This window comes from Eikenella sp. NML03-A-027, assembly GCF_001648395.1.
GTDB lineage: Bacteria > Pseudomonadota > Gammaproteobacteria > Burkholderiales > Neisseriaceae > Eikenella > Eikenella exigua.
The window spans coordinates 57,224-114,284 of sequence record NZ_LXSM01000005.1 but is presented as its reverse complement, the minus strand read 5'-3'; the positions used below and the strand labels follow the sequence as shown (position 1 = coordinate 114,284).

54 protein-coding genes and 2 pseudogenes (1 of these 56 only partly in view) are annotated in these 57,061 nt (G+C 56.1%); 35 read left to right on the top strand and 21 right to left on the bottom strand.

Annotated elements, in window-relative coordinates:
• The 3 genes and pseudogenes from rmuC to A7P96_RS02520 all read left to right on the top strand — a co-directional run.
• A protein-coding gene (gene rmuC, locus A7P96_RS02530) for a DNA recombination protein RmuC (RefSeq protein WP_067524510.1) crosses the window boundary here: on the top strand, positions 1-811 show its 3' end. 1,037 nt of this gene lie to the left of the window's left edge; the window shows 811 of its 1,848 coding nt (coding positions 1,038-1,848); the start codon falls outside the window, past its left edge; its stop codon occupies positions 809-811.
• A 255-nt stretch (positions 812-1,066) separates the two neighbouring features.
• A pseudogene (locus tag A7P96_RS02525) lies at positions 1,067-1,737 on the top strand (amino acid ABC transporter permease).
• A gap of 1 nt (position 1,738) precedes the next feature.
• Positions 1,739-2,381: pseudogene (locus A7P96_RS02520) on the top strand (amino acid ABC transporter ATP-binding protein); the annotation flags it as partial.
• 435 nt (positions 2,382-2,816) lie between these two features.
• Here the strand turns inward: A7P96_RS02520 and A7P96_RS02515 are convergent.
• From A7P96_RS02515 to A7P96_RS10620, 7 genes are all read right to left on the bottom strand, one after another.
• On the bottom strand, positions 2,817-3,110 hold the full coding sequence (locus A7P96_RS02515; protein WP_067439840.1) for an H-NS family nucleoid-associated regulatory protein: 294 nt from the start codon (positions 3,108-3,110) through the stop codon (positions 2,817-2,819).
• Positions 3,111-3,244: 134 nt separating this feature from the next.
• Entirely contained in the window at positions 3,245-3,559 is a 315-nt protein-coding gene (gene grxD / locus A7P96_RS02510) for a Grx4 family monothiol glutaredoxin (protein WP_067448881.1), read from the bottom strand.
• Between the two features lie 129 nt (positions 3,560-3,688).
• Positions 3,689-4,951 (bottom strand): RsmB/NOP family class I SAM-dependent RNA methyltransferase, encoded by a 1,263-nt coding sequence (locus A7P96_RS02505; RefSeq protein WP_067524507.1) that lies wholly within the window; start codon positions 4,949-4,951, stop codon positions 3,689-3,691.
• A 128-nt stretch (positions 4,952-5,079) separates the two neighbouring features.
• The gene (locus A7P96_RS02500) at positions 5,080-5,778 is read right to left on the bottom strand and encodes a DUF3108 domain-containing protein (RefSeq protein ID WP_067524505.1); all 699 of its coding nucleotides are present in this window, start codon (positions 5,776-5,778) and stop codon (positions 5,080-5,082) included.
• A gap of 166 nt (positions 5,779-5,944) precedes the next feature.
• The gene (locus A7P96_RS02495) at positions 5,945-6,868 is read right to left on the bottom strand and encodes a DUF3298 and DUF4163 domain-containing protein (RefSeq protein WP_067524504.1); all 924 of its coding nucleotides are present in this window, start codon (positions 6,866-6,868) and stop codon (positions 5,945-5,947) included.
• 286 nt (positions 6,869-7,154) lie between these two features.
• Positions 7,155-8,516, bottom strand: a complete 1,362-nt coding sequence (gene ffh, locus A7P96_RS02490) for a signal recognition particle protein (RefSeq protein WP_067524502.1) — start codon at positions 8,514-8,516, stop codon at positions 7,155-7,157.
• 259 nt (positions 8,517-8,775) lie between these two features.
• Positions 8,776-8,928 (bottom strand): hypothetical protein, encoded by a 153-nt coding sequence (locus A7P96_RS10620; protein WP_156496247.1) that lies wholly within the window; start codon positions 8,926-8,928, stop codon positions 8,776-8,778.
• Here A7P96_RS10620 and A7P96_RS10935 point away from each other — a divergent pair.
• From A7P96_RS10935 to A7P96_RS02470, 4 genes are all read left to right on the top strand, one after another.
• The gene (locus A7P96_RS10935; protein ID WP_197476435.1) at positions 8,923-9,234 is read left to right on the top strand and encodes a hypothetical protein; all 312 of its coding nucleotides are present in this window, start codon (positions 8,923-8,925) and stop codon (positions 9,232-9,234) included. The two genes, A7P96_RS10620 and A7P96_RS10935, sit on opposite strands and share 6 nt — an antisense overlap.
• A gap of 356 nt (positions 9,235-9,590) precedes the next feature.
• A complete protein-coding gene (locus A7P96_RS02480; RefSeq protein WP_067524499.1) occupies positions 9,591-10,088 on the top strand; it encodes a cupin domain-containing protein in 498 nt (165 codons plus the stop codon).
• A gap of 128 nt (positions 10,089-10,216) precedes the next feature.
• Entirely contained in the window at positions 10,217-11,527 is a 1,311-nt protein-coding gene (locus A7P96_RS02475; protein WP_067524497.1) for a pitrilysin family protein, read from the top strand.
• Between the two features lie 128 nt (positions 11,528-11,655).
• On the top strand, positions 11,656-12,996 hold the full coding sequence (locus A7P96_RS02470) for a pitrilysin family protein (protein WP_067524496.1): 1,341 nt from the start codon (positions 11,656-11,658) through the stop codon (positions 12,994-12,996).
• A gap of 273 nt (positions 12,997-13,269) precedes the next feature.
• Here A7P96_RS02470 and A7P96_RS02465 read toward each other — a convergent pair whose 3' ends face one another.
• From A7P96_RS02465 to A7P96_RS02435, 7 genes are all read right to left on the bottom strand, one after another.
• The gene (locus A7P96_RS02465) at positions 13,270-13,773 is read right to left on the bottom strand and encodes a DUF6707 family protein (protein WP_156496245.1); all 504 of its coding nucleotides are present in this window, start codon (positions 13,771-13,773) and stop codon (positions 13,270-13,272) included.
• A 55-nt stretch (positions 13,774-13,828) separates the two neighbouring features.
• On the bottom strand, positions 13,829-14,368 hold the full coding sequence (locus A7P96_RS02460; RefSeq protein WP_067524492.1) for a hypothetical protein: 540 nt from the start codon (positions 14,366-14,368) through the stop codon (positions 13,829-13,831).
• Complete coding sequence (locus A7P96_RS02455; protein WP_067524491.1) at positions 14,365-14,625, bottom strand: acyl carrier protein; 261 nt, start codon at positions 14,623-14,625, stop codon at positions 14,365-14,367. Before A7P96_RS02455 ends, A7P96_RS02460 begins: the two co-directional genes overlap by 4 nt.
• Before the next feature lie 82 nt (positions 14,626-14,707).
• Complete coding sequence (locus tag A7P96_RS02450) at positions 14,708-14,968, bottom strand: phosphopantetheine-binding protein (protein WP_067524489.1); 261 nt, start codon at positions 14,966-14,968, stop codon at positions 14,708-14,710.
• The gene (locus A7P96_RS02445) at positions 14,961-15,743 is read right to left on the bottom strand and encodes a 1-acyl-sn-glycerol-3-phosphate acyltransferase (RefSeq protein ID WP_067524488.1); all 783 of its coding nucleotides are present in this window, start codon (positions 15,741-15,743) and stop codon (positions 14,961-14,963) included. The genes A7P96_RS02450 and A7P96_RS02445 overlap by 8 nt, the downstream gene beginning before the upstream one ends.
• Complete coding sequence (locus tag A7P96_RS02440; protein ID WP_067524486.1) at positions 15,722-16,468, bottom strand: beta-ketoacyl synthase chain length factor; 747 nt, start codon at positions 16,466-16,468, stop codon at positions 15,722-15,724. Before A7P96_RS02440 ends, A7P96_RS02445 begins: the two co-directional genes overlap by 22 nt.
• Positions 16,469-16,724: 256 nt before the next feature.
• The gene (locus A7P96_RS02435; RefSeq protein WP_067524485.1) at positions 16,725-17,357 is read right to left on the bottom strand and encodes a 4'-phosphopantetheinyl transferase superfamily protein; all 633 of its coding nucleotides are present in this window, start codon (positions 17,355-17,357) and stop codon (positions 16,725-16,727) included.
• 95 nt (positions 17,358-17,452) lie between these two features.
• Here A7P96_RS02435 and A7P96_RS02430 point away from each other — a divergent pair, with 95 nt between their 5' ends.
• Genes A7P96_RS02430 through A7P96_RS02425 form a run of 3 tightly spaced genes read left to right on the top strand, consistent with a single transcriptional unit; the run spans position 17,453 to position 19,007 of the window.
• Positions 17,453-17,992, top strand: a complete 540-nt coding sequence (locus A7P96_RS02430) for a hypothetical protein (RefSeq protein WP_067524483.1) — start codon at positions 17,453-17,455, stop codon at positions 17,990-17,992.
• On the top strand, positions 17,935-18,201 hold the full coding sequence (locus tag A7P96_RS10155; RefSeq protein WP_369799135.1) for a helix-turn-helix domain-containing protein: 267 nt from the start codon (positions 17,935-17,937) through the stop codon (positions 18,199-18,201). Before A7P96_RS02430 ends, A7P96_RS10155 begins: the two co-directional genes overlap by 58 nt.
• Positions 18,202-18,257: 56 nt before the next feature.
• The gene (locus A7P96_RS02425) at positions 18,258-19,007 is read left to right on the top strand and encodes a class I SAM-dependent methyltransferase (RefSeq protein ID WP_067524481.1); all 750 of its coding nucleotides are present in this window, start codon (positions 18,258-18,260) and stop codon (positions 19,005-19,007) included.
• A 134-nt stretch (positions 19,008-19,141) separates the two neighbouring features.
• On the opposite strand, the gene A7P96_RS02420 is transcribed toward A7P96_RS02425, so the two are convergent.
• Complete coding sequence (locus A7P96_RS02420; RefSeq protein WP_067524479.1) at positions 19,142-20,287, bottom strand: alpha/beta hydrolase; 1,146 nt, start codon at positions 20,285-20,287, stop codon at positions 19,142-19,144.
• Between the two features lie 166 nt (positions 20,288-20,453).
• Between A7P96_RS02420 and A7P96_RS02415 the strand changes: the two genes are divergently transcribed.
• The 3 genes from A7P96_RS02415 to A7P96_RS02405 all read left to right on the top strand — a co-directional run bounded on the left by A7P96_RS02415 (position 20,454) and on the right by A7P96_RS02405 (position 22,617).
• Positions 20,454-21,359 carry a LysR family transcriptional regulator gene (locus A7P96_RS02415; RefSeq protein ID WP_067524477.1) on the top strand — a complete coding sequence of 302 codons (906 nt, stop codon included), beginning with the start codon at positions 20,454-20,456 and terminating at the stop codon, positions 21,357-21,359.
• A 382-nt stretch (positions 21,360-21,741) separates the two neighbouring features.
• Positions 21,742-22,125 carry an MAPEG family protein gene (locus tag A7P96_RS02410; RefSeq protein ID WP_067524475.1) on the top strand — a complete coding sequence of 128 codons (384 nt, stop codon included), beginning with the start codon at positions 21,742-21,744 and terminating at the stop codon, positions 22,123-22,125.
• 15 nt (positions 22,126-22,140) lie between these two features.
• Entirely contained in the window at positions 22,141-22,617 is a 477-nt protein-coding gene (locus A7P96_RS02405) for a low molecular weight protein-tyrosine-phosphatase (protein WP_067524473.1), read from the top strand.
• A 66-nt stretch (positions 22,618-22,683) separates the two neighbouring features.
• Here the strand turns inward: A7P96_RS02405 and A7P96_RS02400 are convergent, their stop codons facing one another.
• Positions 22,684-23,760, bottom strand: a complete 1,077-nt coding sequence (locus A7P96_RS02400; RefSeq protein ID WP_067524471.1) for an Ldh family oxidoreductase — start codon at positions 23,758-23,760, stop codon at positions 22,684-22,686.
• A gap of 354 nt (positions 23,761-24,114) precedes the next feature.
• Between A7P96_RS02400 and A7P96_RS02395 the strand changes: the two genes are divergently transcribed.
• The 5 genes from A7P96_RS02395 to A7P96_RS02375 all read left to right on the top strand — a co-directional run bounded on the left by A7P96_RS02395 (position 24,115) and on the right by A7P96_RS02375 (position 29,438).
• A complete protein-coding gene (locus A7P96_RS02395; protein ID WP_067524470.1) occupies positions 24,115-25,590 on the top strand; it encodes an aldehyde dehydrogenase family protein in 1,476 nt (491 codons plus the stop codon).
• Positions 25,591-25,951: 361 nt separating this feature from the next.
• Positions 25,952-26,785: a hypothetical protein gene (locus A7P96_RS02390; RefSeq protein ID WP_067524468.1), complete on the top strand. Its 834-nt coding sequence runs from the start codon at positions 25,952-25,954 to the stop codon at positions 26,783-26,785.
• Positions 26,786-26,891: 106 nt separating this feature from the next.
• On the top strand, positions 26,892-27,419 hold the full coding sequence (gene ybeY / locus A7P96_RS02385) for an rRNA maturation RNase YbeY (RefSeq protein WP_067524466.1): 528 nt from the start codon (positions 26,892-26,894) through the stop codon (positions 27,417-27,419).
• Position 27,420: 1 nt separating this feature from the next.
• Complete coding sequence (locus A7P96_RS02380; protein ID WP_067524464.1) at positions 27,421-28,254, top strand: HlyC/CorC family transporter; 834 nt, start codon at positions 27,421-27,423, stop codon at positions 28,252-28,254.
• 317 nt (positions 28,255-28,571) lie between these two features.
• Positions 28,572-29,438, top strand: a complete 867-nt coding sequence (locus A7P96_RS02375) for a DUF808 domain-containing protein (protein ID WP_067524567.1) — start codon at positions 28,572-28,574, stop codon at positions 29,436-29,438.
• A 325-nt stretch (positions 29,439-29,763) separates the two neighbouring features.
• Here A7P96_RS02375 and putA read toward each other — a convergent pair whose 3' ends face one another.
• Positions 29,764-33,363, bottom strand: a complete 3,600-nt coding sequence (putA, locus tag A7P96_RS02370) for a bifunctional proline dehydrogenase/L-glutamate gamma-semialdehyde dehydrogenase PutA (protein ID WP_067524462.1) — start codon at positions 33,361-33,363, stop codon at positions 29,764-29,766.
• A gap of 274 nt (positions 33,364-33,637) precedes the next feature.
• The gene (putP, locus tag A7P96_RS02365; RefSeq protein ID WP_067524460.1) at positions 33,638-35,155 is read right to left on the bottom strand and encodes a sodium/proline symporter PutP; all 1,518 of its coding nucleotides are present in this window, start codon (positions 35,153-35,155) and stop codon (positions 33,638-33,640) included.
• 634 nt (positions 35,156-35,789) lie between these two features.
• Between putP and A7P96_RS02360 the strand changes: the two genes are divergently transcribed.
• From A7P96_RS02360 to A7P96_RS02320, 9 genes are all read left to right on the top strand, one after another.
• Complete coding sequence (locus tag A7P96_RS02360; RefSeq protein WP_067448832.1) at positions 35,790-36,338, top strand: HAD family hydrolase; 549 nt, start codon at positions 35,790-35,792, stop codon at positions 36,336-36,338.
• Positions 36,335-36,916, top strand: coding sequence for an LPS export ABC transporter periplasmic protein LptC (gene lptC / locus A7P96_RS02355; RefSeq protein ID WP_067448831.1), 582 nt, complete (start codon positions 36,335-36,337; stop codon positions 36,914-36,916). Before A7P96_RS02360 ends, lptC begins: the two co-directional genes overlap by 4 nt.
• Positions 36,894-37,412 (top strand): lipopolysaccharide transport periplasmic protein LptA, encoded by a 519-nt coding sequence (gene lptA, locus A7P96_RS02350; protein ID WP_197476434.1) that lies wholly within the window; start codon positions 36,894-36,896, stop codon positions 37,410-37,412. Before lptC ends, lptA begins: the two co-directional genes overlap by 23 nt.
• Positions 37,413-37,422: 10 nt before the next feature.
• The gene (locus A7P96_RS02345; protein WP_067524458.1) at positions 37,423-37,803 is read left to right on the top strand and encodes an MmcQ/YjbR family DNA-binding protein; all 381 of its coding nucleotides are present in this window, start codon (positions 37,423-37,425) and stop codon (positions 37,801-37,803) included.
• Between the two features lie 155 nt (positions 37,804-37,958).
• Positions 37,959-38,222, top strand: a complete 264-nt coding sequence (locus A7P96_RS02340; RefSeq protein ID WP_067524457.1) for a hypothetical protein — start codon at positions 37,959-37,961, stop codon at positions 38,220-38,222.
• 80 nt (positions 38,223-38,302) lie between these two features.
• Positions 38,303-39,037, top strand: coding sequence for an LPS export ABC transporter ATP-binding protein (gene lptB / locus A7P96_RS02335; RefSeq protein WP_067524455.1), 735 nt, complete (start codon positions 38,303-38,305; stop codon positions 39,035-39,037).
• A gap of 18 nt (positions 39,038-39,055) precedes the next feature.
• Positions 39,056-40,426, top strand: coding sequence for an RNA polymerase factor sigma-54 (gene rpoN, locus A7P96_RS02330; RefSeq protein ID WP_067524453.1), 1,371 nt, complete (start codon positions 39,056-39,058; stop codon positions 40,424-40,426).
• A 43-nt stretch (positions 40,427-40,469) separates the two neighbouring features.
• A complete protein-coding gene (hpf, locus tag A7P96_RS02325; RefSeq protein WP_067448823.1) occupies positions 40,470-40,790 on the top strand; it encodes a ribosome hibernation-promoting factor, HPF/YfiA family in 321 nt (106 codons plus the stop codon).
• A 223-nt stretch (positions 40,791-41,013) separates the two neighbouring features.
• Entirely contained in the window at positions 41,014-42,195 is a 1,182-nt protein-coding gene (locus A7P96_RS02320) for a phosphoglycerate kinase (protein ID WP_067524451.1), read from the top strand.
• Positions 42,196-42,329: 134 nt separating this feature from the next.
• Here A7P96_RS02320 and gluQRS read toward each other — a convergent pair whose 3' ends face one another.
• Both gluQRS and A7P96_RS02310 read right to left on the bottom strand, forming a co-directional pair.
• Positions 42,330-43,241, bottom strand: a complete 912-nt coding sequence (gluQRS, locus tag A7P96_RS02315; protein ID WP_067524450.1) for a tRNA glutamyl-Q(34) synthetase GluQRS — start codon at positions 43,239-43,241, stop codon at positions 42,330-42,332.
• A gap of 86 nt (positions 43,242-43,327) precedes the next feature.
• Positions 43,328-43,990: an NAD(P)H-dependent oxidoreductase gene (locus A7P96_RS02310; protein WP_067524448.1), complete on the bottom strand. Its 663-nt coding sequence runs from the start codon at positions 43,988-43,990 to the stop codon at positions 43,328-43,330.
• Between the two features lie 194 nt (positions 43,991-44,184).
• On the opposite strand from A7P96_RS02310, the gene A7P96_RS02305 reads away from it, so the two are divergent.
• The 7 genes from A7P96_RS02305 to gnd all read left to right on the top strand — a co-directional run bounded on the left by A7P96_RS02305 (position 44,185) and on the right by gnd (position 54,820).
• Positions 44,185-47,022 (top strand): valine--tRNA ligase, encoded by a 2,838-nt coding sequence (locus A7P96_RS02305; protein ID WP_067524446.1) that lies wholly within the window; start codon positions 44,185-44,187, stop codon positions 47,020-47,022.
• A 248-nt stretch (positions 47,023-47,270) separates the two neighbouring features.
• Positions 47,271-47,795, top strand: coding sequence for a 3-hydroxyacyl-[acyl-carrier-protein] dehydratase FabA (gene fabA / locus A7P96_RS02300; RefSeq protein WP_035580833.1), 525 nt, complete (start codon positions 47,271-47,273; stop codon positions 47,793-47,795).
• Positions 47,796-47,888: 93 nt separating this feature from the next.
• Positions 47,889-49,100, top strand: coding sequence for a beta-ketoacyl-ACP synthase I (gene fabB / locus A7P96_RS02295; RefSeq protein ID WP_067524444.1), 1,212 nt, complete (start codon positions 47,889-47,891; stop codon positions 49,098-49,100).
• Between the two features lie 480 nt (positions 49,101-49,580).
• Positions 49,581-50,027, top strand: a complete 447-nt coding sequence (gene hpaR / locus A7P96_RS02290; RefSeq protein ID WP_067439963.1) for a homoprotocatechuate degradation operon regulator HpaR — start codon at positions 49,581-49,583, stop codon at positions 50,025-50,027.
• 186 nt (positions 50,028-50,213) lie between these two features.
• A complete protein-coding gene (locus tag A7P96_RS02285) occupies positions 50,214-51,011 on the top strand; it encodes a phosphatidate cytidylyltransferase (protein ID WP_067524443.1) in 798 nt (265 codons plus the stop codon).
• 155 nt (positions 51,012-51,166) lie between these two features.
• A complete protein-coding gene (locus A7P96_RS02280; protein ID WP_067524441.1) occupies positions 51,167-53,035 on the top strand; it encodes a ribonuclease catalytic domain-containing protein in 1,869 nt (622 codons plus the stop codon).
• Between the two features lie 318 nt (positions 53,036-53,353).
• Entirely contained in the window at positions 53,354-54,820 is a 1,467-nt protein-coding gene (gnd, locus tag A7P96_RS02275) for a decarboxylating NADP(+)-dependent phosphogluconate dehydrogenase (RefSeq protein ID WP_067524439.1), read from the top strand.
• Between the two features lie 101 nt (positions 54,821-54,921).
• Here gnd and lpxC read toward each other — a convergent pair whose 3' ends face one another.
• Positions 54,922-55,839, bottom strand: a complete 918-nt coding sequence (lpxC, locus tag A7P96_RS02270; RefSeq protein WP_067524438.1) for a UDP-3-O-acyl-N-acetylglucosamine deacetylase — start codon at positions 55,837-55,839, stop codon at positions 54,922-54,924.
• A 197-nt stretch (positions 55,840-56,036) separates the two neighbouring features.
• Between lpxC and waaC the strand changes: the two genes are divergently transcribed.
• Complete coding sequence (gene waaC, locus A7P96_RS02265) at positions 56,037-57,014, top strand: lipopolysaccharide heptosyltransferase I (RefSeq protein WP_067524436.1); 978 nt, start codon at positions 56,037-56,039, stop codon at positions 57,012-57,014.
• Positions 57,015-57,061: the final 47 nt, after the last annotated feature.

Below are 57,061 nucleotides of genomic sequence, written 5' to 3'. Positions count from 1 at the left end.
CCGCAACAAAAGCCAGGGCAACTGGGGCGAGATGATTCTGGAAAAAGTGCTGGAAAACTCCGGCCTGGTGAAAGGGCGCGAATACTTCGTGCAAAGCGGCGGCCGCCAAACCGACAGCGACGGCGAAAGCCGCTACCTCCAGCCCGATGTGCTCATCAACCTGCCCGACAACAAACAAATCATCGTCGATTCCAAAGTATCGCTCACCGCCTACGTGCGCTACACCCGCGCCGAAAGCCCCGAAGCCGCCGAAGCCGAGCTCGCCGCCCACCTCGCCTCGGTACACCAGCACATCAAAGAGCTCGCCGCCAAACGCTACGATGAAATCCAAGGCCTGGTATCGCTCGATTTCGTCTTCATGTTCGTACCCGTGGAGCCCGCCTACCTGCTCGCCCTGCAGCAAGACCCCGAGCTCTTCCAAACCTGTTTCGACCAACGCATCATCCTGGTCGGCCCCAGCACGCTTCTGGCCACCCTGCGCACCGTGGCCAACATCTGGCGGCACGAATACCAAAACCGCCACGCCCTGCAGATTGCCGATGAAGGCGGCAAACTCTACGACAAATTCGTCGGCTTTGTGGAAACGCTGGAAAAAGTGGGCAAAAACCTCCAGCAGGCACAAGAAAGCTACCAAGCAGCCCACAAACAGCTCCACAGCGGCCGCGGCAACCTGGTCGGCCGTGTGGAAAAACTACGCCAAATGGGTGTGAAAGCCGGCAAACGGCTCGATGCGCAACTGGTGGAACAAGCCGGCAGCGAAGAGCCGGAGGCGCTGGAAGATAAAACAGGCGGCGCGGCAGACAAGATGTAGGGAGAGGCTACCTGAAAATTTCAGGTAGCCTCTTAAATATTGTATGCTGCCGTAACTTGAGCATTTATGCCCGATATTTGTGCCTCACTGAAAGCGTAAACCACAATGCAATAGTAAAACAGCAGCGCTACTACGCCAACATTTTATTCTACCTGCTCTTCTTAATATTGTTAGGTAGTCTCCCCACTTGTGCTTCTTAATCTACATTAGTACCTCCTTTTAGCGATGTAGAAAAAAGGCTGCAGGAGGAGAAATATGGTGCTTGAGTGGCTGTTTGCCGGCCATAATGCGGCGCGCTTGGCGCAAGGCTTGTGGCTCACGGTAAAGATTTCGTTGATTTCAATAACGCTTCCCTGTGTGTTGGACACGCTGTTCGGGCTGCTGATGCGGGTGCATCATCCGCTGGCGTGGTTTGTGGGTGCACTGTATTTGGAAGTGGTGCGGATCGTGCCGATTCTGATGTAGTTGTTTGTACTGTATTTCGGGCTATCGGCCTGGACGGATATCCATCTGAACGGTGTGTGGGTGTGCATTTGGGTGTTTGTAGTTTGGAGCACACAGGCGAGATGGGAGATTTGGTGCGCGGTGCGCTGGAGTCGATTGAAAAGCATCAGGTGGAATCGGCCAAGGCGCTGGAGCTGAACCGGCGGCAGGTGTTTTGGTATATCGAGTTGCCACAGAGTGTGCAGCGGGCACTGCCAGGCGCGATTAACTTATTCACGCGTATGGTGAAAACCAGTTCGCTGGCAGCCTTGACCGGCGTGGTGGAAGTGGTGGAGGTGAGGCAACAGATTATCGAGAATTCCCTACTTACCATGCCGAACGCTTCGTTTTGGGTGTATGGCCTGATTTTCATACTTTATTTCTTGTGCTGCTGGCCGCTGTCGCTGCTGGCGGGCTATTTGGAAAAGAAATGGGAGAGCTGATATGGCTTTGCTGAATGTGCGCCACCTGCGCAAGGGCTACGGCGATACCGTGGTGCTGCAGGATTTGGATTTGAGCCTGGAGAAGGGCGAGATGGTGGTGATTTTGGGCCCGTCTGGCAGCGGCAAAAGCTCCCTGCTGCGCTGCATCAACGGCTTGGAGCCGCATCAGGGCGGCAGCATCGAAATGGAAGGCGTGGGCGAATTCGGCAAAGACGTGCCGTGGGAAACCGCCCGCCAGAAAGTGGGCATGGTGTTTCAGAGCTATGAATTGTTTGCCCATATGAATGTGATCGACAACATCCTGCTCGGCCCGCTGAAGGCGCAGGGCCGCCGCCGCGAAGAAGTGGAGGCGCAGGCCGACAAGCTGCTGGCCCGCGTGGGCTTGCTCAACCGCAAAACCGCCTTCCCGCGCGAGCTTTCCGGCGGGCAAAAGCAGCGCATTGCCATTGCGCGCGCTGTGGGAGCTGGCACGCGAGGGTATGAGCATACTCATCGTTACCTACGAAATGGAATTCGCCGCCAAAGTAGCCGACCAGATTATCTTTATGGGTCAAGGAAACATCATCGAAGAAAGTACATCCGCTAAATTCTTCACCAAACCGGAAAGCAGCTGCGCCCAACAGTTTCTCAGCGGCGCGGATTATTCGCCCGCCAGCATGCCCACAACGAGGAAAACCAACAGCAGAGGCATACCGAGTCACTCCGATATACGGGTGGTCACCACACTGACAAACAGAAACAAGACCATAATCAGAAACAGAGTGTTTAACTGTTCCATATGGGCTATCCTTATGGAGGAATGTAATTGGGTAGAGGCTACTTGAAAACGTGAGCGTCAATGAAGTTAAAAATAGGGCGGCGTGTAGATTGATCCTGCGGCAGGAACAAAAAACAAAGCTTCCGTTATCATTAATAAAATGGATATTTTGCATCTGCCGAAATCGGCTTATATCAATTCATAATGGTAATCTCAAAATGCTTTTCCAATTGGCACATTTCCCTGCCGCCCAGCATGGAAAAGGTTACCTGAAAATACAGATTTTGAGTTTTCAGGTAGCCTTTTTTATTGTAGGCAACGGTTATACCAAGAATTTCTTGATGTCGATGCCTTTTTCTTGGGCTTCTACAATCCATTTCGGCCGTTTACCCACGCCGCCCCACACTGCACCAGTTTTCGGATTGCGGTATTGCGGGCGGCTTTGTTTTTCTTTCAGGCCTGCTTCGATATCGGCAATGCTGATTTCAAAGTCTCGCATAATGGCCAGAATTTGATTAACTTTCTTTTTACGCTCGGAAACCAAACGGCGTTGGATTCGGTCTTCCAAGGTTTTCTTCTGTTCCAGGAGTTGGTCTAAAGTCTCACGTGCTGCCATGATGTTTCCTTTGTGAAGGTTGTTAAAATTTATTTCGGGGCTGATTATAAGGGTATTTCAGTTTCTTATGCCAGAAATAAATTGCCGGTTTGGCACAGATACGCGCCAAACCGGCTCAGTTTCGTTATGGTAAATCAGGCTTCGGCTTTCAGCAAATCCTGTAATTCGCCGGCTTCATACATTTCCATCAAAATGTCGGAGCCACCCACGAATTCGCCGTTTACATACAGCTGCGGGATGGTGGGCCAGTTGGCGTATTCTTTGATGCCTTGGCGGATTTCGGGGTTTTCCAATACGTTTACCGTAACGAAATCATTGCAGCCTGCGGCTTGCAGGATTTGCACGGCGCGGGAGGAGAAGCCGCATTGCGGGAATTGTTTGGTGCCTTTCATAAACAGCACTATGCGGTTGCTGTTTATGAATTGTCTGATTTCTTCTTGGATGCTCATAGTGTTTCTTCTTATGGATCAAATATGGATAAAAATGCGGATGCGAAACAGCAGTCATTATAGCGGATTAAATCTGCTTTCGATACAAGAAGCGGAAGCGAAGTTGATGCACTATAACCGATCTGACGACTATTCGGGGCGTATCCATACGGCGGCAAAGAAACCATCGGTGTGATGGGTGGCCGTAGCGAGTTGCAGATAGGGGCTACCTGAAAACAGTTCGGGGCAATCGGGCAGGAGTCCGGTGGCGTTTGCCAGCTGCCAATCGGGATGAGCGGCACTGAAGCGTTCAGCTTGGTGTTCATTTTCAGCCGCAAGCACGCTGCAGGTGGCATACACCAAACGGCCGCCGGGGCGCACCAGGCGGGCGGCGGCTTCGAGGATGGCGGCCTGTTGCTTTGCCAATTCGGCGATGCGTTCGGGCGATTGGCGGTATTTCAAATCGGGGTTGCGGCGCAGGGTGCCCAGCCCGGAGCAGGGTGCGTCCACCAGCACGCGGTCAGCTTTGCCGGTAAGGCGTTCGAGGCGCGGGTCGGTTTCGCTGCCGATGCGCTGCGGGCTGATGTTGGTGAGGCCGGCGCGTACCATACGCGGCTTGAGTTTGGCCAGGCGCTTTTCGGCCACATCGAAGGCGTAGAGGCGGCCGCTGTTGTTCATGGCGGCGCCCAGGGCGAGGGTTTTGCCGCCCGCGCCGGCGCAGAAATCGACAATAATTTCGCCGCGTCGCGCGCCGGTGAGGCGGGCGAGCAGCTGGCTGCCTTCGTCTTGCACTTCGATGGCGCCTTCCAAAAACAGCGGGTAGCGCATGAGGGCGGATTTGTCGTGCAGGCGGATGCCCCACGGCGAATACGGCGTGGCTTCGCAGCGGATGCCTTCATCTTGCAGTTGGGCGAGCACCTTGTCGCGTTTGGCTTGGAGGGTGTTCACGCGCAAATCGAGCGGGGCGGGGGCGGCGGTGCTGCGGCCGAAAGCGAGGATGTGTTCGTCGCTCCAGCCTTGGGCGTGCAGTTGGGCAATGAGCCATTCGGGCAGTTCGGCGGCAGTGTTCAGCTGCTCGGCAAACTCGGTTTTTTTGGCTTTCAGGTAGCCTAGAAACTCGGTTTCTTCGGCATTGGCGCAATCGGCGAGGGCGGAAATGCTGATGCCGCGACCCAATACCAGGGTGGCCAGCGCGGCGCGGCGGGATTGGCGTACGGGCTCGGGCAGCACGCTTTGGATTTTCTGTAAATGGCGCAGGGCGGCAAACACGGTTTCGGCGATTTCGTGCCGGTCTTGGCGGCCGAGTTTTTTGTGGCTGCGGAAATAGGCGGAAACGAGAGCGTCGGCAGGCTGCTCGAAGCTGAGCACTTGGCCGAGCAGGGTGGAAGTGTGGAGGAGTTGGGCAGGGGTCATTTGGGCGTAGTGGTTTCAGGTAGCCTGGGAAGGGGGAAGGCTACCTGAAAATGGGCAGATAAGAAACAGACAGGCTGCGGGGCGGCTTGTCTGTTAGGTTTGGTATTTCAGGTAGCCTGTGTTGCTGCTTACTTGGGCGGCTGCAGGGGGGTGCCGTCGATTTTGCCGCTGCGCAGTTTGAGCTCGTAGGTTTTGCCATCGTCGGTGTATTTGATGAGGGCGGGGATGTTGGCGAAATCGGGGGCGAAGGAATATTCGATGGTGTCGTCGCCGCGCTGCACGCGGAAGCGGTTGACGGCAATGCTGGCGCCGTTGATGTTGTAGCGGGCGGGGGGCAGGCGGGTCATGCCGCGCACGGGGTAGACGCGTTTGCCGTTGGTGATGTGCAGGTTGGCAGGCAGTTGGCCGTTGTTGAGCGCGAGCTGCCAGGCCAGGGTGAAGAGGTCGAAAGTGGGGCCGCTGATGGGCTGGCTTTCGGTTTGGCCGGTTTTGCCGTAGGTGATGGTTTTGCTGCCGTAGTCGAAGGTGGCGCCGGCATAGGCGCGGCCTTTGCGGGTGTCGCTGTAGCGGGCGGGCTGCAGGCGGTTGCCGCTGATGCTGCCGTTGGAAGAAAAGCGCATTTTGTAGAGCGGCACGTTGATGTCGGCGTTTACGTTGTAGCGGCCGCCGTTTTGGTTGAAGGTCATCACGGCGGGCACGCCGTAGGGGCCGATGTAGTGCAGCTCGGCGTTTTTGGGAAAGGCGGTTTCGGCAGCGGCGGCGGGCGCGGCCAGCGCGGCGGCGCACAGGACGGCGGCAGTACCGAGGCGGAGGGTGAGACTGGTCATTTGAAATTCCTTTGCTCAAAAAAGGGAAGATGCGCTGCGAATCAGCGGCTTCGGGGCGGCATTATAGCCTTAAGTTTTGCGTCGGGGGCGTGCGGTTACATGGTTTGACGGGAATTTTCAGGTAGCCTGCAGCGGGGAGGAGGCTACCTGAAAAATCGACAGGGATTTATTTCCAGCGGTATTCGGGTTTGATGAATTGATTGAGGCTAATCCAATCAATGGTTAGATCAACTTGTCCTTGGGCGTAACCGTGGCCGGGTAATACGGTATCATTGTAATGGAATAGCAACCCATTTGCGGTAAAGAGGATGCTGGCATTGTAAAGGTAGCTTTTATCCAACTTCCGCTCTGTTTCCGACATAGCCTCCATTTTTTTGTCTTCTAGATATACGTCGAAGCTGTTTTGTAGAAGCTGGAGGACTTCACTTTCACACCCGGGAAGGAGGATATCTTGAAGCTCAAGCAGTTTGTGTTTTTCCAAGTCCATGATCCAGTAATTTAGCCTGCTCCATCCGTGGGCACCGCCTTCGTATATATCGAAGGATGATTCAAAAAAAGCCAAATTATCACGTTGGTAAAGGAAGCGGACATCGGAAGTGGATTGGTAAAGTGCTTCGCCGTAATCGTTTGTTTTCACTTTAGCGGCTAATCTGTTGAGTTCGTTTTGATAGGAGCGGCGCAGGGAGGCATCATTTTTTATTGTCTGCTCTTTGGTGGATTGATTGTTGTAGAAGCTTTCGCGCCAAAAGCGGTTTAGCCAGGCAATGCCAGTATCGGGCAAGGTAAGGCGGACTTCGGCGCAGAGTTTGTCGCCAGGATAGCAACGTTTTTGGTGGAAGAAATCGTAGGAACGTGTGGCGACAGCAGGAATGGGGGAAGCGGTCTGCCCGGGGCGTACGACGGTGGGATGCGAATTGTACGGGGTAAAGTCGGGCTTACGGGCTGTTTGTTCGGCAGTCGTGTTGGTGGCTGGTTCGGATGCAGCGGAAGTAGCGGTTTGGTTGGCGGCAGGTGTGGGCAGGGTGTCGGTGATTTGGCCGCAGGCGGCGAGCAATAGGGCGGAAACGATGGGGAGCAGGCGGATGCGCATGATGGTGCTTTCTATGATGAACGGTTGGGTTTCAGGTAGCCTGATTATAGGCGGGCAGGAGGCTACCTGAAAATGGCTCAGGCGGGGTGGAGGCTATATTTTATAGTGAATTAAATTTAAACCAGTACAGCGTTGCCTCGCCTTGCCGTACTATCTGTACTGTCTGCGGCTCGTCGCCTTGTCCTGATTTAAATTTAATCCACTATAGTTAATAGACGAGGATGCTCGGATACGAAAAGGCTACCTGAAAAACCGTTTTCAGGTAGCCTTCCGATATTTTAAGGGTTTAACGCCCGGGGAACATGCCTTTCATGCCTTGCGCCATACGCATGAGTTTGCCCATGCCTTTGCCGCCGAACATTTTCATCATTTTTTGCGACTGCTCGAACTGCTTGAGCATTTTGTTCACTTCCTGCACGGTGGTGCCCGCGCCGGCGGCGATGCGGCGTTTGCGGCTGGCTTTGAGCAGGGCCGGATTGGCGCGCTCTTTCGGGGTCATGGAATTGATGATGGCTTCCACTTTGCTCATGGCTTTTTCCGCCGTGCCCTCGGGGATTTGCGCGGAAAGCTGCCCCATTTCGCCGGGCAGTTTGGACATCAGTGATTCGATGCCGCCCATATTGCGCATCTGCTGGATTTGGGCTTTGAAATCGTTCAGGTCGAAGCCTTTGCCTTTGTGCAGCTTTTTGGCCATGCGTTCGGCCACTTCCTGATCGATGCCTTTTTGCACGTCTTCAATCAGGGAAAGCACGTCGCCCATGCCGAGAATGCGACCGGCGATGCGGTCGGGGTGGAAGGGCTCGAGGCCGCCGATTTTTTCGCCGGTGCCGATGAATTTAATCGGTTTGCCGGTAACGTGTCGCACGGAAAGTGCCGCGCCACCGCGTGCGTCGCCGTCCATTTTGGTGAGGATAACGCCGGTGAGCGGCAGGGCCTCGTTGAAGGCCTGGGCGGTGTTTACAGCATCTTGGCCGAGCATGGCATCCACCACAAACAGGGTTTCCACCGGATTCACGGCTTCATGCAGGGCCTTGATTTCGGCCATCATGGCTTCGTCCACCGCCAATCGGCCGGCGGTATCGACCATCAGCACGTCGTAGAAATGCTTTTTGGCGTAATCAAGCGCGGCTTGGGTAATGGCCACGGGCTGTTGGGAAACGTCGGAGGGGAAGAAATCCGCGCCCACTTGCTCAGCTAGGAGGCGCAGTTGCTCGATGGCGGCGGGGCGATATACGTCAGCCGACACCAGCAGCACTTTCTTGCGCTGCTCTTCTTTGAGCAAGCGGGCAAGCTTGCCGGCGGTGGTGGTTTTACCCGCGCCCTGCAGGCCAGCCATCAGCACCACGGCGGGCGGCACGGCAGCCAGATTGAGGCTGCTGTTTTGCGTGCCCATCAGCTCGGTAAGCGCCTGGTTTACCACGCCGATAAAGGCCTGGCCAGGCGTGAGGCTGCCGATCACTTCGTGGCCAACGGCGCGTTCTTTCACATTGGCCATAAAGTCTTTCACCACCGGCAACGCCACGTCGGCTTCCAACAGCGCCATGCGCACTTCGCGCAGGGCTTCTTTGATGTTGTCTTCGGAGAGGCGCGCTTGGCCGCGCATTTTTTTGGCCCACTGGCTGAGGCGGCCGGATAGATTATCTAACATATTGTTCCTTATGCCGGGTGAAGCCGCCAAGATGCTGCGTTGGCTTGTCTTGTTTTAGGGTGGTCTCACCCGGCCGACAAATGAATGGTTTATTCAGGATAGGGATAGCAGCTTTTTTAAACTTTGTTGAAGCTGGGTTTTTCAGGTAGCCTTTCCAAGCTTTTCGGTTTTGAGAAATCCAACTTCAGCTTCACCAAAACATCGCTTTCAGACAGCCCCTGACAGGCCGCAAAGTTTGCTAAAATCGTAGTATTTTACACTATAAAGAAGCATGGCCGGATTGTTTATTTTGCTTGCGTTGCTCTACGGCGGCATGGGCGTGTTTGCCTAGTGGTTCGGGAGGCAGGATGCCCGGCAGCCATGCCCGCTCAAAGGTGAGCTGCTGTTGCTGGTGGCGCAGCTGCCCGTGCACGCGGCGGTAGTGTGTCAGCCGCTGCTACTCAGCCGCTTCCCCAACGGCATCGGCTATGCCCTGTGTCTGGTTACCTGGTTGATGCTGCTGTTGTGTTGGCGCGGCAGTTTCTTTTATTCGCTGAAGGGTTTGCAACTGCTCTACCCTTTTGCCGCGCTTTCCATGCCGGCTGCCGCGCAGTGGCCGGCGCTGAGCGCGGATTATGCGGTGGGCAATATGCCCTTTCTCTACACGTGGGCACATCGATGTTATCGTACGGCCTGTTCGATATTGCCGCGTTGCTTGCGCCGTTGGTTTTGCTGCTGAACCGCCGCCTGCGCAGTCACCGCATTTCGCCGCTGATGTCGTTTTGCCACCGCTGTTGGGCCTGGAAAAGCTGATGTTTCAAAGCATGCTGGCGGGTTTTGTGCTGCTGAGCATTTCTGTGGGCAGCAAGTTTGTGTTGCAGGTGTTGCTGCACCAAGTGTGAAGGCGAAAGGCTACCTGAAAAGTACTTCAGCAAGTTTTCAAGCAGCATTGGTAAACATAATTTTTAGCATACATCAAACAAACAGCAAATAAACCGGTTTCCATTTATGAGCTATCTTGACCACTCCCGTTCCACCACCTATTCTGCACCAAATCCTTTGTTTCCTCTTCATTCCAACCACAGGAGATACCCAATGAAAAAAGTGATGTTATCCGTTGTCGCTTCCGCTCTGTTTGCCAGCGCCGGCACTTGGGCGCATGGTGTGCAGGGCACGAACGAACCGAGCAAAACGCCGGTAGACCGTAGCGTGCAGGTGTACAGAATGTCCAACTTGCAGCAGTGGAACCGCGAAAAAGCCGGCGGCGGCGAAGGCAGGCTGCTGGGACGTTTTGCCTACACCCGCCACCAAACTGGCGAGCAAGATGCTATCCGCGAAATCGGCTGGCTCACGCTGCCGCCGGGTGCGTCTATCGGCCTGCACAAGCACACCAACAATGAAGACGTGTACCTGATTGTGGAAGGCCGCGGCACGTTTATGGGTACAGACGGTAAGGAAGTGCCCGTATCTGCCGGTGACATCACCATCGCCCGCCCCGGTCAGTCGCATGCGCTGAAAAACACCGGCCGCCGGCCGCTGCGCTTCATCAACTTTATTGGCCAGTTGCCGAGCACGGCTCCAGCTGCACAGTAATCTGACGCGATAACGGCAGAGGCTACCTGAAAGTTTCAGGTAGCCTTTATCTTTATTCAGACCACTCCAAGTGCCGTATGCCGAAAATTTCGGTATCATGCAGCCTCTTCCCGTTTTTAGGAAAACTTATGTTCCGTTCATTGCTTGTAGCCGCTGTGTTGGCGGCTTCTGTGGTGCCGGCGGCGGCAGAAACTCAGTCGCGCGTGCTGGCCAATGGTATGAAAGTGATTGTGCGCGAAGACCACCGTGCGCCGGTGGCGGTCACACAGTTGTGGTTTAAGGTGGGCAGTGCCGACGAGCACGCAGGCAAAACCGGCCTGAGCCACGCCTTGGAGCACATGATGTTTAAAGGCACGCCCACCGTGCCCGCCGGCGAATTCAGCCGACGCATTTCCGCGCTGGGCGGCAGCGACAACGCCTTCACTTCGCGCAACGAAACCGTGTATCACCAAGAATTTGCCGTGGGCAGCCTGCCGCAGGTGCTGGAGCTGGAGGCCGACCGCATGGTGAACCTGAATTTCAGCGATGCCGATTTTGAAAACGAAATGAAGGTAATCCGCGAAGAGCGCCGCCTCACCACGGATAACGACCCCGACGGCAAAATGTGGGAGCAGATTAATCTGAATGCCTATGCCAAGCCGGAAAACCGCGCGCCGGTTATCGGCTATGAGGCGGATTTACACACGCTCAAGCCGGAAGATTTGCGCCAGTGGTACCGCGCCTGGTATGCGCCGCACAACGCCACGCTAGTGATTGTGGGCGACGTGAAGGCAGGCGAAGTGCTGGATAACGCGGAAAAACTGTTCGGCAGTCTGCCCGACCATCCGCTGCCCGCGCGCAACGATTTAACCGAGCCGCCGCAAACGGCCAACCGCTCTGCCCGTTCCACCGCGCCGGTGAGCTCGCCGGTGGTGGGTTTGGCCATTCAGGTGCCCGCCCTGCGCAAGGTAGACGACAAGCTGCCCTATGCGCTGAATATGTTGGCCGATGTGCTCGACGGCAGTATGTCTGCCCGCATCGAGCGCAATCTGGTGCGCGGCCGCAAAGTCGCTGTGGAAGCCTCGCTGGGCTACGATATGCTTACCCGCTCGCCGGATGTGCTGCTGTTTAGCGGCACGCCTGCGCCGAATGTGAAACCCGAGCAGCTCACGGCAGCGTTTTTGAACGAAGTACGCCAAATTGCCGAACACGGCGTGAGCGAAGAAGAATTGGCACGCGTGCGCAACCGCAGCCTGGCCGCGCGCGAGTTTGGTAAAGATTCGATGGAAACCCAGGCCACCAACATCGGCTCGCTGGAATCGGCCGGCTTCTCCTACACGGATGAAGACGAAATCCGCCACCGCCGCTTGGCCGTGAGCGCCGAAGAAGTGCGCGAGGCCGCCCGCTGGCTTTTGGCGCAGAAACACACCACCGTGGTACTGTATCCCGAATCCAAGTAAGCGGCAAAGGCTACCTGAAAACGTAGAAATATTTTTCAGGTAGCCTTCCGGTTCTAAATTAACAGGCTACCTGAAAGCGCCCGCTTCAGCGCAGCCCAAACCGTATCCAAATTTAGGAGTGAATCCCCATGAAACCCCTGTTCCGCACCCTGCTGCTGGCCTGCCTGCTGCCCACCGCCGCGTTGGCCGAGAATATCCCTATCCAGCGCTGGCAAACTGCAGAGGGCACTAAAGTGCTGCTGGTGGAGCGGCATGAAAACCCGATTGTCGATATCGATGTGGCCTTCGATGCCGGCAGCAGCCGCGACAGCGCCAACAAAATCGGCGTGGCCGATTTCGCCACTGGCCTGGCTGACACCGGCACCAAAAGCTTGGGCGAAGAAGCCCTGCTCCAGCGTGTGGCCGATTTGGCCGTGAGCCTCTCCAGCTACAACACCACCGACACTTCCGGCGTGCGTCTGCGCAGCCTCTCCAAGCCGGATATTCTCAATCCTGCCCTCGGCCTGATGCGCGACGTATTGGTGGAGCCCCGTTTCGATCCCGCCGTGCTCAAACGCGAGCAAGACCGCGCGGTAGAAACCCTCAAACAAAACCGCACCCAGCCCGATTTCCTCGCCTCCGTGGCCAACACCCGGCAGGTGTACCCCACCCATCCCTACGGCTATCCCGCCCGCACCAGCGAGCAAACCATCCGCCGCATCACCCCTGCCGACCTGCATCGCTTCCATCAACAATATTTCACCCGCCGCAACGCCGTGGTGGCGATTGTGGGCGATGTAAGCCGCAGCCAGGCCGAAGCAATCGTGAGCAAATTTACTGGCGACTTGCCCACCGGCCAAGCTTTGCCGCCCCTGCCCGAAGCCACCCATGGCGCGGTGCAAACCCAAACCCTGCCTCATAGCGGCACCCAGGCGCACATCGTATTGGGCATGCCCCTCATCACCCCGAACGATCCCGACTACTACGCCTTGGCCGTGGGCAACTACATCCTCGGCGGCGGCGGCTTTGATAGCCGGCTGATGAAGGTATTGCGCGACCAACACGGCTACACCTATGGCGCTTCCTCCCGCCTCGCCCCCTTGCGCGCCCAAGGCCCGCTCACCATCTCCTTCGCCACCGAAAAATCCCGCGCCGCCGCCGCCCTGGCCGACACACAGAAAGTATTGCAGGAATTTGCCGCCAACGGCCCCACCGAAGCCGAGCTGGCGCAGGCCAAGGCCAGCCTTGTGGGCAGCTTCCCCCTGCGCTTCGACACCAACGCCGAACTGTTGGGCTACCTGAAACTCATCGGCCTCTACAACCTGCCCGACGACTACCTCAGCCGCTACCCGGCAGCCGTTTCCCGCTTAAGCGCCGAAGAAGTGAAAGCCGCCTGGCAGCGCCGCGTAACCGGCCTGCACACCACCGTGGTCGGCATGCCGCAGGCCGGCAAACCCGCCGCCCGCCGCAGCAACGGCAGAAGGCGTTAGGCACAATCCGCCTGATTGAACCAGGCGTGGGCAAGCCAAAAGGCTACCTGAAAGTTTCAGGTAGCCTTTTGGTGTGAGATTCTGCACGGGCAACACATGCCCGCTTATAGAACCGATTATGCCGCACTTATTTCCCTTAATCTGGCCAGATTCTGATTGATGGCATCATTAACAACCGATGGATTCAGCACGCCTGTCGCACCCAGTGCCAACACGTGCAAATATGTTGTCAGTAAGCTAACGCGCCAGATATATTCTGTTTTTATTCCGTCTTCAATATATCGGTCTAATTGTTCTTGCGCATTCTTTACCGATTCGCCATCCAGAATTTTTTGTATCCCATTCTTGGTGTTCGTCTTCGTCATCCCATTCTGATTTCACGTCTTCACGCAGCATTCTAGTGATTTCTTGTTTGACATTTTCGTCGTGTGTTAAGAAGAATTTCAAACAATAACTAGGTTCGATAAATGTCCATAAGTTGAAATTGCCGTTGAATTTCAGCTTGGTTAAAACATCTAAGCAGATTTCCGTTTCTTGAATGCGGTTGGCGCAAAACAGGCTAAATAGTAGGTGGTAGGCCTTTTCCAAGTCGGCTTTGTTGGTTGGGCTGAATTTCTTGCTCAACGCCGCCGCTTTTTTCATCTGGGCCGGGGATAAATTGTCCGAAAGCAGTAAATCAGAAAACATCAGGTTTACCTCTCCATCATTCAAAATTTCTTCAGTTTGGTTTCGATTTAGACAGCGCATACGCTCTGTTTCATTTGCAGATAAGCTCAAAGGCTACCTGAAAACCGAAAACCGCCATCTCTGTTTTTCAAGTAGCCTTTGTTCATTACAACTTCAACACCCATTTGCGGTAGGCAAATTCGCCGCCCATCAGGATGCCCATTAGGATGTAGGCGATGATGCCGGTGTAGAGGGCCCACCAGCGGTATTGTTCGAGCAGCACGAGCAGGGCGGCGAGGCTGCCGTTGAGGGCGAAAAAGCCGCACCAGATTTGGGTAACGCGGCGGGTGTAGGCCACGCCTTCGGGTGGGAGGTCGGGGTGTTGCAGGCGGGCGAGGCGTTCGATGATGCTTTGTTTTTGTGTGAGGCTGAGGCCGAATAGCAGCAGCAGCAGGCCGTTTACCCACACGGGATACCAATACATACTGCCGGGCCGCTTCAAAAGGAGGATGGCGGCGAAGAAGGCGGCCACAAGGAGGGAAACGCGCCGCTGGCCGGGGTCGCGCTGCATGGCGGCGCGGGCGAGCCAGAGCAGGAGCATGAAACCGGCCAGCGGATAAAACCAGCCCTGCTCGCGGCCGTAATACCAGAGCAGGGGGTAGAGTACGCTCAAGATGCCGAGCAGGATTTTGGCGGCGGTTTTCACGCTTCGGGCTTGGCTTCTTGGTAGAGCTTGGACACGGCGGCAACTACGTCGTCGATGGTGCGGACGTTGCGGAAGTCCTCGGCTTGGAGTTTGTAGCCGGTTTGGCGTTTGATTTGGTCGAGCAGATCGATGGCGTCGATGCTGTCGATTTCGAGGTCTTCGTAGAGGTTGGTGCTGCCGGTTACGTTGCTGGTGTCGATTTCAAACATGTTTTCCAGTATGTCGAACAGAAAGGCGCGGATTTCGGTTTCGGTCATGGGTGTTCCTTATAATGATGGGTAGCAGCCGGGCAGGCATGCCCGACCTATGTTTCAGGTAGCCTTGATCATACTGCTTCGGCTAGCCGCGTTGTTTCTGCACGAAGGTGGCCAGCGTGGACACATTGGCGAAGCTGTCGCGCAGTTCCTGGCTTTCGCCGTCGAGCTGGAAGCCGAAGTGTTTTTGCACGGCCAGGCCGAGTTCGAGCGCGTCTACGGAATCGAGGCCGAGACCGCTGTCGCCAAACAGAGCTTCTTCATCGCCGATGTCGGCGGGAGTGAGATCTTCCAGACCGAGGCTGTCGATAATCAGTTGTTTGATTTCTTGTTTCAAATCAGTCATTTTTTTGGCTTCTTTCGTTGAAGTATTGTTGCAGGTGGTCGTTAAGGCGGCGGGCGGCAATGGGCAGGGGGTGCTTGCTTAACCAATCCTGCGGGTTGATGTCGTCGCCGACGATAAAGCGGTAGGCCGGTTTTTGCAGCGGGATTTTGTACCACGGCTGGCCTTTTTTGAAGTTCGGCGGCTGCATTTTAATCACCACGGGGGTGATTACCTGCGCGCTTCTGAGGCCGATGGACACTGCGCCGCGATGAAATTTCACCACACCGTCCCAGCCGGTGCGCGTGCCTTCGGGGAATACCAACAGGCATTGCTGCTGCAAAACTTGGTGCACGGCTTCCACAAAATCCAAATCTTCCTGATTGGGCAGGTAGCCGCAGGCGCGGATTTGCCCGGCCATGGCCGGGTTGCGCTGCAAATCGGCTTTTACGATGCAGTTGGCTTCGGGCACGCGGCCGAGCAGGAACACCACATCCAGCAGCGAGGGGTGGTTGGCCAAAATCAGCTGGCCGGGGCGGCCGAGCCGCTCGAAGCCTTCAAATTCCGCGCTCAAAATGCCGGAGCGCATCAGATAATAGCTAAACCACAGCCAGGTGCGCGTTACCACTCGTCGCGCCTGCTTTTGCTGTGTCAGTGTTGGCGAGCGGCGCAGCAGCCAGGGCAGCAGCACGATTTGCAGCAGCACGCCGAACACGCCGAAAAACACGAAGCCCAGCCCGGTGGCCAGCAATCGCCACAGGCGGTTTAAGCTGGTACTTAGGGGGTAAGCCGCTGCCATTGCCAAGCCTTGTCTGCATAACGGTTTATCCACTGGCGGCTGCCTGAGTGCTGTTGCCGCAACCATTCGATCGCGCCCCAATAGCCGCAGTTTGCCGTGTCGCCGACATCGGGTGCGGCGGGGGAAAGTTCCCATTCTTCTTCATATGTGAGCAGCAGGGCGAGCGCGTGGGCGAAGGGCGCACGTTCGGCGGGAGCGTCGGGGTATTGCGCCTGCAAGGGTTCGTCCACCACCACCGCCAATACGCGTTCCGCGCCCTCGGCCAGCAGGCCGGCGGCTTCGAGCACGGCGGTTTCCAAGCCGCTATGCCGCACGGAAAGCGCAGTGTATTCGCTCATGTCGCCGCGCAGCATCGACCACTGCCCGGCCAGGGCGTTGTGCACGGAAAGGCCGAAGGAAGTGGGGGAAACTTCGTTGTCGCGCAACAGCGTAACCCACAAGCCAAAGCTGCGGTTGATTTCGCCATCGTGTGAGGCGAGCACCAGCGGGCAGGACTCGCCTTCCGCCAAGAGCGGATGCGCCGCCGCAAACAGCAGCCGCGCCGAGAGGCCGAGCCGCCGCCGCTGCATGGCGGGCAGGAAATCCACCTTCGGCGGCGTGTCGGGCAAATCGGCGGCGTTCAAGCGGCCTGATGCCCACGCGGCCCAGTCTTCGCCTGTGTGCAGGCGGGTGGAGGCGGCGTGCCAGCTTTGGATGGAAAAGCGGAGACGGAAATCGGCGGTCATGTTTTAACTTCGTTGAAGCTGCATTTTAACTGCGTTGAAGCTTCGCTTTCAGGTAGCCTTTTTCAAAATAGGCAGCCTGTTAAGGACAGTTAAGATGGTGCATTATAACAAGAATGCGGCACTCGGGCATCTTGCGAGCGGGCTGAAAAATGTGAACGGCGTTTCTGCGAAAAGAAAAGTTTCAGGTAGCCTTGATTTCTGAGGTTTCCACATTGGCTGCCCGCGAATTTGAGGCTACCTGAAAGAACTAAAGCGCCTAAACAAAACAATAAAGCAGCCGCTTTTCCACCGCCTGCCATTCGCCGAAGCCGTGCCAAGCCCATTCCGCTGCTACTTCCTGCGGCCACACCACACTGCACAACCAAGCTCCATCCAGTAGAAATACCGCGCCCTGCCAAAACCGGCCGCCTGCGCAGAGCCGCCAGCCGTCCCCGTTTGGCTGCAATCCGGTTTGCGGCATATCCGCCAGCCCCTGCCCCGTGGCCTTGAGCAAGGCCTCTTTCAGCGTCCACAACGCATAATAATCGGCCAATTCGGCATGCTGTTGCAGCCAGCGTGCTTCATCTGCATGCAGCACCCAATCCGGCCAGGCATCGAAACGGCGCGGGCGCAGCCGTTCCAAATCCACGCCAACGGGAAAATCGGCAGACGGCACCGCCAGCACGGCATGGCCGCCGCTGTGGCTGAGGCTACCTGAAAAACCGTCTGCCGCCGCCTGCTGCTTGAGAAAGCGGCTCACCTGCCAGCCGGTTTGCGCCACACGGGCAAGGTGGCGAGAGAGATGGGCGCAGTCGGCCTCATCCAGCAGCCCGGCGGGGTAGCGCGCGGCGCAGTCGGGCGCGGCCAGATAGAGGCGGATGGTGTGTTGCGGCGGCAGGCGGGTAGGCATAGGCAAGGTTTTTTAATATACTTTAAACTTTGTGAAATCGCGGTTGATTGGCCGTGAATTTCCAGTTTTCCAACCCAGCTTAAAAGGGAGCAAATATGAAATCTCGCCAAATCATGCTGGCGGCTGCAATTGTAGCCGCTTTCGGCCTCGCCGGCTGCAACAACAACCGTGCGCCGAACAACACAAGCGGTCAAGGCGGCCGCAACGGCGCCCATGCCACCAGCCAAACCACCGGCCGCGTGTGCCGCCTGCTGCAAGACGACGACCCCAACCGCAGCGGCCGCAAAGTAGTGTACCGCTGCTCCGGCCGCGCCGTGCTGGCTTCCGAAGAAGCCGAAAGTCTGCTCAATCCCAATGTGCCTGTGAGCTTCGGCGGCGGCGGCCGCGTGATTCAGGCTAATTTATCCACCCGTCAGGCAGCCAATGCTTCCAACAAATCAGACGAAGCCGCCTGCGAACGCGCCTTTATCAACGCCGCCCATAAATTCCAGCAAACCGCCCAAGCCCGTGGCGGCAGCCGCGTGAGCAACTTCCACAGCTACTACAACCGCCAAGTGCTGCGCGGCGGGCAGTACGACTGCGAAGTGGGCACTTTCCACGCCCGCGTAGTGATGCGCGGCAACATCGCCCGCTAAGTCGGCTGCGTACCCTGCTGCACCGCCCCGGCCGCGTGTTCAGCCGCGAAGAACTGCTCACCGCCATGTTCGGCGGCAACCGCCCCTCCGACCCGCACACCATCAACACCCACATCCGCGCCCTGCGTCACAAACTACGCGCAGCCGGCATCGCCGACGAACACATCCGCACCCATCACGGGCTGGGGTATAGTTTTAACGAAACCTGAAGCACGGTTTTCAGACGGCCTTTCAAGCTGTCGCAACCATCCACAGGAGTAACGCCATGCCTTCCGCCAAGCTCATCCAAAAACTCAAACCCGCCCTGCAAAACCCACTTCCGCCCGAACAAGACGGCATCTTGTTGTGCCTTGATTCCGACAACGTAACGGGCGACAACGCCAAATACATGAACATGTACAACCGCCTCGCCCGTTGGTACGATTTCGGCGAACGCTGGATAGCCCGCCTCAAATACGGCAACAGCATCAACGAAATGCGGCGCAGCCTGATGGGCGAACTGGAATGGCGGCAGGATTGCACCGCGCTCTACGTCTCCATCGGCACAGGCGTCGATTTAAACCACCTGCCCACCAACATCAACCCCGCCACACTGGACTTGACCGGCGCCGACCTGTCGCTCGGCATGTTGGCACGCTGCCGCAACGTATGGCAGAAAAAAGCGGCAGGCTTGGACTTGGTACACTGCAACGCTGAAGACTTACCCTTTGCCGACAATATGTTCGACGTCGTATTCCATGTGGGCGGCATCAATTTTTTCAGCGACAAACAAAAAGCCATCAACGAAATGCTGCGTGTTGCCAAGCCCGGCACCAAAATCATGATTGCAGACGAAACCACCGACTTCATCCAACAACAATACAAAAAAAGCCTGTTCACGCGGAACTACTTCCAAGACACCGATTTCGACCTGACACAAATCGAAAACTGCATCCCCGAAACCGTGCAGGAAGAGAAAACGCGACTGCTGTGGAACAACCTCTTTTACTGCATTACCTTCCGCAAACCTGCTTGAACCAGCCGCCGCATTTTCTTTTTCAGACGACCTCAAAATCTGAAAAGGTCGTCTGAAAAATAAAAAGCAGCCTGCACTCGTTATAAATAAAGTGCAGGCTGCTTTTACGCTTTCAGGTAGCCTTTCAGACGACCTTAATGCAGATTTGCTTTAAAGAACTGCTCAAACTTATCAAACGGAATCTTGCCTCGGGTGTTGTCATACAAATCCGTGTGGTTCGCACCCGGCACGATGTACAGCTCTTTGTTTTTGCTGCCCAGAGATTTGAACGCGTCTTCGCTGAAATAGCGTGAGTGTGCTTTTTCACCGTGTACGATTAAAGCGGGGGCGCGCAATTCGCCGGCACGTTGCAGGATGGGCATATTGATGAATGCCAGCGGCACGGTGGTCGCCCACGAACCTTGCGGATTGGAGTTTACCGCGCGGGGATGGAAGCCGCGTTTGGTGCGGTAGAAATCAGCGTATTCGGCGATAAATTTCGGCGTGTCGGCGGTAATGTCTTTGGGGTCAAGGTTGTTGGCGGGCGCAAGAGTGGCGTAACCGTTTTGTGCTGCTTCCCAGCGGCCGTTGTTCAGTTGCACTTTCGTTTGGTAGCGCGCTTCGGCAGTTTGCGCGGGGACGCGGTCGTAGCCGCCTTGGGCGTTCTGCTTCATATTGATTTCGTAGCCGTTGGCCATCACGCGGGTCATGTCGTACATGGTGCTGGTGGCGACGGCTTTGATGCGGGTATCGCCCACGGCGGCGTTCAACGCCATGCCGCCCCAACCGCAAATGCCCAAGATGCCTATTTGTTCGCGGTTCACGAAGTTTTGCAGGCCGAGGAAATCAACGGCGGCGGAAAAGTCTTCGGTGTTGATGTCGGGCGACGCCATATTGCGCGGTTCGCCGCCGGATTCACCGAGGTAGGACGGGTCAAATGCCAAGGTTACAAAACCGCGTTCTGCCATCGCTTGGGCATATAGACCGCTGGATTGCTCCTTCACCGCACCGAACGCGCCGGCTACCGCAATTGCAGGCAGTTTCTGACCCGAACGGATATTTTTCGGCACATACAAATCACCAACCAATGTGATGCCGTAGCGGTTTTTGAATGTTACTTTGTGGTGTTCCACTTTATTGGACTGAGGGAAAATTTTGTCCCATTCTTGGGTAAGCTGCATGGTTTGAACTCCTTTCATCGGGGTAATGGATACGTCTGCCAGCGCAGGGGCGGACAAAGTCAATGCAACGGCGGCTGCGGCAGCAGTTTTCAGGAATGATTTTTTAGCTTGATTTCTCATGGGGTTGCTCCGTGATTTGTTTATCGAATGAGTGCATTATAGGGATGGACTGTTTGGCAAACAATGAATAAAATCCGAATTGTTAATTCTAAAATTTGGAATAATTAAGGTGCAGGCTGCCTGAAAAGGTTTTCAGACGACCTGAACCAATCCCTTGAAAATCAAAATGGACAAACTCAACGCCCTAAAATACTTCTGCTCCGCCGCCGAGACCCTGCAATTCCGCGAGACCGCGCTGCGCCTGTCCGTTTCGCCGCAGGTGGTAACGCGCGTGATTGCCGAATTGGAACAACACCTCGGCGAACAGCTTTTTACCCGCAACACACGCAATATCCACCTGACCGAGTTTGGCGCAGCCTTCCTGCCGCGTGCCCAGCAGCTTCTTACCGACAGCGAAAACCTGTTTTCTGCCGCCAAAGAAAAAGACGAGATACGCGGCATCGTCCGCATCACCGTACCGCAGTGGAACGATAACGACCACATACTCACCCGCCTGCTGGAAAAATGCGCCGACTATCCCGAACTTTATATCGATTGGCGCAGCAACGACGCCAAACTTAACGCGGTGGAAAACCAACTCGACATCGGCATCCGCATCGGGACACAGGCAGAAGATTTGATGATTGTCCGCAAAATCTGCGACACCACCGACAAAATCGTCGCCTCCCCCGCCTATCTCGCCCGCCACGGCACGCCGCAAAGCCTAGACGAATTAACCGACCGTTTCCCCGCATCGTCGCTCATTAACGCCAACACCAACCGCCCGTGGGGCTGGCCGCTCAACGCAGAAATGCACGTTTTTCCAAAAAACATCCGTTTCATCACAGACGACCCTGCCAACGAACTCGCCGCCGCGCTGGCAGGCAGCGTTGCCGCCTATATCCCGGAACATCTGTGCCGAATCCACCTGCAAAACGGCGAACTGGTGGAACTCTTTCCCGACATCCCGCGCCGCCCATGGCAACTCTACATCTACCGCCCGCAACGTACAGTAACTTCCGGGCGCGTGTTAAAGGTATTCGACTGGCTGACGGAGGTGTTGCAGGAAATGTATGATAAAGAGGCTACCTGAAAATCCGGCAAGCTCAAGGATAGTCATCAGTTATCGCTAACCTCCTTTTCAGACGGCCTCCAAGCGCGAAAACCAGCCCGACTTAATCACACACACTTTTCAGGCTACCTGAAAGCGAAACTTCACTGCAGTCAAAACACCGCGCAGTTTCTGCGCAGCTTAAGTTTCAGGTAGCCTGCAATCATTGCAGCAACCGATTCCGTGGCATACTGCCTGAAACAGCCTGTCTATTCTTCTCCAGTGTATAATCCTGCCTATCACAAAACCAATCTTTCCAACCAATTACGGCTGAAGCAATGATTTTCTCATACCGAGCGACGAGCCGCAGGCAGTACAGGCAGGGGAAATAAGCGCTTTAGCTATATTTAAGAGCAAACACATCATGACCTTAGCCTACTGGTGCATCTTCTTCGCCATTTTCCTGCCCATTTTCTGCGCCGCCTATGCCAAATACCGCGCCGGATTTTCCCCGACCGACAACCACAACCCGCGCGCCTTCCTGGCCCGCGCCCAAGGCAAGGCCGCGCGCGCCGATGCGGCACAGCAAAACAGCTACGAAATCTTCCCTCCGTTTGCCGCCGCCGTGATCATCGCCCACGCCACCGGCAACGCCGCCCAGTTCACCATCAATTTCTGGGCGCTGCTCTTCGTGGCCAGCCGCATCGCCTTTATCTATTGCTACATCAACGATAAAGCCACGCTGCGCTCGGCCATGTTCGGTGTGAACCTGCTGTGCATCGTGGCTTTGTTTATTGCCGCCATTTGATTTTCAGGTAGCCTTATGGAACGCCCCGTTAAGGTTTTGTTCGTTTGCTTGGGCAACATTTGCCGCTCGCCGATGGCCGAATATCTCTGCCGCAGCATGGCGGCCGCCCGCGGCCTGCCGGTGCACACCGCCAGTGCGGGCACATCCGGCTGGCACGACGGCGAAGGCATGCATTGCGGCAGCCTGGAAGTCCTCTCCGACGAAGGTATCGACAGCAGCGGCTTTGTGAGCCGCCGCGTGCGTGCGCAGGATTTGGCCGGTTTCGACTACCTGCTGGCCATGGACGACGACAACCTAGCCGAACTGGAACAACGCTTCGGCCGCCACCCCGGCAAAATATTCAAGATAACCGACCTTCTGCCCGATAGCGGTTACAGCCACGTTCCTGACCCGTGGTATACCGGCAACTTCAACGAAACCCGCCGCATCCTCACCGCCTGCTGCTCTGCGCTGCTGGATAAGATTGAAAAAGATTTGGCCAACCGGCCTTAGTCAGGCAAACGCTAAAAGGCTACCTGAAAGTTTTTCAGGTAGCCTTATCACTGCCGTATCCAAGCCCTACCACTCAAACGGCAGCCCGAGTTCCTCGGCCAAGCGGCGCATTTCATCCAGCGTTTTGGGCAGGATGGGGATGCCGCTTTGTTTGCGTTCGCGGCAGCATTCGGCTTCTTTTTCGCCGTGGATGTAAATCCGCTCTTGGCCAGCGGCTTTTGCCGATTCGCGCAGCTCTTGCAGGTAGGCGCTGAAATCGCTGCGGATGGCTTGGGCATCACCGAAGATTTCCGGATTGAAGGCAGCGAAATAGTGGCAGATGCCGGCATGGCCGTTTTTCATGGTGTGGTTGGACGTGGTGCCTTGCGAGAGGCAGGCGGAGAAGAATTCCACCAGCACGGCATAGCCGTAGCCTTTGTGGCTGCCGAACAGCTCGCTGCTGCCGCCCAAGGGATACATGCCGCCGCCCAGCCCTTGGCGCACACATTCCACAATAATCTGCGGGTCGGTCTCGTCTACGCCCTGGCTGTTAATCGCCCAGCCCAGTGGGGCGGTTAGGCCTTTTTTGAGGTATACCTCGGGCTTGCCGAAGGCAACCACGGAGGTGGCGGCATCGAGGCTGAAATCGGTCGGGCTGGCGGGAATGGCCACGGCGATGGGGTTGGTGCCCATCATCGGGGTGCGTCCGTAGGTGGGCACTACAATGGGGAAGGAATTGGTCATGGAAATGCCCACCAGGCCTTGGCTGGCAGCCATGCTGCTGTAGTAGGCGGCGATGCCGTAGTGGTTGGAATTGCGCACCGACACCATGCCGATGCCGCTTTGTTTGGCTTTATCGATGGCCAGCAGCATGGCATAGCGCGACACAAGCTGCCCCATTGCAGCGTGGCCGTCCACTACTGCCGATACGGGCGTTTCAAACACAGTTTCCGGTTTGGCGCCAATGTGTACGAAGCCACCATTGATGTGCTGACGGTACATTTCCAGCCGTTGTGAACCATGTGTGTCCACACCGCAGAGGTCGGCGGCTACCAGCACATCGGTAATCTGCGCCGCTTCTTCCGGCACGAAGCCGTAAGCCTTAAAGGCGGCCTCGGTGAACGCACGTAGGGCTGCAGCATCAATTTTTCTAATCGTTTGCATTGTTTATCCTCCTCCGCTTCTGCGGCAACAAAAAACTGGTTCCAACCTGATGTGTTCGCCTACTCACTGCCTTGGCAGCAGGCTTGTTATACCTTTATTATACCGCGATTTTCATCCCAGACGGCAACCGATGCAAACCCTGCGTTGAAAGTGGTAGCAAGTGACGGTTTTAACCTCGTTGAAGCTGCACTTTCAGGTAGCCTTTAATCTGTAAACAAACCTACTTTGGCAAGATGTATCCTTGAAAGGCTTAAAAAAAAAGAATATGCTGCACGCACAGCATCACAGGATGCTGTCTATGTTATCGGAAATGGGGCGGCCAGCCCCATACTATTGTTTAGGAGAACCAACGAAATGGCTAAAAATCTGAACGTTTTCGACCGCGAATACGGTCTGCTCATCAATGGCGAGTGGACAAAGCCCGGCAATCTGCTGGAATCGCACAACCCCGCCAACGGCGAGCTCTTGGCTAAATTCACCGACGCCACCGATGCCGACGTGGATGCCGCTGTGGCTGCTGCACAGGCTGCGTTTAAAACCTGGCGCAAAACCACCGCCGCCGAGCGCGCTGCTATTCTGAATCGAATCGCCGATGTGATTGATGAGAATGCCGAACTCTTCGCCCTGCAGGAAACGCTCGATAACGGCAAACCCATCCGCGAAACCCGCGCCGCCGACATCCCGCTGGCCTCCGACCACTTCCGCTATTTCGCCAGCGTAATTCGCGGCGAAGAAGGTAGCGCCAACCAACTGGATGAAGAAGATCTCTCCATCGTATTGCGCGAGCCCATCGGCGTAGTTGGCCAAATCATTCCGTGGAACTTCCCCTTCCTCATGGCCGCCTGGAAAATTGCTCCCGCGCTGGCCGCAGGCTGCACCATCGTGATCCACCCCTCTTCCAACACCTCACTGAGCCTGCTGTCTTTCGCCCAAAAAATCAACCACCTGCTGCCCAAAGGCGTGCTCAACGTGATTACCGGCAAAGGCAGCAAATCCGGCGAATACATGCTGCACCACAAAGGCTTCAACAAGCTCGCCTTCACCGGCTCTACCGAAGTGGGCCGCCGCGTGGGCATCGCCGCTGCCGAGCTGCTGATTCCGTCCACCCTGGAATTGGGCGGCAAATCCGCCAACATCTTCTTCGACGACATGCCTTTCGACAAAGCCTTGGAAGGCGCGCAAAAAGGCATTTTGTTCAACCAAGGCCAAGTATGCTGTGCCGGTTCGCGCATCTTCGTGCAGGAAGGCATTTACGACAAATTCGTAGCCGCCTTGGCCGAAGAGTTTAAAAAAGTGAAAGTCGGCCTGCCTTGGGAAGACGACACCCAAATGGGCGCGCAAGTAAACGCCGGCCAGCTTGATACCATCCTCAAGTATGTGAAGATCGGCGAGCAGGAAGGCTGCCGCATCATCACCGGTGGTAAAAAAGTGGAAGGCGAATTGGGCAAAGGCGAATTTGTTGAGCCCACCCTGATTGCTGCCGACAGCAACAACAGCCGTATCGCCCAAGAAGAAATCTTCGGCCCGGTGGCTACCGTGATTAAATTCAAAACCGAAGAAGAAGTTATCCAGCTGGCCAACGACAGCGAATACGGCCTCGGCGGCGGTGTGTGGACGCGCGATATCAACCGCGCCCTGCGCGTATCCCGCGCCCTGGAAACCGGCCGCGTGTGGGTGAACTGCTACAACCGTCTGCCTGCCGGCGCTCCCTTCGGCGGCTACAAAACTTCCGGCATCGGCCGCGAAACCCACAAAATGATGCTCGAAGCCTACACTCAAGTGAAAAACATCTATATCTCTACCCGTGAAGAGCGTGAAGGCATGTATTGATTGCTTTGCTTGATTGCAACGCAAAAGCTGCTGGTATCCCGGCAGCTTTTTTGTGTGATCGATGGGCGTTGCTATGTCGATAGACTATCTGCGTGTTTTGTGATTTTCAGGTAGCCTTTGCGCATCACGCTTCCTGTTTAAAGGCTACCTAAAAATTAATATATAGCTGAAATAATTATTTCTTCATACCAGGCAGCGAACCGCAGACAGTACAGCTAGTACGGGCAAGGCGAGCCAACGCAGTAGGAAGAAATAAGTATTTCAGTATAGCTTAAATATTTCTGTCATACAGCTTTAACCACCTTGTATGGGGAAATCTGCTTCAGCTATAGTGCCATTTATTTCTCGAGGAGAACCATTTATGCACATTCTGCCTTTTTCCATGCCGGTTAAGCCCTTTAAAATGCGCGGCATCGGGCCGCATCGGCCGATTATGATGGCTTTGGTGGCGCTGTTGTTGATGCTGCCGGTGGGCGCGATATTCGTTGCGTGGCAGAGTCATGTTGCTGCCGAAATCTATCAAGACTACCAAATCGGCCAACACGCCGTGCCGGTAAACGCGCGGATCGATGGTGAATGCAGCACTCGCAAATCCATCTTCACCAGCTGCAAAACTACCATCACATACCGCGATCATACGGTGAAAAAATCCTTTAGCTTTTTTGGCACTGGTGGCGATATTTACGCCCGTGCAGTGGCCGACGCTAATGATCCATCACGCCTGACGCTGGATGTGGCGGTGGAGAAAGTGGGTAACCGCAGCATGGGTGTGTTGTTGTTTGGCGGGCTAGGGCTGTTGATGATTGGCGCCGCGTTTTATGTCGCGCTGGTGCGCGTGCCGCGCTACCGCCGGATTTTGGCCGCCATCAACCGACCCGAAGCCCAGCCTTGGCAGCTGGCCGCCGTGCCCTGCCTGAGTACCGGCAATGCGGGTAAAGACGCGGTATATCAAGCCGAAATCGATGGCAAAACCCACAAAATCGGCCTCAGCTTCGGCAAACAGGAAAACCGTGCTTGGACGTTTCAAACCCCCAGCGGGCAGCACTACCTGCTGGCTTTCGTGCCTAATGGCGGCGGCGTGCCGGTGGCGCTGGATAGAAAGCTGCTGGCGGTGGCAGGCTTGAGTAAGGGAGAGAAAAGTAAGCTGGCGGCCGAATTGAAGCGGGTAGCGGAAACGGCAACATCGGAATGTTAGCGTGTGATTTTGGCATAAAATAGAGGCTACCTGAAAAACGCATTTCCGGGTTTTCAGGTAGCCTTTCCCGCTATAATAGCGCCTGTTTTCTTTCCCACTCCAACCCATGAAAACCGCCAAACGTTACCCCTTTCCCGCCCTGTTGCGCCAACGCCTGCAACTGTATTTTGCCGACCAAGCCCAGCTGCCCGGCAGCCCGGGCGAGACGCAATTCCGCCGCTGGGCATGGCAGGCCGTGAAATCGCGCTACCGCCGTGCCGAAATCGGCCTGCTGCTGCTCGATGAAGAAACCGCCCGCGCCTACAACCGCGACTACCGCCAAAAAGACTACGCCACCAACGTGCTCAGCTTTGCACTGGATGAAGGCGAGCAGGCCGCTTTGGCCGGGCTTTCAGGTAGCCTGCCCGTTTTGCGCGGCGACCTAGTCATCTGCCCGCAAGTGGTGGCGCGCGAGGCTGCCGAACAAGGCAAAACCTTAGAAGCACACTTCGCCCACCTTACCCTGCACGGCGTGCTGCACCTGATGGGGTACGACCACATCGAGCCCGATGAAGCCGAAGCCATGGAAGCACTTGAAATCCGCCTGATGAATCAGTTAGGATACCCCAACCCCTACGCACAGGATGCAGACTGAAATGGACGATCACCCGGCCAAGCCCGGATTTTTTGAACGGCTGTTCGGCCGCCTCGCCGGCGACAGCCCCGATTCCCCCGAAGACATACTCGCCCTGCTGCGCCAAGCGCGCGAACAGAAAATCTTCGATGAAGACACCCAGCAATGGCTGGAAAAAATCATTGATTTCCGTGGGCTGGAAGTGCGCGACGCCATGATCAGCCGCGCCCAAATGGACGTGGTGAAGGCCGGCGACAGCATCAGCCGCATCATCGCCTATGTGGTGGGCACTACCCATTCCCGCTTCCCCGTGATTGCCGACGACAAAGACAACGTGCTCGGCATCCTGCACGCCAAAGACCTGCTCAAATACACCCTTAATCCCGAACAGTTCAAGCTTGAAAACGTGCTGCGCCCGGCCGTGTTTGTGCCCGAGGGCAAGCCGTTGAACGTGTTGCTTAAAGAGTTTCGCGATATGCACAACCACCTGGCCGTGGTGGTGGACGAATACGGCAGCATCAGCGGCCTGGTAACACTGGAAGACGTAATCGAGCAGATTTTGGGTGACATCGAAGACGAATTCGACGAAGACGACAGCGCGGACAATATCTTCGCCGTTTCCCCCGACCGCTGGCGCATCAACGCCGTTACCGAAATCGAAGACGTGAACGAATTTTTCGGCACGGACTACAGCGACGAAGAAGTGGACACCATCGGCGGGTTGGTGATTAAAGAGCTCGGCCATTTGCCCGTGCGCGGCGAAAAAGCCGTTATCGGCCCCTTGCAATTCACCGTGGCCCGCGCCGACAACCGCCGCCTGCACACGCTGATGGCGGTGAAAACCAAGCCCGAATAAACCCGCACGATAAAGGCTACCTGAAACCGGATTTCCCATTTTTCAGGTAGCCTTTGTTATAGCAGGCCAAATTGACTTTCGATACCAGGCGGTAAGCCGCAGGCAGTACAGAAGTACGGCAAGGCAAACCAACGCGATAGCGAAAGTTCAGTTGGTTGGCTATATGGCTGCGGGCGGGTAGCCAACCCGGCCATCCCATGTTTGTTGCAATCTGTTTTGGGCAGGCTACCTGAAATCATGATTGATGCCTTTCAGGTAGCCTTTGGCACGGGCACGCCCGTATAATGCCGCAGCATTCTTCCCAAAGATACTTCTATATGGTTTTCTCCTCCCTCCTCACCCTGCTCGACGACATCGCCTCCGTGCTCGACGACGTGGCCTTGATGACCAAAGTGGCCGCCAAAAAAACCGCCGGCGTGGTGGGCGACGATTTAGCGCTCAATGCCAACCAGGTAACCGGCGTGCGCGCCGACCGCGAGCTGCCCACCGTGTGGGCGGTGGCCAAAGGCTCGCTGCTGAACAAGCTGATTCTGATTCCCGCCGCCCTGCTGCTTTCCGTGTTCGCGCCCGCGCTGATTACGCCGCTTTTAATGTTCGGCGGCGGCTATTTGTGTTTCGAAGGCGTGGAAAAACTGCTGCACAAGCTGATGCACCGCCGCGACAGCAGCGCCCGCAGCGTGCCCGACGAATTGATCGACGAAAACGCCAAAATCAAAGGCGCTATCCGCACCGACTTCATCCTCTCCGCCGAAATCGTCATCATCGCCCTGGGTGTGGTGGCCGGCTCTTCGCTCACCACCCAAATCGTCAGCCTGATCTTGGTCGGCATCGGGCTCACCATATTTGTGTACGGCATCGTGGCGGTGATTGTGAAGGCCGACGATTTCGGCCTCGCCCTGATGCGCCGCCCGGCCACCGCCACCGCCGGTAAAGCCATTATTTTGTTTATGCCGTGGTTTATGCGCGGCGTCAGCATCATCGGCACGCTGGCCATGTTCCTCGTGGGCGGCGGCATCTTCGCCCACAACTGGGGCGCGCTGCACCATTGGCTGCTCGAACACCACTGGGACGGCGGCCTCGCCGGTATGCTCTCCTCCCTGCTCATCGGCCTCGCCGTGGGCGCGGTTGCCTGCGCGGTGGTGTTGCCGCTGATGAAGCTGTGGGAAAAGCGGCGGCAGGATTGAGTTGGCGCATAGCGCAAAGGAAGGCTACCTAAAAACGCAGCTTCCACGCAGTTAAAACACAGTGCAGCACAGTTTCTGCGAAGCTAAAAGTTTCAGGTAGCCTTTTTCTTATCTACGCACACGATAGGCCGGATACTTAATATCGAGCAAAGCATTTGATATTTTCAATATATTGAATGCAAAAAGAATGCTACTGCATTGGTTTGCCCGGCCGTTCTAACGGCACTGTCCGAGGCTCGCCGCCTTGCTCCATTCTCATTTGAACAGTAATAAAGGCTACCTGAAACTTTCAGGTAGCCTTTTCATTGCCTCTATAAGCGCTGGTTTAATCGCCTGCGGCCATCAGGTGGGCGTTACCGCCGGCGGCGGTGGTGTTGATGCTGCAGGAGGTTTCTTCAAACAGCTGCAGCACGTCCACGCCGTGTTGGGCGTTGATGATGCGCACCAGTGCGCCGTCGCTGCCGGCTAGTGTCTGTTTGAGTTCCACCGGCAATTCTTCCAGGGCAACCACGTGGCTGATGCCGGCGGAAGCGGGAGTGGCTGAGGTTTCCAGCAGGTCGGGAGCCTGTTCGGCGTAGGCGGCCAATAGATGCTGGTCGGACACGAGGGCGGTGATGCCGGAGCCGGCGAGCTCAATCCAGGCAGCGAAGGCTTGCGGCAGGCTGCCACCGTAGAGCCATACGCGTTTGGGCGCCTGCCAGCTCAACACGTTGTGTTCGCCGGTGGGGCCGCGCAACACTTGCTCGGCTTGGCGCAGGGTGTGTACGCGGGCGCGACCGAGGCTGCCGGCCAAGTCCAGCTTCTGCTCTTGGGTGAGCGGTAGGCTTTGCAGCAGGGTTTGCAGGCGGTTGAGCGCGTCTTCGTCGGCCTGGCCGCTGCGGGTGAGCGGGGGCGTGCGCCAGCTGTCGAGGCGGCTGAGGCGTTGCAGGTAGAAGGGGCCGCTAGCTTTAGGGCCGGTGCCGGAGAGACCGTGGCCGCCGAAGGGCTGCACGCCCACCACGGCGCCGACGATGTTGCGGTTCACATAAAGGTTGCCTGCTTCGATGCGGCGGCGGATGTGTTCCACCGTGCCGTCGATGCGGCTGTGGATGCCGCCGGTGAGGGCGTAGCCTTTGGCGTTGATTTGGTCGATGAGCTGGTCGAGCTCGTCGGCACGGTAGCGGATAACGTGCAGGATCGGGCCGAACACTTCGCACTGCAAATCGTTCAAATTGTTCAACTCAAACAAGGTGGGCGCGATGAAGGTGGCGTTATCGGCATTTTCAGGTAGCCTGATTTGGTGGCTGGATTTGGCAATGCCTTTCATGCGGTCGATGTGGCTTTGCAGATTGGCCTGCGCTTCGGCGTCGATAACCGGGCCGATGTCGGTACTCAGTTCGGCGGGGTTGCCCACGCGCAATTCGTTCATCGCGCCGCGAATCATGTTCACCATGTGATCGGCCACGTCTTCCTGCACGCACAAGATACGTAGGGCGGAGCAGCGCTGGCCGGCGCTGTCGAAGGCGGAGGCGAGCACGTCGGCGCACACTTGCTCGGCCAGCGCGGTGCTGTCCACAATCATGGCGTTTTGGCCGCCGGTTCCGGCAATCAGCACGGGCTGGCCGCTGCGGCGGGCGAGCGATTGGTTGATGAGGCGGGCCACTTCGGTGGAGCCGGTGAACACCACGCCGTTGATGCGTTCGTCCTGCGTGAGGGCGGCGCCCACGTCGCCCGCGCCGAGCACGAGCTGCAGCACGTTGCGCGGAATACCGGCTTCGTGCATCAGCTGCACGGCGCGGTAGGCGATCAGGCTGGTTTGTTCGGCGGGTTTGGCCACCACGGTGTTGCCTGCGGCCAATGCGGCCACCACTTCGCCGGTGAAGATGGCCAGCGGGAAGTTCCACGGGCTGATGGTAACGATGGTGCCCACGCCCTGGCTGTTTTCAGGTAGCGTGTGTTCGGCTTCGTCGGCGTAGTAGCGGCAGAAATCCACGGCTTCGCGCACTTCGGCGATGGCGTTGTTCAGCGTTTTGCCGGCTTCGCGCACGGCCAAGGCCATCAGCTCGGGCATGTGCGCTTCCATCAGGTCGGCCAGGCGGCGCAGCATATTGGCGCGTTCGGCGGCAGAAACGGCAGCCCAGCTGCTTTCGGCGGCTTTGGCGGCGGCGATGATTTCCGGCACGGCAGAAGCTTCTACGAAGGCGGCGCTGCCCACCACTTCGCTGTGGTCGGCCGGGTTGCGCACTTCATGCGCGGCCTGGGTCGGGGCGGACACGGCCAAAAGCGGCACGGCCTGCACCGGCGTGGCGGCTGCGGCGTTCATGGCGGCCTGCAGTTCCTGCAGCGTGTTTTCGTTGCTCAGGTCGAGGCCTTGCGAATTGAGGCGTTCTCCGCCATACAGATTGCGCGGCAGCGGCAGGCTGGTGTTGGGGTGGATGCCTTGTTCGGCGATGGTGTCGAAGGGGCTGCGGATGAGGGTGTCGATGCTGATGTTTTCATCCACAATCTGGTTGACAAACGAGGTGTTCGCGCCGTTTTCCAGCAGGCGGCGCACCAAGTAGGCCAGCAGGGTTTCGTGCGTGCCCACCGGCGCATACACGCGCACGTGCCGCCCCAAGTTCTGCGGGCCGACCACTTGGTCGTACAGGGTTTCGCCCATGCCGTGCAGGCATTGGTGTTCGAACTGTTTGCTTTTGCCCATTTGGTAAATCGCGGCCAGGGTGTAGGCGTTGTGGGTGGCGAATTGCGGGAATACGGCGTCTTGCGCGTCGAGCAGTTTGCGCGCGCAGGCCAGGTAGGAAATGTCGGTGTGGACTTTGCGGGTGTAGGTGGGGTAGCCGTCCAAGCCGTCCACTTGCGCCCATTTGATTTCACTGTCCCAATACGCGCCTTTCACCAGGCGGATCATCAGCTTCTGATTGTTGCGGCGGGCGAGGTCGATTAAATAGTCGATTACGAAGGGGCAGCGTTTCTGATAAGCCTGCACCACGAAGCCGATGCCGTGGTAGCCGGCCAGGTCGGGGTCGGAAACCAGGGCTTCCATCAAATCGAGCGAGAGTTCGAGGCGGTTGGCTTCTTCGGCGTCGATGTTGATGCCGATATCGTATTTTTTGCCGAGCAGGAACAATTCTTTCAGGCGCGGCAGCAGCTCGCCCATCACGCGGCCGTGTTGGGCGCGGGAATAGCGCGGGTGGATGGCGGAGAGTTTGACGGAAATGCCGTTGCCTTCATAAATGCCTTTGCCGGCGGCATCTTGGCCGATGGCGTGGATGGCGTTGACGTAGTCTTGATAATAGCGTTCGGCATCGGCTTCGGTCATAGCGGCTTCGCCGAGCATATCGAAGGAATAGAGATAGCCGAGTTTTTCGCGTTCCTTGCCGTTTTTCAGGGCTTCTTCGATGGTTTGGCCGGTAACGAACTGTTTGCCGAGCATGCGCATGGCGTAGTCTACGCCTTTGAGGATGAGCGGCTCGCCGCCTTTGCTCACGATGCGGGTGAGCGCATTGCCGAGGCTCTGGCCGCTGGGAGCAGCAGCGAGCTTGCCGGTTACCAGCAGGCCCCAGGCGGCAGCATTTACAAATAGAGAGGGGCTGTTGCCGAGGTGGCTTTTCCAGTCGCCGCCAGAGATTTTGTCGTGGATGAGTTTGTTGCGGGTGGCTTTATCGGGAATACGCAGCAGGGCTTCGGCCAAACACATCAGGGCGATGCCTTCTTCGCTGGAAAGGGAGAACTCGTGCATCAATGCGTCCACCCCACTGGCGCGGCGCCGCTCTTCACGCACCTGCTTCACCAGCCGGCGGGCGAGCCGGTCGGCGGCGGTACGCTCGTCTTGGCTCATCTGGGCGCGTTCGAGCATATCCTGCACGGCTTCAACTTCGTCGCGGCGGTAGGCATCGGTAACGGCTTGGCGCAGGCTGGTTTGTTGGGGGTGGGCAAACTGGAACATGGTTGGTCTCCGTGGTTGGCGGGGCTGCCCGATAAACCGCTTTTCAGGTAGCCTCTGTTTCGTTATGAATAGCTGCTTGGTTTGAACATCGGTAAAACGGCATCATAAACCAAACTGCGGATAATGTGAAAGAATGTTTGGCAGGAGAGGCGGTTGGTTAATCGGTTAAGGGCTACCTGAAAAGGCCGGGATCGGTTTCAGCTAGCCTGAAGCCTTTTGATACGGGCAGTTTGAAGGCTACCTGAAAACTTTTCAGGTAGCCTTTTGCCGCCCTTTATTTTGCGGCGCGGTAATCCGCATCGGCTTTTTCGAAGCGTTGGCAGATTTCCTCGGAAGGTGCTTTGCCAACCAGCGATACAGCTACGGCAGTCAGGCCGCAGGCGATGAAGCCGGGGATGATTTCATACAGCGTAGCCATGCCGGCGTTGTCCAGCGCAGGATTCACCACCTGCACCCACAACACCACCACCACAGCGCCGGCAATCATGCCTGCCAATGCGCCGTTGGCGGTCATGCGTTTCCAGAACAGGGAAAGGATAACGATGGGGCCGAATGCCGCGCCAAAGCCTGCCCAGGCAAATTCCACCAGTTGCAGCACTTTGCTTTCGGGGTCTGCGGCAATCAGGATGGCGATAACGGCCACGGCCAGCACCATGATGCGGCCAATCCACACCAATTCTTTCTGCGGCGCGTTCGGGCGCAGGAAGCCTTTATAGAAGTCTTCAGTGATGGCGCTGGAGCACACCAAAAGCTGGCAAGACAAAGTAGACATCACGGCAGCCAGAATCGCGCTCAAAATCACGCCGGCAATCCACGGGTTAAACAGCAGGGTGGACAAGGCGATGAACACGCGTTCATGGTTGCCCTGCATGGCAGCAGCTTGCTCGGGATGAGCGCCAAAGTAGGCAATACCGTAATAGCCCACGGCCACTGCACCGCCCAAGCACAAAATCATCCAAGTCATGCCGATACGACGCGCGCCCACCAGCGATTTCACGCTTTCGGCGGCCATGAAACGTGCCAGAATGTGCGGCTGGCCGAAGTAGCCCAAGCCCCAGGCGGCGGTGGAAATGATGCCGATGAAAGTTGTGCCGTGCAGCAGGCTGCCGTACTCCTTACCGCTGGTAGCAGCAGCGGCTTGAATGATGGCGGAAACCTCATCTGCGCCGCCCGCGCCCAAATACACCATCACCGGCGTGAGGATGAGGGCGAAAATCATCAGCGTGGCCTGCACGGTGTCTGTCCAGCTTACCGCCAAGAAGCCGCCGATGAAGGTGTAGGCAATGGTGGCGCCCACGCCCAGCCACATGGCGCTGGTGTAGCTCATGTCGGTAAACAGGCTTTGGAACAGGCGTGCACCGGCTACAATGCCGCTGGCGCAGTAAATAGTGAAGAAAAACAGAATGATGAACGCAGAGATTACTTTCATCGCCTGCCCCTGCGCACCGAAACGGTGGTGGAAATAATCAGGCAGGGTGAGCGCGTTATTGTTGTATTCGGTGTACACGCGCAGCCGCCCGGCCACCAAGAGCCAGTTGAGATACGCGCCGATAATCAGGCCGATGGCAATCCAAGATTTGCTCAGGCCGCTCAAATACACTGCACCAGGCAGGCCCATCAGCAGCCAGCCGGACATATCCGAAGCCCCTGCCGACATGGCGGTAACAAACGGGCCCAAGCTACGGCCGCCGAGGATATAGTCGTCGAAATTGCGGGTGGAGAAATAGGCCGCGAGGCCGATTAACAGAACGGCAACCAAATAGATGCCGAAGGTGATATACATCGGGTTCATGAGCTGCTCCTTGTTATTTTCTTTAATTTCCCCGAGGCAACTTGAAATGTGGCTGCCTGTTGCAAAAGTAAGCGGCTTGGTTTCGCTTATACTGAGAAACAACAAAAGCAGTCAATATGTATAAAAAACTTGCAATAGGAAAGTAGGATAAATGCAATTTAAGAATGAGAAAGATCGCCTGATTGCTGGCCTAAGTAGGCGGTGATATTAGGATAGGTTGGAAGTTGATAAGACATGAAAAAAGCTCCCTTGAGTTAGCTTGATCAGAGAGAGCTAGTCCGGCCTTATTGTGAAAATAATGCCTGTTTGGCAAAGATACCGTCAGGACTAGCCCCCCGACGGCGCGATATATAAGGCTACCTGAAAGCGCAGTTCCAAGAGCTTAAACGATGTCTTGGCTAAGCCAAGGCTAGTGGTTTCTGCGAGGCTAAAGCGCGAGCTTTGATGAGGCGCAAAACTTGCCATCGAAACAAACCGCACAGGCAAAATGTAAACCCGGAGAGGCTACCTGAAAACTGTTTTACGTTTTCAGGTAGCCTCTCCCCTGCCCCGCCAAGCAAAAACCGTGCCGAACGGGTTTGTGCCCGTGCTAGAGCATGTTATCATTGGTCTAATTCGAAATTGAGACTGCCGCATGAGCCCTATTCTGCCTGAACTGCCCGAATACCTGCGCCGCCGTGCCGCCGAAATCAAACTACTGATTATGGATGTGGACGGCGTGCTCACCGACGGCCGCATCTTCATCCGCGACAACGGCGAAGAAATCAAGTCTTTCCACACGCTCGACGGGCACGGCATCAAAATGCTGCACCAATGCGGCGTACAAACCGCCATCATCACCGGCCGCGATGCCCCTTCTGTGGCCGTGCGCGCCAAACAGCTCGGCATCCATCACTACTTCAAAGGCATCAGCGACAAACACGCGGCCTACGCCGAATTGCGCGAAGCCGCCGGCGTGGCCGAACACGAATGCGCCTACATCGGCGACGACGTGGTGGATTTGCCCGTAATGGTGCGCTGCGGCCTGCCCGCCGCCGTGCCCGAGGCGCACGAATGGGTTTTGCAGCACGCCGCCTACATCACCCGCCGCCCGGCCGGCGCCGGTGCCGTGCGCGAATTGTGCGAAGTCATCATGCAGGCCAAAGGCTACCTGAAAACCGCTTGGGAGCAATACACAGAATGATTAAACGATTCGGCGGCTGGTGGTTTCCGCTGGTGTTGGCACTCGCGCTCGGCGGCGTGAGCTTCTGGCTCGACCGCATCAGCCAACTCGAAACCGCAGATACCCCGCTCGACCCGCACGAGCCGCAATACCAGATTTTCGGCATCCGAGGCCGCCGCTTCGCCGCCGACGGCAGCCTGACCCAACAGCTCACCGCCACCCACGCCTGGCAGTTCCCCAACCGCCAAGATGGCTACCTAGCCAAGCCCAACGTGATGTTTTCGCAAGGCGGGCAGATGGTGTACCGCATCAGCGCCGATCAGGCGCACTATATCGGCAGTGAAAACCAAGTGGTGTTCGAGAAAAACGTGGTGTTCGACAAACCCGCCATGAACGGCCAGCCCGCCGGCCGCCTCGAAACCAACAGCCTCACCGTCAACACCCAAACCCAAACCGCCCACACCCAAGATTTGGTGAACTATCAATACGGCGCCTCCCACGGCACCGCCCAAGGCATGACCTACAACCACAAACAAGGATTGCTCAACCTCTCCTCCCGCATTAAGGCCGTGATTTATGACCCCAAACAACAACATTAAACCCGCCCGCGCCCTCCTTCTTGCTGCTGCTTTGCTGCTGCCCGCCGCGGCTTCTGCGCTCACCTCCGACCGCAACCAGCCCATCCAAATCGAAGCCGACCAAGGCTCGCTCGACCAGGGCAACCGCAACACCGAATTTTCCGGCAACGTGGTTATCCAGCAGGGCACCATGTATATCCGCGCCGCCAAGGTGCGCGTGGTGAAAGCCACCGACGGCGCGCAAACCATGACCGCCTCCGGCAGCCCCGTACACTTCGGCCAGCAGCTCGACCGCCAAGGCACCGTGAAAGGCCAGGCCGCCCGCGTGGAATACCAATCCGCCACCGGCATCGTGAAACTCAGCGGCGGCGCCAAACTCGAACGCGGCGGCGACCGAGCCAGCGGCGACACCATTACCTACAACACCCGTACCGAAGTTTATACCGTGCTGGGCGGCAGCCGCAGTAACGCCAACAAAGGCCGCGTGAGCATCACCATCCAGCCGCAGCAGAAATAACGGAGGTGGGATGAAGGCCGAAACCCTGTTTGCCGAGATGGCCGAACGCTATCGTGCCGTGCCCGACCATCCCTTTTCCCGCTTCCCCGAATACGCCGTATTCCGCCACAGCGGCAGCCGCAAATGGTTTGGCGTGTACCTGCCCGTGCCGGCGGAAAAACTCGGGCGCACCCCCGGCCGTACCGTGCCCCTACTCAATGTGAAATGCCGCCCCGAACACATTGGCGCCATGCGCGCCCAAGCCGGCATCCTGCCCGCCTACCACATGAGCAAAGAACACTGGCTGAGCATCGAATTGGAACAGGCCGACGACGCGCTGATCCGCCAACTGATCGACGACAGCTTCCGTCTCACGCAGGGCAAAGCCAAGATCAGGAAACAGGCTATCTGAAAGCCTGTAATACCGGTTTCAGGTAGTCTTAAACAGTTTCAGGCAGCCCGAATTTGAGGCTACCTGAAAAAATAAAACACCTTTTTCTGCGCTGAACAGGATGTTCAGGTAGCCCCACGCCGCACAGGCTACCTGAAACTGAAAACCAAGCAACCATGAATATCCGCGCCCTCCTCCTCGCCTGCTTGGCCATGCTTACCGCCTGCACCGCCCCGCAGCCTGCCACCACTGCCGCACCAAGCATGTCCGGCGCCCAGCCGGAACAGCAAGCTGCCAACCGCGTGCTGATTGTGTTATACGACCCCGCCGTCGGCTCGGAGCCGCTGCTTCAGACCGTGCGCCGCTTGGAGCGCGTACCGGGCGTGTTACAGGTGCGGCGCGACCAAATAATGCAGCTGCAAAACCCTGCCGCACATTGAACCCGCGTATGGCAGCCCTATTTTTCAGGTAGCCTCAGCGCTGCCCGTGATACCCAACAAACACAAGGGAAAACCAAACCATGACCACACCGCACAGCCGCCTCAGCGTTAAACAGCTGCGCAAAAGCTTCAAACAGCGCCAAGTGGTGCAGGATTTCTCGCTCGATATCGAAAGCGGCGAAGTAGTTGGCCTGCTCGGCCCCAACGGCGCGGGCAAAACCACCAGCTTTTACATGATTGTCGGCCTGGTGGCTGCCGATCACGGCACCATCCGGCTGGACGAGCACGAGCTGCGCCACATGACCGTGTATCAGCGTGCTCGCTTAGGCCTGGGCTATCTGCCGCAGGAAGCCTCGATTTTCCGCAAGATGACGGTAGAAGAAAACATTCGTGCCATCCTGCAATTGCACGAAACCGACCGCCATACCATCGAATCGCACCTCAACGACCTGCTGGCCGACCTGAACATCACCCACTTGCGGCAAAGCCCCGCTCCCGCCCTCTCCGGCGGCGAACGGCGCCGCGTGGAAATTGCCCGTGTGCTGGCCATGAGCCCGCGTTTCATCCTGTTGGACGAACCCTTCGCCGGCGTTGATCCGATTGCCGTTATCGACATTCAAAACATCATCAACTTCCTCAAACAGCGCGGCATCGGCGTGCTGATTACCGACCACAACGTGCGCGAAACCCTGCGCATCTGCGACCGGGCCTATATCATCAACAACGGCGCCGTGCTGGCCAGCGGCCGCCCCGAAGAATTGGTGGGCAACGAAGAAGTACGTGCCGTGTATCTGGGCGAAAACTTCGATTACTAAGGTTTCAGGTAGCCTCAAATGACCCAGCAATCCGTCAAACTCAAACTGCGCCAAACCCAGCAGCTCAACCAGAAGCAGCAGCAATCATTGCGCATTTTGCATATGTCGTCGCTGGAATTGGCCGAAGAAGTGGAAAGCTGGCTGGCCGACAACCCCCTACTCGAACGGCCGGAACACGATCCGGCCTACAGCGGCGAGCCCGAACCCCATTATTCCGCCGCCATACCGGTTACCCGCAAAACCAACAGCATGGAAGAGAGCGACGTGTGGGAAACCGTGGCCGACGAAGCCGATTTTCGCCGCATGTTGCACGAGCAGGTGTGCGAACACCCGCTAGACGAAGACCAGGCCGCCCGCGTGCATTTGCTCATCGACTACCTTGATGATCAAGGCTACCTGAACGACAGCCTCACCGACATCGTAGAAAACTCTCCGCTGGAATGGATGCTCGATGAAGAAGACATGGCCGAAGCCCTGCGCCATTTGCAGCAGTTCGACCCACCCGGCGTAGGCGCGCGTGATTTGGGCGAATCATTATTGCTCCAGCTGGCGCGGCAGCAGCCGGACGACACCGTATTCTGCGCCGTGCAGCTGGTGAAACACTTCCTGCCCGACATCGCCAAAAGCAGCCTGCCGCCGCAAGTGCGCAAAAAATTCCCCCAATACAGCGCCGCCACCATCGAAGCCGCCCAAGCCCTCGTCGCCTCCCTCAATCCCTTCCCCGTCTACGGCCTTTCCGGCTCCGGCCACACCGAATACATCGATCCCGACGTGTGGATCCGCCCCGATCCCGAAACCGGCAAATGGATGGTGGGCATGTACCGCCAGGCCTGGCCGCAGGTGCAGCTCAATCAGGAATATTCCGACCTGCTCGCCGAATACGGTAGCGAAGCGCCGGAGTTGAAACAAAAGCTCAATGAGGCTAAAGTATTGCTAAGCTCGCTGGAGCAGCGCAAAAGCACCGTGTTGCGGCTGGCCGAAACCATTTTGGAACGTCAGGCCGATTTTTTCTCCTTCGGCGCCATCGGCCTCGTGCCACTCACCATTAAAGAAACCGCCGCCAACCTCGGCCTGGCCGAGAGTACCGTGTCCCGCGCCGTGAACCAAAAATATTTGGCTTGCCCGCAAGGCGTATTTCCGCTACGCTATTTTTTCAGCCAGGCAGCCGCCTACAGCAGCGAAGAAGACGGCGACGGCATCAGCGCCAACGCAGTGAAAGCCCTGATTGAGAGCCTGATTGCCGGCGAAGACAAACGCAAACCGCTCTCCGACCAAGCCATGTCCGACCGGCTCGCCCTGCAAGGTATCATACTCGCCAGGCGCACCGTGGCCAAATACCGCGAAGAACTCAATTTCCCGCCTGCGCACCAACGCAAGCAGAAAGCCTAGCTTGCTGCCGCGCGCAGCCAACCCACCTGTAAAGGAGTGAGCTATGAACCTGAAAATCAACGGAATCAACATCGAAGTGACCGATGCTCTGAGAGGCTATATCAACGGTAAACTCGAGCGCATCGTCCGCCACAGCGACAACGTGATTTCCGCCACCGTTACCCTGTCGGTGGACAAACTGGTACAGAAAGCAGAAGTGGATTGGCATATGGCCGGCAAAGATCTGCACCTCGATCAAACCGACAAAGACATGTATGCCGCCATCGACCTCTTGGTAGACAAACTCGACCGCGCCGTACTCAAACACAAAGAGAAAAAACAGCAGCACCGCGTTGAACCCAGCGGTAAGCTGAGTGTTGAATAAATGTTGAACCGCCCGATTGGGTATAGATAAAGCAGGCTTTTCAGCCTGCTTTTTTACAAGGGAGAATTTGTGAAAGGCTACCTGAAAACGCAAACTTTAGCGCGGTCCAAACCATTTTTCCCGTTTGCACCGCCCAACCGTTTATAAGATAATGGCGGCGTTTTACGCGGCTGGCGCAGTCGCTCGATTTTTCCAACCAAATAACTGAAACTAAAAGGTAACTATGTCTTTCCTCAAGCTCACCGAACAAAACGTGCGCGGCAAAACCGTGCTGATCCGTGCCGACCTGAACGTGCCGATTAAAGACGGCAAAATCGGCGACGACACCCGCATCCGCGCTTCGCTCGCCTCCGTACGTTACTGCCTGGAAAACGGCGCGGCCGTTATCCTGATGAGCCACCTCGGCCGACCCACCGAAGGCGAGTTCAAGCCCGAAGACGACCTCGCGCCCGTGGCCGCGCATTTGGGCAGCCTGCTCGGCCTTAGCGTGCCCGTGAGCAGCGATTGGCAGCACAATCCGCCGCGCCCGCAGCCTGGCGAAGTGGTGATGCTGCAAAACGTGCGCGTGAACAAAGGCGAGAAGAAAAACAACGCCGAGCTCGGCCAGGCCTATGCTGCGTTGTGTGATATTTATGTGAACGATGCCTTCGGCACCGCGCACCGCGCCGAAGCCTCGCTGGTGGCCGTGGCCGAAGCCGCACCCGTTGCCTGCGCCGGCATTTTGCTGGCCGCCGAATTGGACGCGCTGGGCAAGGCACTGAAAAACCCCGCCCGCCCGCTGGTGGCGATTGTGGCCGGCAGCAAAGTGTCCACCAAACTCACCATTCTCAACAGCCTGGCCGATAAAGTAGACCAGCTGATCGTGGGCGGCGGCATCGCTAACACCTTCCTGCTCGCCGCCGGGCAGCCTATCGGCAACTCCTTGGCCGAAGCCGACTTGGCAGCCGAAGCCCGCGCCGTGGCCGAAAAAATGGCAGCCAAAGGCGGCGCCGTGCCGATGCCGCAAGACGTGGTGTGCGCCAAAGCCTTTGCCGCCGATGCCGCCGCCGCAACCAAAGCCGTGGCCGAGGTGGCCGCAGACGATATGATTCTCGACATCGGCCCGCAATCTGCCGCCTCGCTTGCCGCTCTGCTGCGCGAAGCCGGCACGATTGTGTGGAACGGTCCGGTGGGCGTGTTTGAGTTTGACCGTTTCGCCGAAGGAACGCGCATGATGGCCGAAGCCATCGCCGAAAGCCGCGCCTTCTCTATCGCCGGCGGCGGCGACACCCTGGCCGCCATCGCCAAATTTGGCATCGCCGACAAAATCAGCTACATCTCCACCGGCGGCGGCGCGTTCTTGGAGTTCCTAGAAGGCAAACAACTGCCCGGCGTGGCCGTGCTGGAAAAACGTGCGGCGGATTGATGGCAGGCTTAGATGTTTGAAAAGAGGCTACCTGAAAATTTCAGGTAGCCTTTCCTGTATCTAACACTGATAGGCTGGGATGTGCGCTTCCACAGCGGAAGACACGGTAGCATAGCTACTCCGCTGCTTGATTTTCAGGTAGCACCATCCGCCTTTACCTCGGCCACTATTGGCCGGGTAGATATGGCTTGCAGGTACCAATGTTTTACGGCCCAGTCGAGCAGCTCTTGCGGTTTACTCACTTCGGGCGCGGGCGGCAGTTTCAGGTAATCCATCACTTGGCGCAGTAGGGCTTCTTTGCGCTGTAAATCCAGCGCAGGGGCGAGGGTTTGTTTCGACCATTTCTGCCCTTCGGCATTGGTGAGCAGGGGCAGGTGGGCGTAGTGCGGGGTGGGAAAGCTGAGGCAGCGTTGCAGCCAGATTTGGCGCGGGGTAGACACGAGCAAATCCTGCCCGCGCACGATATGGGTGATGCCCTGTTCGGCGTCGTCGGCCACTACGGCAAGCTGGTAGGCCCACAGGCCGTCGGCGCGCAGGAGGACGAAATCGCCGATGTCGCGGGCGAGGTTTTGCGCATAATGGCCGACGATGCCGTCGGTGAAGGCGATGGTTTCATCCGGCACGCGCAGCCGCCAGGCGGGCACTCTGCCGGCGGCTTCGGGCGGTGGGGCGGTGAGCTGTGCACAGGCACCGTTGTAAACGAAACCGTCCGCGCCCTGCCGCGCTTGGGCGTGCCATTGTTTGCGGCTGCAATAGCAGGGGTAGGCGAGACCGCTTTGTTGCAGGCTGTGCAGGGCGGCGCGGTAGAGATGGTGGCGGCGGCTTTGATAGGCCACTTCGCTGTCCCATTCGAAGCCGAATGCTTCGAGGGTGCGTAGGATATGGGCGGCGGCGCCGGGCATTTCACGCGGCGGATCGAGGTCTTCCATCCGCACCAGCCAGCGCCCGCCCTGCGCACGGGCATCGGCGTAGGAAGCCAGGGCGGTGAGCAGCGAGCCGATGTGCAAAAGGCCGGTGGGGCTGGGGGCGAAGCGTCCGATATACATGGGGCTTGGTTTAATAGTGATGAAACTGGGTTTTCAGGTAGCCTCTGTGCGGGATGCAGGCTACCTGAAACTTGATAATCAAAGGTTTATTCCACCCACTGCACAATCTCTTCCATCGGCAGGCGGGTTTTGGCGCGCGGCTCTTCGTCGCGGTAGCCGAAGGCGGCCATGATGCTGACGCGGTATTCGGCGGGGTTGAACAGGCCTTTTGCGGCCAAGAAGGCATTAACTTCTTCCTGCCGGAAGCCCTCGATCGGGGTGGAGTCGATGCCGATAAAGGCGGCGGCGGTCATCATATTGGCCAGGGCGATATAGCTTTGTTTGCTGGCCCAATCGTAGAAGGCGCGCGGGCTTTCGGTGATGCAGAAGTTGTGTTCGGCAAACTGCTTGAAGAAACCTTCGCGTATTTCCACGATATGCGGCGGGATGTGGTGCACCCCGCTCCACATTTTGTGCCGGTAATCCGACTGCATCGCGGCCTGGGTGCGGGCGAGAAGTACGATAAAGTGGCTGCAATCCATGATTTTATCCGCCGCGCCCCAAGCCAGCGGTTTGAGCTCGGCACGCAGCGCAAGGTTTTGGATCACGAGAAAACGCCACGGCTCCAGCCCGAAGGAACTAGGCGAAAGGCGACCGGTTTCCAAAATGAATTCGAAATCTTCTCGGCTGATTTTTTTAGCTGGGTCATATTTTTTGCAGGCATAGCGGCGGTGAAAGGCTTTGAGGACGGTTTGTTTGGTGTGGGGCATGGCGGTCTCCTGAATAAAGGTGTGGGAAAAAACAAAGGATAGCGGCGGCGCTGAGTGGAAGTCAAAATAGATGGCTTCAACTTCTTTAGTGTTTATGTTTTCAGGCAGCCTTCATCCCCGCATCGGGCTACCTGAAAGCTACCTGCTTCCACTATAATTCGCTCTTTACGCCAATAATTTTCAGGTAGCCTCCGATGCTCGACAAATACAATCCCGCTGAAATCGAATCCAGACACTATCAAAACTGGGAAACCCAAGGTTATTTCCAGCCCGATATGGATTTGACCAAACCGTCTTTTTCCATCCAACTGCCGCCGCCCAACGTAACCGGCACGCTGCACATGGGTCATGCCTTCAACCAAACCATCATGGACGGCCTGACCCGCTACTATCGCATGAAAGGCTGCAACACCACTTGGATTCCCGGCACCGACCACGCGGGTATCGCCACGCAAATCGTGGTCGAGCGCCAGCTTGCCGCGCAAAACGTGTCCCGTCATGACTTGGGCCGCGAAAAATTCTTGGAAAAAGTGTGGGAATGGAAAGAAGTTTCCGGCGGCACGATTACGCAGCAGATGCGCCGCGTGGGCTGCTCTGCCGACTGGACGCGCGAGTATTTCACGATGGACGACGTGCGCGCCGAAACCGTGACCGAAGTGTTTGTGCGCCTGTTTGAGCAAGGCTTGATTTACCGCGGCAAACGCTTGGTGAACTGGGATCCCGTGCTTGGCACAGCAGTGTCTGATTTGGAAGTGGAAAGCGTGGAAGAACAAGGCTCTATGTGGCACATCCGCTATCCGCTGGCGGACAATCCCGCCGAAGCCGTTATCGTGGCGACCACCCGTCCCGAAACGCTGCTGGGCGACGTTGCCGTTGCCGTCAACCCTGAAGACGAACGTTATACCCATTTGATTGGCAAGGAATTAATCCTGCCGCTGACCGGCCGCACCATCCCCGTTATCGCTGACGAATACGTTGAAAAAGACTTCGGTACCGGCTGCGTGAAAATCACGCCTGCACACGACTTCAACGATTACGAAGTCGGCAAACGCCACGACACGCGCTTGGTTAACGTGTTCGATTTGGAAGCCAAAGTGCTGGCCAATGCCGAAGTGTTCAACTTCAAAGGCGAAGCGCAACAAGGCTTTGCCCTGCCTGAAAAATACGCAGGCTTAGACCGCTTTGCCGCGCGCAAACAAATGGTTGCCGATTTGCAGGAACAAGGCTTGTTGGTCGAAATCAAAGTGCACACGCTGATGACGCCGAAAGGTGACCGAACCGGCTCAGTGATTGAACCGATGTTGACCAGCCAATGGTTTGTCGCCATGTCCGCCACGCCAAACGACGGCGAACCCGACAGCGAATTCAAAGGCTTAAGCCTCGCCGACAAAGCTAAAAAAGCTGTCGACAGCGGCGCGGTACGCTTTATCCCCGAAAACTGGGTCAACACCTACAACCAATGGATGAACAACATCCAAGACTGGTGTATCTCGCGCCAACTGTGGTGGGGGCATCAAATCCCCGCATGGTACGACGAAACAGGCAATGTGTACGTCGCCCGCAATCAGGCGGAAGCCGAAAAACAAGCCGGCAAAACCGGTTTGACCCGCGAAGAAGACGTATTGGACACATGGTTCTCCTCCGCACTCGTGCCGTTCTCCACGCTAGGCTGGCCGTCTGAAACCGACGAACTCAAAGCCTTCCTGCCGTCCAACGTCTTAGTTACCGGCTACGAAATCATCTTCTTCTGGGTGGCGCGCATGATTATGATGACCACCCACTTCACCGGCAAAGTACCATTTAAAGATGTGTACATCCACGGCATCGTGCGCGACCACGAAGGCAAAAAAATGTCCAAATCCGAAGGCAACGTCATCGACCCCGTCGATTTGATTGACGGCATCGACTTGGACAAGCTGCTGGTGAAACGCACGACCGGTCTGCGCAAACCCGAAACCGCGCCGAAAGTGGAAGAAGCCACGAAAAAACTCTTCCCCGAAGGCATCCCCAGCATGGGCGCGGACGCATTGCGCTTCACCATGGCGAGCTACGCCAGCTTGGGCCGCAGCGTGAACTTCGACTTCAAGCGTGCCGAAGGCTACCGCAACTTCTGCAACAAAATCTGGAACGCCACCAACTTCGTCTTGATGAACACCGAAAACCAAGACTGCGGCTACGGCGCAACCGCCACCGAACCGCGCGGCTACTCCTTCCCCGATATGTGGATCATAGGTCGTCTGAATCAGACCATCGAGCAGGTTACGCAAGCCTACGAAACCTACCGCTTTGATTTGGCGGCGGAAACCCTGTACAGCTTCGTGTGGAACGACTATTGCGACTGGTATCTGGAACTCGCCAAAGTGCAGCTCCAAACCGGCTGCGCCAGCCGCCAACGCGCCACACGCCATACCTTATTGCGCGTACTCGAAGCCGCCCTGCGCCTGCTGCACCCGATTATCCCGTTCATCACCGAAGAACTGTGGCAAACCGTCGCCCCCATGTGCGACGCCAAAACCGCTGACAGCATCATGCTCGCCCGTTTCCCCGAAGCCGACCGCGAACAAATCGTTCAGACGACCTTCGAGCAAATGACCGTGTTGCAGGATTTAATTGGTGCCGTCCGCAACCTGCGCGGCGAAATGGGCATTCAGCCCAACGTAAAAGCCCCGCTGTTTGTCGAAAGCTCGGACGACTTAGCGGACTACCTCAAATACCTGCCGATGATGACCCGCCTGACCGAAGCACAGCAAGTCGCCGCCCTGCCCGAAAGCGAAGACGCACCTGTCGCCGTCTGCAACGGCGCGCGCCTGATGCTGAAAGTCGAAATCGACAAAGCCGCCGAAACCGCCCGTTTGAGCAAAGAAGCCGAGAAGCTGCAAAAAGCCTTGGACAAACTCAACGCCAAACTCTCCAAACCCGGCTACACCGAAAAAGCCCCCGCGCATTTGGTGGAAAAAGACAAAGCCGATTTGGCGGAGTTGGAAGAGAAGATGGCCAAGCTGCAAAACGCTTTGGCGAAGTTGAAAGAGTAAACTTCTCCTGTGCTTGAAGAAGGCTACCTGAAAAACCGTTTCAGGTAGCCTTCTGTTATACAAGCCGCTCCGATAGGATTAAAATGCCGCTGGCAAAGATATCGGCCAGATTGCGCGGCACGGCATAATCAAATAGAATGCTTAATCTAGAGCTAAAACCTAAATTGTGCCGTAAGCGCTTCGCTAACCAACAATTCTGGTTTTTCTCCCACTATATCAAGCTGCCTTTGGCAGCATTAAGGATACCCATGAGCAATTTCGTTCCACAAAACAGCTACTCCAAAGAAGAACTCTTGGCCTGCGGCCGCGGCGAACTTTTCGGCGCGGGCAACGCGCAGCTGCCAATGCCCGATATGTTGATGATCGACCGCATTGTTGAAATCAACAGCACCGGCGGCAAATACGGCAAGGGCGAAATCATCGCCGAATTGGATATCCACCCCGATTTGTGGTTCTTCGGCTGCCACTTCATCGGCGATCCGGTAATGCCCGGCTGCTTGGGTTTGGACGCCATGTGGCAATTAGTGGGCTTCTTCCTGGGCTGGACGGGTGCGCCCGGCCGCGGCCGCGCCTTGGGCTGCGCCGAAGTGAAATTCACCGGTCAGGTATTGCCCAAACACAAGAAAATCACTTACCACATCCACATGAAACGCGTGATGAACAGCAAGCTGGTGTTGGGCATTGCCGATGCGGAAATGAGCGTGGACGGCCATAAGATTTACGAAGGAAACGGCCTGCGCGTAGGTTTGTTTACCAGCACAGACGATTTCTAGCCAACGGGCTACCTGAAAACGCCGGCTTTAATTCAACAGAAGCTTTTGCGTTTACTTTTCAGGTAGCCTACTTTCCTAACGGAGTTCATTATTATGAAACGAGTAGTCGTAACCGGTATCGGCATCGTGTCCAGCTTGGGCAACAACTGCCGCGAAGTGCTCGAATCGCTGCGCCAGCTCAAATCCGGCATCGCTTTTGATGAAAGCTACCGCGAAATGGGCCTGCGCTCACACGTGGCCGGCAACATCAATATCGATACCAAAGAGCACATCGACCGCAAAATCCTGCGCTTTATGGGCAACGCTGCAGCCTATGCCTATATCGCCATGAAAGAAGCCATCGCCCACGCCGGGCTCACCGAAGAGCAGGTATCAAACATACGCACCGGCATCGTGGCCGGCAGCGGCGGTGCCTCTTCCGCCTCGCAAGTGGAAGCTGCCGACACCTTGCGCGAGAGCGGCGTGAAGCGCATCGGCCCCTACGGCGTAACCAAAACCATGGCTTCCACCGTGGCCGCCTGCTTGGCTACCCCGTTTAAAATCAAAGGTGTGAACTATTCCATCAGCTCTGCTTGCTCAACTTCTGCCCACTGTATCGGCCACGCCGCAGAACTAATTCAGCTTGGCAAACAAGACATCGTGTTTGCCGGCGGCGGCGAAGAAGTATCTTGGCAGATGAGTTCCCTGTTTGATGCAATGGGCGCGTTATCGAGCAAATACAACGATACGCCCGAACAAGCCAGCCGTGCCTACGATGCCGACCGCGACGGCTTCGTGATTTCCGGTGGCGGCAGCATTTTGGTGATGGAAGAATACGAACACGCCAAAGCGCGCGGTGCCAACATTTTGTGTGAACTCACCGGCTATGGTGCCACTTCCGATGGCCATGATATGGTGCAGCCGTCCGGCGAAGGTGCCGTGCGCTGCATGCAGATGGCACTGGCTCAGCACGGCGGCAGCGTGGACTACATCAATGCCCACGGCACGTCCACACCGGTGGGCGACACCAAAGAACTCGGTGCCATCCGCGAAACCTTTGAAGGCAAAGAAGTGCCGCTCATCAGTTCCACCAAATCTCTTTCCGGCCACGCATTGGGCGCTGCCGGCTCCAATGAGGCGATTTACTCTATCCTGATGATGCTTAATGATTTCGTATGCGCCAGTACCAATGTTCTAAATTTGGACGAAAAAGCTGCCAATTTGCCGATTGTACGCGAAAACATCGGCAAAAAGCTTAACGCCGTAATGTCGAATAGCTTCGGCTTCGGCGGCACTAATGCCACCCTGATTTTCAGCTGCATGTAGAGGCCTACTTAAAAACAGCCGAACCCTAAACTGGTTCGGCTGTTTTTATATGGGTTTTTCTGGCATAAAAAACGGCAACTTCAGCATACAATATTTGTTCATCTGATTCTGTTCACCTAATAATGAGGCAAAACATACAACATCGTTTGTAAAGTTTCTTCCAATTTTTTCAGGTAGCCTTGATAATTACCCAGCCCACCATTATCTTAGTAACGATAGCTCTTTAAAAATACACCAGATGATGTATTTATTTTAATTTTGTAGGCAATACGCGCCTTATTGAACAGATAACTTGACTGGTTGTATCCAATATTTTGACTTTAATCAAGAAAATCAATTATCCGCACACTATAACTATTGGATTGAGTTATATAATAAACTAAAACAATACTCTGATTGTTAATAGAGAATTAATTATAAAAACCACACGAAAAAGTTTCCAACTATTTCATTACTTCATTTAAACCAAGGGAGATCACAATGATCAAACATTCCAAATATTCTTCGCTAAATATTGCGCTGATACAGGCACGCGAAGCATTGATGACACATTTTCGCCCACTACTCAACGAAATCGGCCTCACCGACCAACAATGGCGTATCCTGCGCCTTTTGGCTGAAAACGGTACGATGGATTTCCAAGACTTAGCCCGCAGTGCCTGCATCCTGCGCCCCAGCCTCACCGGCATTCTCACCCGCCTGGAAAAAATGAAACTGGTGGTGCGTCTGCGCCCGGCCAATGACCACCGCCGTGTTTACCTCAAACTCACCGAAGAAGGCGAGCGTACCTTCAACAACTTTGTCGGTAAAATCGATGCCTGCTACGACGACATCGAAACCCAGCTTTCCAAAGAAAACCTGGAACAGTTGCACGAATTGCTAAACCAAATAGCTGCTATCCATGTAGCCACTATGGCACGGATGTAATGCCTTGCCGCATTACGTAAAGGCTACCTGAAACCTTTATCCGGTTTTTCAGGTAGCCTTTTTCTATGACTAAAGCCCTTCACTTCCTACTACGTTGGCTTACTTCTTAGCTATATGTACAGCAGTTTCGCTTATAATCCTGCAGTCAAAACAAATATGCCAAAGGCTACCTGAAAGAATCCAACCATGCTCAAACAACGAATCCTCACCGCCTTGGTTTTACTACCAATGATGCTCGGTATGCTATTTACCGCCAACAGCGGGCTGTGGGCACTGTTTTCCGGCTTGATTGCTCTGCTCGCTCTGTGGGAATACAGCCAGCTGTGCAGTATGCCGAAACAAGTGCAGCAGCCCTATTTGGCCGGCACCGCGCTGTTTATGACGCTGGCATGGAGCGGCGGTTGGCAGCTGCCTGCAGCGGCGTGGGCAATCGTACTCGCCTTCTGGTTGCTCGGCATGCCTGCTTGGCTGCGTTTCAAATGGCGTTTGCAGGCCGATTGGAAAAGCATGGCCGCCGGCTGGCTGCTGATGCTGCCTTTCTGGTTTGCCCTGCTGGAACTGCGCCCCAACAGCCAATCCGCGCTCCATCTCTTGGCCGTGATGATGCTAGTGTGGATTGCCGATGTGTTTGCCTATGTATTCGGCCGGCTATGGGGCAAACACAAACTAGCACCCACCATCAGCCCCGGCAAAAGTTGGGAAGGCGTGTTTGGTGGGCTGTTATGCGTGCTGGTGTACACCTCATTGGCGCGCGCTGCCGGCTGGTTTGGCTTCAATATATCCTGGCTCGGCATCATGCTCACTGCCACTGTACTTACCTTCGTAGGCATCGGCGGCGACCTTCTGGAGAGCTGGTTTAAACGGGCTGCCGGCGTGAAAGACAGCAGCAACTTGCTTCCTGGTCACGGGGGCATATTCGACCGTGTGGATTCACTGATAGCCGTATTGAGCGTATATGCCGCCACCAACATGTTGTTCGGCTGAATAGAAAAGGCTACCTGAAAAGTTTTGGCTTTGCGGAAACTCCGCTACTTTCCCACTTTGCCTTCAGGTAGCCTTCCTGAGAAACTGCCTGTTTCTATGCTAAAATCCGCCCCCCCCTCAATATTTCAACCCCACAAAGTGGTTTCCCCTTTTAAATGAATATATTCTACGAAGAAAGTGGCCAATTCAAAGTGGCCGCCGTGGTGCAGAAAAACGATAGCACCTATCAGGCCACCACCCAACATGGTAAACGCGCCAAAATCAAAGCCAACAACGTTTTCGTGGAATTCACCGAGCCGATGGACGCTTTCCTCGAACGCGCCCAAGCCGAAGCCGCACAAATTGATACCGACTTGTTGTGGGAATTTTGCGACGAAGACGAATTCACCACCCAAAACATCGCTGCCGACTACTTCGGCCATACCCCAAGCCAGCACGAACTGGCCGCTACCCTGATTGCCCTTTACGCTGCACCGATGTATTTCTATAAAAAAGGCAAAGGCATATTTAAAGCAGCACCGGAAGACACCCTGAAGCAGGCACTGGCCGCCATCGAGCGCAAAAAACAGCAAGACGTACAAATATCCGCTTGGGCAGAAGAATTAGTACAAGGCCACCTGCCAGCCGAAATTGCCGCCGATTTGCGCACCATCCTGCACAACCCAGACAAACAATCGCTCACCTACAAAGCTTTCACCAAAGCCGCTGCCGAACTGAAAATTTCCGCCTATCAGCTGGCTCGGCAAACTGGCGGTGTCAATTCATTGCCGCAATATCTGCTTGATGGCTTCTGCTGCAAACACTTCCCGCAAGGCACTGCAGCACCGGAAATCGCCGTGCCTGCTATCCTTGAATTGCCAGATGCCGCCGATTTGCCCGCATTCTCCATTGATGATGCCGAAACCAGCGAAATCGACGATGCCTTATCGGTGCAGGATTTGCCCAACGGCAGCAAACGTGTCGGTATTCACATCGCCGTACCCACGCTGGCCATTGCCGAAAACAGCCCGATTGAAACCCTTATTAAACAAAGGCAAAGCACCGCTTATTATCCAGGCGGCAAAATCACCATGTTGCCGGATAACTGGATTAAAACCTTCAGCCTAGACGAAGGCAAACGGCCGGTATTGAGCCTGTATGTAGAAGTAGATGCCGATTTTCAGGTAGCCTCCACACCGCAAACCCGCCTCGAAAATCTAACTATCAAGCATAACCTGCGCATTCAAGACATCGAGCCGCACTTCAATGCCGACACCGGCCTCTCCGAGAACGAACCCGTACAATTTCCCTGTCAGCCGCAACTACGCTGGCTGTATCGCTTTGCCATCGAACGCCAAAAACAGCGCGACCGCTACGAAGAAAACCGCGCCCCGCAATACGATTACGGCATCGAATTCAATCCCGATGGCAGCGTGCGCATCAGCCGCCGCGAGCGCGGTTCACCCATCGATACGCTAGTATCTGAAATGATGATTCTGGCCAACAGCACCTGGGCACAAATGCTGGATGAAAACAACCTGCCAGGTTTATTCCGCGTGCAAACCAGCGGCAAAGTACGCATGAGCACCCAATCCGAGCCACACATCGGCATGGGCGTGGCGCATTATGGCTGGTTCACCTCGCCGTTGCGTCGTGCCGCCGACTGCATCAACCAACTCCAACTGCTCAGCCTGATTGATCCCAACCTATCGCCGCGTTTCCAAAAAAACGATAGCAACCTGTTTGCCGCCCTGCGCGACTTCGACGCAACCTATACCGCTTATGCTGACTTCCAACGCCAAATGGAAGCTTACTGGAGCTTAATATATCTGGAACAAGAACAATGCTGCAAGCTGACCGCCGTATTGCTGAAAGAAGATCTAGTGCGTATTGATGGTTTGCCACTGGTCAACCGCGTGCACGGTATACCGATTGATATTCAGCCTAAAACCCGCATGAAACTGGCCATTACTCAGTTGGATGCCGAGCAGCAGCTATTGTCTTTGAAATATTTAAATGTATTGCCGGCTGAACCAGCTGCCTAAATGATATGGTACTGGCTCAGTACAACAACGGCTTATTTCCACTATTCTCTGCGGACAAAGCAGGCAAATAATCGATTTATCCATAAACAGGCAATTAACCCAGCCATCATTCCACAACAATCTACAATTGAACGACAACCAAACAACAAGGTTTACTTAGCCTATCTAAATGGTTTTAATGAATTTTCTGGATAATCCACTATTTCTGTACTGCTCCAATATAAACAACAAAAAATAAATTAGAAAACTAGATATAAAAACTACTTAGTTCAACCTACCCCGGTACTAAATTTCAAACTTCGTAATCTAAAAAATATCATGCAAAACTCTCTTCATAATAAAAGCGATATTGCCGTTATCGGTTTGGCCGTTATGGGACAAAACCTGATTCTGAATATGAACGATCACGGTTTCCAAGTGAGTGCCTACAACCGCACGGCGGCTAAAACTGAACAATTCCTTAATGGCCCAGCCAAAGGCACAAAAATTATCGGTGCCTACAGCTTGGAAGAACTAATTAGCCAATTGAAGCAGCCCCGCAAGGTGATGCTGATGGTACAGGCTGGGCAGGCGGTAGATGAGTTGATTGCGCAGCTGGTACCGTTCTTGGATAAGGGCGACACCATCATCGATGGTGGCAATGCTCATTATCCCGATACCGAACGGCGTACTGCTGAGCTGGCTGCACAAGGTATTTCATTTATTGGCACCGGTATTTCCGGCGGTGAAGAAGGCGCGCGCCATGGGCCATCTATCATGCCTGGCGGCAATCCTGAAGCTTGGCTGGCAGTGAAGCCGATTTTGCAGGCTATAGCCGCTAAAACGGCCAGTGATGAGGTATGTTGCCACTGGGTAGGCAAAAGTGGTGCCGGCCATTTTGTGAAAATGGTGCACAACGGTATCGAATACGGCGATATGCAGCTTATCTGCGAAGCTTACCAGTTTATGAAAGACGGCCTGGGTATGAGCCATGCCGAAATGCAGGCTGTTTTTGCCGAATGGAATAAGACCGAGCTCAATAGCTATCTGGTTCAAATCACTGCCGATATTTTGGGTACAAACGACACAGATGGCACGCCGCTGGTAGAGAAAATCCTTGACCGTGCCGGTCAGAAAGGCACCGGGAAATGGACCGGTATCAATGCCTTGGATTTGGGCACGCCGCTCACGTTGATTACCGAAGCGGTGTTTGCCCGCTGCATTTCCGCCCTAAAAACCCAGCGGGTGCAGGCCAAAACGGCTTTCGGGCATAAAATCGAGCCGGTGGCCGGAAATCGGGAAGAATGGCTGGCTGCTTTGCGGCAAGCATTGCTGGCTTCCAAAATTATTTCTTATGCTCAAGGTTTTATGCTGATGCGTCAGGCCAGCGAACATTACGGCTGGGATTTGGATTATGGCAATACCGCTTTGTTGTGGCGCGAAGGCTGCATTATCCGCAGTGCGTTTTTAGGCAACATCCGCGATGCCTATGCCGCCAATCCGGATTTGGTATTCCTTGGCAGCGATGCCTACTTCCAAAAACTGTTGCAGCAAGCCTTGCCGGGCTGGCGTAAAGTGGCTGCAGCCGCGATGCAGCATGGTTTACCAATGCCCTGCACCGTATCCGCCCTCTCCTTCCTCGACAGCTACACCTGTGGTCGCCTGCCCGCCAACCTGTTGCAGGCGCAACGCGACTACTTCGGCGCCCACACCTATGAGCGCATCGATCGGCCGGAAGGCGAGTTTTTCCACACCAACTGGACAGGCACCGGCGGCGATGCGGCTTCCACTGCCTACAATGTTTGAGGCTACCTGAAAGCTGATGTAGCTTAGTGACACTTTGAAATAAAAGGCTACCTGAAAACCCTTTTGCTGGTTTTCAGGTAGCCTTTTATTTGCTTGCCGGTTTACGCCGCAGCCGGCAGGGCGTGGAAAGCGGCGGGCAGGTTTTGGTTGTGCGGGAAGGTGGTCCATTCGTAGCTTCCCGGGTCGGCGAGAATGGCGCGTAAGAGGGCATTATTGATGGCGTGGCCGGATTTGTGGCCTTCGAATGCGCCGATTATCGGCGCGCCGATTACGTATAAATCGCCTACGGCATCGAGGATTTTGTGACGCACAAATTCGTCGGGGTAGCGCAGGCCTTCGGGATTGAGCACGTCGTTGTCATCGATTACCACGGCATTACTCAGATTACCGCCCAAACCCAAGCCGTGTGCGCGCATCATTTCCACTTCCTGCATGAAGCCGAAGGTGCGGGCGCGGGCGATTTCTTCCACATACGATGCGCCGGCGAAATCGATTTCAAAGGTGGGGTTGCTGCGGTTGAATACGGGGTGGTCGAAATTGATGGTGAGGCTGACTTTAAAGCCGTCATACGGGGTAAAGCGCACCCATTTGCCCGGTTCTTGCACTTCCACCGGCTTCAAAATACGCAGGAAGCGTTTTTCGGCTTTTTGATCCACGATGCCCGCATCCTGCAACAGATACAAAAAAGGCAGACTGGAGCCGTCCATAATCGGGATTTCCGGCGCATTCAATTCAATCAACATATTATCAATACCGTAGGCGGCCAGTGCAGACATTAAATGCTCAATCGTGCCCACCCGCACGCCGTCTTCGGTAACGATGGTGGAGGAGAGGCGGGTGTCGTTGATCAGTTCGGGCACGAGCTTGATTGGGCGGCTCTGTTCACTGGCCAAATCGGTGCGGCGGAATACAATGCCGCTGTTTTCGGCAGCCGGATGCAGGGTGAGCAAAACCCGCTCGCCGGAATGCAGGCCGACACCGGTGGCTTGAACGGATTGGGCTAAGGTGCGTTGTTTCATAAAAACTCCGAAAAATCTGCGTAAAAGCAGCTGTCATCATACGGGAAATATGTTTGCCTGTCTTTCCGATTAAATTTGGCTATGGTTTATTTTCAGGTAGCCCTAAGGGAAAAGGCTACCTGAAAACGCAACATAACCTACTTGCCAAGCTTCATCTTGTATAATTCCATCCGTTCCAACCACAGGCTTTCCCTACGATGAAGATTTTACTGGTGCGCTTCTCCAGCATGGGTGATCTTATCCACACCCTGCCGGCAGTGCAGGATTTGGCCCGGCGTTGCCCGCAGGTGGAGCTGCATTGGCTGGCTGAAGCCGGATTTGCTGATATTGCGCGATTGCATCCGTTTGTGGCCAAGGTGATTCCGATGCGTTGGCGGCAGTGGCGCAAACGGCTGTTTGCAGCGGATACGTGGCAGCAGATGCGTGCACTGAAGCAGGAGTTGGTTGATGGCGGCTATGATTTCGTGCTCGACAGCCAAGGCTTGATAAAAAGCGCATGGTTTGCCCGCCAAGCGGGTGTGCCGGTGAAAGGTTTGGACAAACACAGCACGCGCGAGGGCTGGGCGGCGGCGTTTTATGCGCAAGGTTTTCAGGTAGCCAAAGGACGTGATGCAGTGTGGCGCAACCGCGAGCTGTTTGCCCAAGTGTTCGGTTATTGGTTTGACGGCACGGCGGATTTCGGCGTGCGTGTGCCGGAAGATGCGGCGGTGCAGGGGCTACCTGAAAACTACCGTGTGGCTTTGCACGCCACCAGCCGTGAGAGCAAATTGTGGCCGGACGAATATTGGGTGGAATTGTTGAATCGGCTGCATGCAGTAGATGGTACAGTGGTGTGGCTGCCGTGGGGCAGCGATGCGGAACGGCAGCGCGCATTGACGTTGGCGGATCAGATAGAGGCGGCGCAGGTGCCAGACGAAAAGCTCAGCCTGTTGCAGGCAGCCTATGTGTTGCGCGGTGCACGCAGTGTTATCGGCGTGGATACCGGCTTGCTGCATTTGGCTAATGCGCTGGATAAGCCACTGATCGGCATTTACACTGATAGCGATCCGGTAAAAACCGGCGTGCAATCCTCCGCTTGGGCGGAAAATATGGGCGGTATCGGTTGCCCGCCGCAACCGGATGAAGTGTTGAAACGATTGCTTCTGCTGGAGCAGACCTATGGCCAATTAACTTAACTTTTGCTACGGAGTTGGCTCGCCGCTTTGTATCGAAAGCGTGTTGA

Coding starts and splice junctions, on each gene's coding strand:
- A7P96_RS02515 (WP_067439840.1), bottom strand. CDS start 3,110: ATGGCAGCACGTGAGACTTTAGACCAACTCCTGGAACAGAAGAAAACC.
- grxD (WP_067448881.1), bottom strand. CDS start 3,559: ATGAGCATCCAAGAAGAAATCAGACAATTCATAAACAGCAACCGCATA.
- A7P96_RS02505 (WP_067524507.1), bottom strand. CDS start 4,951: ATGACCCCTGCCCAACTCCTCCACACTTCCACCCTGCTCGGCCAAGTG.
- A7P96_RS02500 (WP_067524505.1), bottom strand. CDS start 5,778: ATGACCAGTCTCACCCTCCGCCTCGGTACTGCCGCCGTCCTGTGCGCC.
- A7P96_RS02495 (WP_067524504.1), bottom strand. CDS start 6,868: ATGCGCATCCGCCTGCTCCCCATCGTTTCCGCCCTATTGCTCGCCGCC.
- ffh (WP_067524502.1), bottom strand. CDS start 8,516: ATGTTAGATAATCTATCCGGCCGCCTCAGCCAGTGGGCCAAAAAAATG.
- A7P96_RS02480 (WP_067524499.1), top strand. CDS start 9,591: ATGAAAAAAGTGATGTTATCCGTTGTCGCTTCCGCTCTGTTTGCCAGC.
- A7P96_RS02475 (WP_067524497.1), top strand. CDS start 10,217: ATGTTCCGTTCATTGCTTGTAGCCGCTGTGTTGGCGGCTTCTGTGGTG.
- A7P96_RS02470 (WP_067524496.1), top strand. CDS start 11,656: ATGAAACCCCTGTTCCGCACCCTGCTGCTGGCCTGCCTGCTGCCCACC.
- A7P96_RS02455 (WP_067524491.1), bottom strand. CDS start 14,625: ATGACCGAAACCGAAATCCGCGCCTTTCTGTTCGACATACTGGAAAAC.
- A7P96_RS02450 (WP_067524489.1), bottom strand. CDS start 14,968: ATGACTGATTTGAAACAAGAAATCAAACAACTGATTATCGACAGCCTC.
- A7P96_RS02445 (WP_067524488.1), bottom strand. CDS start 15,743: ATGGCAGCGGCTTACCCCCTAAGTACCAGCTTAAACCGCCTGTGGCGA.
- A7P96_RS02440 (WP_067524486.1), bottom strand. CDS start 16,468: ATGACCGCCGATTTCCGTCTCCGCTTTTCCATCCAAAGCTGGCACGCC.
- A7P96_RS02435 (WP_067524485.1), bottom strand. CDS start 17,357: ATGCCTACCCGCCTGCCGCCGCAACACACCATCCGCCTCTATCTGGCC.
- A7P96_RS02430 (WP_067524483.1), top strand. CDS start 17,453: ATGAAATCTCGCCAAATCATGCTGGCGGCTGCAATTGTAGCCGCTTTC.
- A7P96_RS02425 (WP_067524481.1), top strand. CDS start 18,258: ATGCCTTCCGCCAAGCTCATCCAAAAACTCAAACCCGCCCTGCAAAAC.
- A7P96_RS02420 (WP_067524479.1), bottom strand. CDS start 20,287: ATGAGAAATCAAGCTAAAAAATCATTCCTGAAAACTGCTGCCGCAGCC.
- A7P96_RS02415 (WP_067524477.1), top strand. CDS start 20,454: ATGGACAAACTCAACGCCCTAAAATACTTCTGCTCCGCCGCCGAGACC.
- A7P96_RS02410 (WP_067524475.1), top strand. CDS start 21,742: ATGACCTTAGCCTACTGGTGCATCTTCTTCGCCATTTTCCTGCCCATT.
- A7P96_RS02405 (WP_067524473.1), top strand. CDS start 22,141: ATGGAACGCCCCGTTAAGGTTTTGTTCGTTTGCTTGGGCAACATTTGC.
- A7P96_RS02400 (WP_067524471.1), bottom strand. CDS start 23,760: ATGCAAACGATTAGAAAAATTGATGCTGCAGCCCTACGTGCGTTCACC.
- A7P96_RS02395 (WP_067524470.1), top strand. CDS start 24,115: ATGGCTAAAAATCTGAACGTTTTCGACCGCGAATACGGTCTGCTCATC.
- A7P96_RS02390 (WP_067524468.1), top strand. CDS start 25,952: ATGCACATTCTGCCTTTTTCCATGCCGGTTAAGCCCTTTAAAATGCGC.
- ybeY (WP_067524466.1), top strand. CDS start 26,892: ATGAAAACCGCCAAACGTTACCCCTTTCCCGCCCTGTTGCGCCAACGC.
- A7P96_RS02380 (WP_067524464.1), top strand. CDS start 27,421: ATGGACGATCACCCGGCCAAGCCCGGATTTTTTGAACGGCTGTTCGGC.
- A7P96_RS02375 (WP_067524567.1), top strand. CDS start 28,572: ATGGTTTTCTCCTCCCTCCTCACCCTGCTCGACGACATCGCCTCCGTG.
- putA (WP_067524462.1), bottom strand. CDS start 33,363: ATGTTCCAGTTTGCCCACCCCCAACAAACCAGCCTGCGCCAAGCCGTT.
- putP (WP_067524460.1), bottom strand. CDS start 35,155: ATGAACCCGATGTATATCACCTTCGGCATCTATTTGGTTGCCGTTCTG.
- A7P96_RS02360 (WP_067448832.1), top strand. CDS start 35,790: ATGAGCCCTATTCTGCCTGAACTGCCCGAATACCTGCGCCGCCGTGCC.
- lptC (WP_067448831.1), top strand. CDS start 36,335: ATGATTAAACGATTCGGCGGCTGGTGGTTTCCGCTGGTGTTGGCACTC.
- lptA (WP_197476434.1), top strand. CDS start 36,894: ATGACCCCAAACAACAACATTAAACCCGCCCGCGCCCTCCTTCTTGCT.
- A7P96_RS02345 (WP_067524458.1), top strand. CDS start 37,423: ATGAAGGCCGAAACCCTGTTTGCCGAGATGGCCGAACGCTATCGTGCC.
- A7P96_RS02340 (WP_067524457.1), top strand. CDS start 37,959: ATGAATATCCGCGCCCTCCTCCTCGCCTGCTTGGCCATGCTTACCGCC.
- lptB (WP_067524455.1), top strand. CDS start 38,303: ATGACCACACCGCACAGCCGCCTCAGCGTTAAACAGCTGCGCAAAAGC.
- rpoN (WP_067524453.1), top strand. CDS start 39,056: ATGACCCAGCAATCCGTCAAACTCAAACTGCGCCAAACCCAGCAGCTC.
- hpf (WP_067448823.1), top strand. CDS start 40,470: ATGAACCTGAAAATCAACGGAATCAACATCGAAGTGACCGATGCTCTG.
- A7P96_RS02320 (WP_067524451.1), top strand. CDS start 41,014: ATGTCTTTCCTCAAGCTCACCGAACAAAACGTGCGCGGCAAAACCGTG.
- gluQRS (WP_067524450.1), bottom strand. CDS start 43,241: ATGTATATCGGACGCTTCGCCCCCAGCCCCACCGGCCTTTTGCACATC.
- A7P96_RS02310 (WP_067524448.1), bottom strand. CDS start 43,990: ATGCCCCACACCAAACAAACCGTCCTCAAAGCCTTTCACCGCCGCTAT.
- A7P96_RS02305 (WP_067524446.1), top strand. CDS start 44,185: ATGCTCGACAAATACAATCCCGCTGAAATCGAATCCAGACACTATCAA.
- fabA (WP_035580833.1), top strand. CDS start 47,271: ATGAGCAATTTCGTTCCACAAAACAGCTACTCCAAAGAAGAACTCTTG.
- fabB (WP_067524444.1), top strand. CDS start 47,889: ATGAAACGAGTAGTCGTAACCGGTATCGGCATCGTGTCCAGCTTGGGC.
- hpaR (WP_067439963.1), top strand. CDS start 49,581: ATGATCAAACATTCCAAATATTCTTCGCTAAATATTGCGCTGATACAG.
- A7P96_RS02285 (WP_067524443.1), top strand. CDS start 50,214: ATGCTCAAACAACGAATCCTCACCGCCTTGGTTTTACTACCAATGATG.
- A7P96_RS02280 (WP_067524441.1), top strand. CDS start 51,167: ATGAATATATTCTACGAAGAAAGTGGCCAATTCAAAGTGGCCGCCGTG.
- gnd (WP_067524439.1), top strand. CDS start 53,354: ATGCAAAACTCTCTTCATAATAAAAGCGATATTGCCGTTATCGGTTTG.
- lpxC (WP_067524438.1), bottom strand. CDS start 55,839: ATGAAACAACGCACCTTAGCCCAATCCGTTCAAGCCACCGGTGTCGGC.
- waaC (WP_067524436.1), top strand. CDS start 56,037: ATGAAGATTTTACTGGTGCGCTTCTCCAGCATGGGTGATCTTATCCAC.